The sequence below is a fragment of the Streptomyces sp. NPDC045998 genome (assembly GCF_056430285.1).
The window spans coordinates 282,013-337,563 of sequence record NZ_JBWKLJ010000008.1 but is presented as its reverse complement, the minus strand read 5'-3'; the positions used below and the strand labels follow the sequence as shown (position 1 = coordinate 337,563).

General features: G+C 72.7%; 52 protein-coding genes and 2 pseudogenes (2 of these 54 cut by a window edge). 30 read left to right on the top strand and 24 right to left on the bottom strand.

Going from position 1 to position 55,551, the window contains the following annotated elements; translation table 11 throughout:
• Positions 1–346 carry the 5' portion of a cell division protein SepF gene (locus tag AC07FJ_RS24805; protein WP_479051482.1) on the bottom strand. Its footprint begins 89 nt before the window's first position, so 346 of the gene's 435 nt are visible here — the first part of the coding sequence; the start codon lies at positions 344–346; its stop codon lies off the left edge, out of view.
• A gap of 296 nt (positions 347–642) precedes the next feature.
• On the opposite strand from AC07FJ_RS24805, the gene AC07FJ_RS24800 reads away from it, so the two are divergent.
• From AC07FJ_RS24800 to AC07FJ_RS24785, 4 genes and pseudogenes are all read left to right on the top strand, one after another.
• Positions 643–1,947 (top strand): DUF5685 family protein, encoded by a 1,305-nt coding sequence (locus AC07FJ_RS24800; RefSeq protein ID WP_479051481.1) that lies wholly within the window; start codon positions 643–645, stop codon positions 1,945–1,947.
• Positions 1,948–2,083: 136 nt separating this feature from the next.
• Positions 2,084–2,466, top strand: a pseudogene (locus AC07FJ_RS24795) (DUF1684 domain-containing protein); the annotation flags it as partial.
• Positions 2,467–2,639: 173 nt separating this feature from the next.
• Positions 2,640–3,542 carry a S1 family peptidase gene (locus AC07FJ_RS24790; RefSeq protein ID WP_479051480.1) on the top strand — a complete coding sequence of 301 codons (903 nt, stop codon included), beginning with the start codon at positions 2,640–2,642 and terminating at the stop codon, positions 3,540–3,542.
• A 138-nt stretch (positions 3,543–3,680) separates the two neighbouring features.
• Positions 3,681–4,160, top strand: coding sequence for a hypothetical protein (locus AC07FJ_RS24785; RefSeq protein WP_468289264.1), 480 nt, complete (start codon positions 3,681–3,683; stop codon positions 4,158–4,160).
• 9 nt (positions 4,161–4,169) lie between these two features.
• On the opposite strand, the gene AC07FJ_RS24780 is transcribed toward AC07FJ_RS24785, so the two are convergent.
• Positions 4,170–5,069: a DUF4231 domain-containing protein gene (locus AC07FJ_RS24780; RefSeq protein WP_479051479.1), complete on the bottom strand. Its 900-nt coding sequence runs from the start codon at positions 5,067–5,069 to the stop codon at positions 4,170–4,172.
• Between the two features lie 249 nt (positions 5,070–5,318).
• Between AC07FJ_RS24780 and fxsA the strand changes: the two genes are divergently transcribed.
• The 4 genes from fxsA to fxsT all read left to right on the top strand — a co-directional run bounded on the left by fxsA (position 5,319) and on the right by fxsT (position 13,095).
• Positions 5,319–5,465, top strand: a complete 147-nt coding sequence (gene fxsA / locus AC07FJ_RS24775) for an FxSxx-COOH cyclophane-containing RiPP peptide (protein WP_479051478.1) — start codon at positions 5,319–5,321, stop codon at positions 5,463–5,465.
• Positions 5,466–5,506: 41 nt separating this feature from the next.
• On the top strand, positions 5,507–7,714 hold the full coding sequence (gene fxsBH / locus AC07FJ_RS24770; protein ID WP_479051477.1) for a radical SAM/SPASM protein FxsBH, inactivated beta-hydroxylase extension form: 2,208 nt from the start codon (positions 5,507–5,509) through the stop codon (positions 7,712–7,714).
• A gap of 121 nt (positions 7,715–7,835) precedes the next feature.
• Positions 7,836–9,167 (top strand): FxsC protein, encoded by a 1,332-nt coding sequence (fsxC, locus tag AC07FJ_RS24765; RefSeq protein ID WP_479051476.1) that lies wholly within the window; start codon positions 7,836–7,838, stop codon positions 9,165–9,167.
• On the top strand, positions 9,151–13,095 hold the full coding sequence (gene fxsT, locus AC07FJ_RS24760) for an FxSxx-COOH system tetratricopeptide repeat protein (RefSeq protein ID WP_479051475.1): 3,945 nt from the start codon (positions 9,151–9,153) through the stop codon (positions 13,093–13,095). Before fsxC ends, fxsT begins: the two co-directional genes overlap by 17 nt.
• Before the next feature lie 115 nt (positions 13,096–13,210).
• Here fxsT and AC07FJ_RS24755 read toward each other — a convergent pair whose 3' ends face one another.
• From AC07FJ_RS24755 to AC07FJ_RS24745, 3 genes are read right to left on the bottom strand one after another with little or no spacing between them, the layout of a single operon-like run.
• Positions 13,211–14,005: a WbqC family protein gene (locus tag AC07FJ_RS24755; RefSeq protein ID WP_479051474.1), complete on the bottom strand. Its 795-nt coding sequence runs from the start codon at positions 14,003–14,005 to the stop codon at positions 13,211–13,213.
• Positions 13,947–14,615 carry a YdcF family protein gene (locus tag AC07FJ_RS24750; RefSeq protein WP_479051473.1) on the bottom strand — a complete coding sequence of 223 codons (669 nt, stop codon included), beginning with the start codon at positions 14,613–14,615 and terminating at the stop codon, positions 13,947–13,949. The genes AC07FJ_RS24755 and AC07FJ_RS24750 overlap by 59 nt, the downstream gene beginning before the upstream one ends.
• Complete coding sequence (locus AC07FJ_RS24745; protein WP_479051472.1) at positions 14,612–15,733, bottom strand: helix-turn-helix domain-containing protein; 1,122 nt, start codon at positions 15,731–15,733, stop codon at positions 14,612–14,614. Before AC07FJ_RS24745 ends, AC07FJ_RS24750 begins: the two co-directional genes overlap by 4 nt.
• Positions 15,734–15,887: 154 nt before the next feature.
• Here AC07FJ_RS24745 and AC07FJ_RS24740 point away from each other — a divergent pair, with 154 nt between their 5' ends.
• The 6 genes from AC07FJ_RS24740 (at position 15,888) to AC07FJ_RS24715 (ending at position 19,674) form a co-directional block, all read left to right on the top strand.
• Positions 15,888–16,313 carry a hypothetical protein gene (locus tag AC07FJ_RS24740; protein WP_479051471.1) on the top strand — a complete coding sequence of 142 codons (426 nt, stop codon included), beginning with the start codon at positions 15,888–15,890 and terminating at the stop codon, positions 16,311–16,313.
• 8 nt (positions 16,314–16,321) lie between these two features.
• On the top strand, positions 16,322–16,723 hold the full coding sequence (locus tag AC07FJ_RS24735) for an ATP-binding protein (protein WP_479051470.1): 402 nt from the start codon (positions 16,322–16,324) through the stop codon (positions 16,721–16,723).
• A 51-nt stretch (positions 16,724–16,774) separates the two neighbouring features.
• Positions 16,775–17,896, top strand: coding sequence for an adenosylhomocysteinase (locus AC07FJ_RS24730; protein ID WP_479051469.1), 1,122 nt, complete (start codon positions 16,775–16,777; stop codon positions 17,894–17,896).
• Positions 17,897–17,901: 5 nt separating this feature from the next.
• Positions 17,902–18,444 (top strand): NUDIX hydrolase, encoded by a 543-nt coding sequence (locus AC07FJ_RS24725; RefSeq protein WP_479051468.1) that lies wholly within the window; start codon positions 17,902–17,904, stop codon positions 18,442–18,444.
• 136 nt (positions 18,445–18,580) lie between these two features.
• Positions 18,581–18,844 carry a hypothetical protein gene (locus tag AC07FJ_RS24720; RefSeq protein ID WP_479051467.1) on the top strand — a complete coding sequence of 88 codons (264 nt, stop codon included), beginning with the start codon at positions 18,581–18,583 and terminating at the stop codon, positions 18,842–18,844.
• Positions 18,845–19,074: 230 nt separating this feature from the next.
• Entirely contained in the window at positions 19,075–19,674 is a 600-nt protein-coding gene (locus tag AC07FJ_RS24715) for a hypothetical protein (RefSeq protein ID WP_479051466.1), read from the top strand.
• A gap of 90 nt (positions 19,675–19,764) precedes the next feature.
• Here AC07FJ_RS24715 and AC07FJ_RS24710 read toward each other — a convergent pair whose 3' ends face one another.
• Together AC07FJ_RS24710 and AC07FJ_RS24705 are read right to left on the bottom strand one after the other, a co-directional pair.
• A complete protein-coding gene (locus AC07FJ_RS24710; RefSeq protein ID WP_479051465.1) occupies positions 19,765–20,061 on the bottom strand; it encodes a hypothetical protein in 297 nt (98 codons plus the stop codon).
• Positions 20,062–20,146: 85 nt separating this feature from the next.
• Positions 20,147–20,995: an alpha/beta fold hydrolase gene (locus AC07FJ_RS24705; RefSeq protein WP_479051529.1), complete on the bottom strand. Its 849-nt coding sequence runs from the start codon at positions 20,993–20,995 to the stop codon at positions 20,147–20,149.
• 273 nt (positions 20,996–21,268) lie between these two features.
• Between AC07FJ_RS24705 and AC07FJ_RS24700 the strand changes: the two genes are divergently transcribed.
• Positions 21,269–22,342 carry a S1 family peptidase gene (locus AC07FJ_RS24700; RefSeq protein ID WP_479051464.1) on the top strand — a complete coding sequence of 358 codons (1,074 nt, stop codon included), beginning with the start codon at positions 21,269–21,271 and terminating at the stop codon, positions 22,340–22,342.
• A 93-nt stretch (positions 22,343–22,435) separates the two neighbouring features.
• On the opposite strand, the gene AC07FJ_RS24695 is transcribed toward AC07FJ_RS24700, so the two are convergent.
• Entirely contained in the window at positions 22,436–23,443 is a 1,008-nt protein-coding gene (locus AC07FJ_RS24695; protein WP_479051463.1) for a YhgE/Pip domain-containing protein, read from the bottom strand.
• A gap of 186 nt (positions 23,444–23,629) precedes the next feature.
• Here AC07FJ_RS24695 and AC07FJ_RS24690 point away from each other — a divergent pair, with 186 nt between their 5' ends.
• The 4 genes from AC07FJ_RS24690 (at position 23,630) to AC07FJ_RS24675 (ending at position 30,210) form a co-directional block, all read left to right on the top strand.
• Positions 23,630–27,088 (top strand): DNA polymerase III subunit alpha, encoded by a 3,459-nt coding sequence (locus AC07FJ_RS24690; protein ID WP_479051462.1) that lies wholly within the window; start codon positions 23,630–23,632, stop codon positions 27,086–27,088.
• A complete protein-coding gene (locus AC07FJ_RS24685; RefSeq protein WP_479051461.1) occupies positions 27,085–28,044 on the top strand; it encodes a DNA polymerase Y family protein in 960 nt (319 codons plus the stop codon). The genes AC07FJ_RS24690 and AC07FJ_RS24685 overlap by 4 nt, the downstream gene beginning before the upstream one ends.
• Positions 28,045–28,277: 233 nt before the next feature.
• Positions 28,278–29,150: an esterase/lipase family protein gene (locus AC07FJ_RS24680; protein ID WP_479051460.1), complete on the top strand. Its 873-nt coding sequence runs from the start codon at positions 28,278–28,280 to the stop codon at positions 29,148–29,150.
• Positions 29,151–29,160: 10 nt separating this feature from the next.
• A complete protein-coding gene (locus AC07FJ_RS24675) occupies positions 29,161–30,210 on the top strand; it encodes an LLM class flavin-dependent oxidoreductase (protein WP_361421876.1) in 1,050 nt (349 codons plus the stop codon).
• A gap of 67 nt (positions 30,211–30,277) precedes the next feature.
• On the opposite strand, the gene AC07FJ_RS24670 is transcribed toward AC07FJ_RS24675, so the two are convergent.
• Positions 30,278–31,324: a lytic polysaccharide monooxygenase gene (locus AC07FJ_RS24670; protein ID WP_479051459.1), complete on the bottom strand. Its 1,047-nt coding sequence runs from the start codon at positions 31,322–31,324 to the stop codon at positions 30,278–30,280.
• Between the two features lie 359 nt (positions 31,325–31,683).
• Between AC07FJ_RS24670 and AC07FJ_RS24665 the strand changes: the two genes are divergently transcribed.
• Positions 31,684–32,469, top strand: a complete 786-nt coding sequence (locus AC07FJ_RS24665; protein ID WP_361421882.1) for a hypothetical protein — start codon at positions 31,684–31,686, stop codon at positions 32,467–32,469.
• Positions 32,470–32,564: 95 nt separating this feature from the next.
• On the opposite strand, the gene AC07FJ_RS24660 is transcribed toward AC07FJ_RS24665, so the two are convergent.
• Positions 32,565–33,233 carry a response regulator gene (locus AC07FJ_RS24660; protein ID WP_479051458.1) on the bottom strand — a complete coding sequence of 223 codons (669 nt, stop codon included), beginning with the start codon at positions 33,231–33,233 and terminating at the stop codon, positions 32,565–32,567.
• A 125-nt stretch (positions 33,234–33,358) separates the two neighbouring features.
• Between AC07FJ_RS24660 and AC07FJ_RS24655 the strand changes: the two genes are divergently transcribed.
• The 4 genes from AC07FJ_RS24655 to AC07FJ_RS24640 are packed head-to-tail and all read left to right on the top strand — an operon-like array spanning position 33,359 to position 36,793.
• On the top strand, positions 33,359–34,342 hold the full coding sequence (locus AC07FJ_RS24655; protein ID WP_361421888.1) for a Bug family tripartite tricarboxylate transporter substrate binding protein: 984 nt from the start codon (positions 33,359–33,361) through the stop codon (positions 34,340–34,342).
• Entirely contained in the window at positions 34,339–34,851 is a 513-nt protein-coding gene (locus tag AC07FJ_RS24650; protein WP_361421891.1) for a tripartite tricarboxylate transporter TctB family protein, read from the top strand. The genes AC07FJ_RS24655 and AC07FJ_RS24650 overlap by 4 nt, the downstream gene beginning before the upstream one ends.
• On the top strand, positions 34,851–36,347 hold the full coding sequence (locus AC07FJ_RS24645; protein ID WP_479051457.1) for a tripartite tricarboxylate transporter permease: 1,497 nt from the start codon (positions 34,851–34,853) through the stop codon (positions 36,345–36,347). The genes AC07FJ_RS24650 and AC07FJ_RS24645 overlap by 1 nt, the downstream gene beginning before the upstream one ends.
• The gene (locus tag AC07FJ_RS24640; protein WP_479051456.1) at positions 36,344–36,793 is read left to right on the top strand and encodes a GNAT family N-acetyltransferase; all 450 of its coding nucleotides are present in this window, start codon (positions 36,344–36,346) and stop codon (positions 36,791–36,793) included. The genes AC07FJ_RS24645 and AC07FJ_RS24640 overlap by 4 nt, the downstream gene beginning before the upstream one ends.
• A 1-nt stretch (position 36,794) precedes the next feature.
• Here the strand turns inward: AC07FJ_RS24640 and AC07FJ_RS24635 are convergent, their stop codons facing one another.
• Both AC07FJ_RS24635 and AC07FJ_RS24630 read right to left on the bottom strand, forming a co-directional pair.
• The gene (locus AC07FJ_RS24635; protein ID WP_479051455.1) at positions 36,795–37,307 is read right to left on the bottom strand and encodes a ribonuclease FAU-1 family protein; all 513 of its coding nucleotides are present in this window, start codon (positions 37,305–37,307) and stop codon (positions 36,795–36,797) included.
• Entirely contained in the window at positions 37,288–38,211 is a 924-nt protein-coding gene (locus AC07FJ_RS24630) for an N-acetyltransferase family protein (protein WP_479051454.1), read from the bottom strand. The genes AC07FJ_RS24635 and AC07FJ_RS24630 overlap by 20 nt, the downstream gene beginning before the upstream one ends.
• Before the next feature lie 82 nt (positions 38,212–38,293).
• Between AC07FJ_RS24630 and AC07FJ_RS24625 the strand changes: the two genes are divergently transcribed.
• Positions 38,294–38,668 (top strand): GntR family transcriptional regulator, encoded by a 375-nt coding sequence (locus AC07FJ_RS24625; RefSeq protein ID WP_479051453.1) that lies wholly within the window; start codon positions 38,294–38,296, stop codon positions 38,666–38,668.
• A 40-nt stretch (positions 38,669–38,708) separates the two neighbouring features.
• Here AC07FJ_RS24625 and AC07FJ_RS24620 read toward each other — a convergent pair whose 3' ends face one another.
• The 5 genes and pseudogenes from AC07FJ_RS24620 to AC07FJ_RS24600 all read right to left on the bottom strand — a co-directional run bounded on the left by AC07FJ_RS24620 (position 38,709) and on the right by AC07FJ_RS24600 (position 43,018).
• A complete protein-coding gene (locus AC07FJ_RS24620; RefSeq protein WP_479051452.1) occupies positions 38,709–39,182 on the bottom strand; it encodes a hypothetical protein in 474 nt (157 codons plus the stop codon).
• A gap of 21 nt (positions 39,183–39,203) precedes the next feature.
• The gene (locus AC07FJ_RS24615; RefSeq protein ID WP_361421909.1) at positions 39,204–40,298 is read right to left on the bottom strand and encodes a DUF5925 domain-containing protein; all 1,095 of its coding nucleotides are present in this window, start codon (positions 40,296–40,298) and stop codon (positions 39,204–39,206) included.
• 41 nt (positions 40,299–40,339) lie between these two features.
• Entirely contained in the window at positions 40,340–41,140 is an 801-nt protein-coding gene (locus tag AC07FJ_RS24610; RefSeq protein ID WP_479051528.1) for a polysaccharide deacetylase family protein, read from the bottom strand.
• A 20-nt stretch (positions 41,141–41,160) separates the two neighbouring features.
• Positions 41,161–42,194 (bottom strand): annotated as a pseudogene (locus tag AC07FJ_RS24605) (glycosyltransferase family 2 protein).
• Positions 42,191–43,018 (bottom strand): glycosyltransferase family 2 protein, encoded by an 828-nt coding sequence (locus AC07FJ_RS24600; protein ID WP_479051451.1) that lies wholly within the window; start codon positions 43,016–43,018, stop codon positions 42,191–42,193. Before AC07FJ_RS24600 ends, AC07FJ_RS24605 begins: the two are co-directional and overlap by 4 nt.
• A gap of 615 nt (positions 43,019–43,633) precedes the next feature.
• Here AC07FJ_RS24600 and AC07FJ_RS24595 point away from each other — a divergent pair.
• A complete protein-coding gene (locus AC07FJ_RS24595) occupies positions 43,634–44,440 on the top strand; it encodes an SGNH/GDSL hydrolase family protein (RefSeq protein ID WP_361421918.1) in 807 nt (268 codons plus the stop codon).
• Here AC07FJ_RS24595 and AC07FJ_RS24590 read toward each other — a convergent pair.
• A complete protein-coding gene (locus AC07FJ_RS24590) occupies positions 44,424–46,067 on the bottom strand; it encodes a serine/threonine-protein kinase (protein WP_479051450.1) in 1,644 nt (547 codons plus the stop codon). The genes AC07FJ_RS24595 and AC07FJ_RS24590 overlap by 17 nt on opposite strands.
• Before the next feature lie 223 nt (positions 46,068–46,290).
• Between AC07FJ_RS24590 and AC07FJ_RS24585 the strand changes: the two genes are divergently transcribed.
• Positions 46,291–46,554, top strand: coding sequence for a hypothetical protein (locus tag AC07FJ_RS24585; RefSeq protein ID WP_361421924.1), 264 nt, complete (start codon positions 46,291–46,293; stop codon positions 46,552–46,554).
• 182 nt (positions 46,555–46,736) lie between these two features.
• Here the strand turns inward: AC07FJ_RS24585 and AC07FJ_RS24580 are convergent, their stop codons facing one another.
• The 3 genes from AC07FJ_RS24580 to AC07FJ_RS24570 are packed head-to-tail and all read right to left on the bottom strand — an operon-like array spanning position 46,737 to position 49,691.
• A complete protein-coding gene (locus AC07FJ_RS24580) occupies positions 46,737–47,939 on the bottom strand; it encodes a CaiB/BaiF CoA transferase family protein (RefSeq protein WP_479051449.1) in 1,203 nt (400 codons plus the stop codon).
• A 34-nt stretch (positions 47,940–47,973) separates the two neighbouring features.
• Positions 47,974–48,756, bottom strand: coding sequence for an ABC transporter permease (locus tag AC07FJ_RS24575; protein WP_468289474.1), 783 nt, complete (start codon positions 48,754–48,756; stop codon positions 47,974–47,976).
• On the bottom strand, positions 48,753–49,691 hold the full coding sequence (locus AC07FJ_RS24570) for an ATP-binding cassette domain-containing protein (protein ID WP_479051448.1): 939 nt from the start codon (positions 49,689–49,691) through the stop codon (positions 48,753–48,755). The genes AC07FJ_RS24575 and AC07FJ_RS24570 overlap by 4 nt, the downstream gene beginning before the upstream one ends.
• A gap of 62 nt (positions 49,692–49,753) precedes the next feature.
• Between AC07FJ_RS24570 and AC07FJ_RS24565 the strand changes: the two genes are divergently transcribed.
• The gene (locus tag AC07FJ_RS24565) at positions 49,754–50,461 is read left to right on the top strand and encodes a TetR/AcrR family transcriptional regulator (protein ID WP_479051447.1); all 708 of its coding nucleotides are present in this window, start codon (positions 49,754–49,756) and stop codon (positions 50,459–50,461) included.
• A gap of 10 nt (positions 50,462–50,471) precedes the next feature.
• Here AC07FJ_RS24565 and AC07FJ_RS24560 read toward each other — a convergent pair whose 3' ends face one another.
• Genes AC07FJ_RS24560 through hmgA form a run of 3 tightly spaced genes read right to left on the bottom strand, consistent with a single transcriptional unit; the run spans position 50,472 to position 53,812 of the window.
• Positions 50,472–51,704, bottom strand: coding sequence for a type ISP restriction/modification enzyme (locus AC07FJ_RS24560; RefSeq protein WP_479051446.1), 1,233 nt, complete (start codon positions 51,702–51,704; stop codon positions 50,472–50,474).
• A 14-nt stretch (positions 51,705–51,718) separates the two neighbouring features.
• A complete protein-coding gene (locus AC07FJ_RS24555; RefSeq protein ID WP_479051445.1) occupies positions 51,719–52,468 on the bottom strand; it encodes a GntR family transcriptional regulator in 750 nt (249 codons plus the stop codon).
• A 12-nt stretch (positions 52,469–52,480) separates the two neighbouring features.
• On the bottom strand, positions 52,481–53,812 hold the full coding sequence (gene hmgA / locus AC07FJ_RS24550) for a homogentisate 1,2-dioxygenase (RefSeq protein WP_479051444.1): 1,332 nt from the start codon (positions 53,810–53,812) through the stop codon (positions 52,481–52,483).
• A 253-nt stretch (positions 53,813–54,065) separates the two neighbouring features.
• On the opposite strand from hmgA, the gene AC07FJ_RS24545 reads away from it, so the two are divergent.
• Positions 54,066–54,899: a TetR/AcrR family transcriptional regulator gene (locus AC07FJ_RS24545; protein WP_479051443.1), complete on the top strand. Its 834-nt coding sequence runs from the start codon at positions 54,066–54,068 to the stop codon at positions 54,897–54,899.
• A gap of 99 nt (positions 54,900–54,998) precedes the next feature.
• A protein-coding gene (locus AC07FJ_RS24540) for a molybdopterin oxidoreductase family protein (RefSeq protein WP_479051442.1) crosses the window boundary here: on the top strand, positions 54,999–55,551 show its 5' portion. 1,646 nt of this gene lie beyond the right edge of the window; the window shows 553 of its 2,199 coding nt (coding positions 1–553); its start codon is at positions 54,999–55,001; its stop codon lies beyond the right edge, outside the window.

The window sequence follows — 55,551 nt, the reverse complement described above, 5'->3', positions numbered from 1 at the left end:
GGGTCGCCACGCGCTCGATCGAGCCGCGCAGCCCGAAGGTCAGGCCGGCCGCGAAGTCGACCACGCGCTTGGCGTCGGCGGGCTCCATGGCGGTGAGGTTCATGATGACCGGCACGCCGTCCCGGAAGAGCTCGCCGATCGCCCGGGCGTCCCGGAAGCCGTCCGGGGAGACCGTGGCGATGCGGCGGCCCTCCTCCTGCGCGGTCTCGGAGGCGACCCGCACCCGCGGGTCGGTCACCCAGGCGTCGCCGCCGCGGTCGCTCCCGGCGTACTCGTCGTCGTAGTAACGCTCGTCGTTGTCCTCGACGAGACCGAGCCATGCACTCGCCTTGCGCACCGATCCCATGGACGCCTCCTTTCGTCGCGGTCACTTGTGGTTCCGCTATCCCTATCGTCGACCATCATGCGGATCGCGCGCCAAGTGGATAGTCGCCGCGCAGGCGATTCGTGACGGTACTGGTGCAGAGGATGTGGCGATTCGTCAAGATTCTGCGGGCATACGGCCCCTGAAGGAGGGCTTCCGCAACTCATATATGACATTCGGGCCGGATGGGTGAGCGAGCGGACGTACGGGTGAACGGATCAGGCCGATACGATGCCCGCCGCACAGTCGCACAACACACGGGGGAGCGGGAAAAGCACGTGTTCGGAATCGTCAGGCCCTGCACGCACAGACTCACCGACGGGCTCAAGACGGAGTGGATGGCCCATCTCTGCGGCCTCTGCCTGGCCCTGAGGGCGGATCACGGGCAGGTCGCCCGGGTCGCCACCAACTACGACGGCCTCATCATCTCCGTCCTGACGGAGGCTCAGGCCGAGCGCGACCCTGCCGCACGCCGCACCGCAGGGCCCTGCCCGCTGCGCGCGATGCGCACCGCCCCGGTCGCGCGGGGCGAGGGCGCGCGGCTGGCCGCCGCCGTCTCGCTGGTGCTCGCCTCGGCGAAGGTACGGGACCATGTCGCCGACCGGGACGGGCTGCTGGCCCGCCGCCCGATGGCCGCCGCCGCGCGGCGCGTCGCCCGGGGCTGGGACCGGGCCGGCGCGAGGGCCGGCCGCGCGCTCGGCTTCGACACGGCGGTCCTGGTCGACGCGGTGGACCGGCAGACCGGCATCGAGGCGCTGGCCGGCCCCGGTACGCCGCTGCTCGCGATCACCGAGCCCACGGAGACCGCCACCGCCGCGGCCTTCGCGCACACCGCCGTCCTCGCGGGCAGGCCGTCGAACGCCGAGCCGCTGGCCGAGGCGGGCCGGCTCTTCGGACGCCTCGCGCACCTCCTCGACGCCGTCGAGGACCGCGAGGCCGACGCCGCCTCCGGCGCCTGGAACCCCCTCACCGCCACCGGCACGCCGCTCGCCGAGGCACGGCGCCTCGCGGACGACGCGCTGCACGGGATCCGGCTGGCCCTGCGGGACGCGGAGTTCGCGGACGACAAGCTGCTGCACGTGCTGCTCGCCCACGAGCTGCGCCGGTCGGTGGACCGGGCGTTCGGGACGGCGACCTGCTCGCACCAGGGGCACGGCGCGCCCAACCCGTACGGCCAGCCCAACCCGTACGGCGCGCCCAACCCGTACGGCGGGCAGCCCGGCGGCCCCTACCAGCCCGGTCCGCACCAGCCTGGTCCGCACCAGGGCGGGCCCTACCAGGGCGGGCCGCACCAGGGTGGCGGCCAGGGACCGTACGGCGGCGGGTACCCCGGTGGCCCCGGCAGCGGCATGCCGCCCGGCTTCGGCGGCGGGCCCGGCGGCGCGGAGCCCTCCCGGCCCAAGCCGCCCCGCGGCTTCCTGGCCGGGTGCGCGGCCTTCACCTGGCTCTTCTGCACCTGCCAGATCTGCTGCGCCAAGGAGTACGAGGGTCCCTGGTCGCGCAAGAAGCGCGAGGGGTGCTGCCGCGACTGCGACTGCAACGTCGGAAGCTGCGACTGCTGCTGCCCCTGCGACGGCTGCTGACGACCCCTCTGGAGCGCGCCGACCACCCGGAAGGTCGAATTCCGGCCGTCCCGGGTGCGGGGCGGGACGCAGGCGACCACGTCCCGCTGACCGCCACCGCCGTCGGCGGCCTCACCGTCGACGGGCCCCGCCCCCGTTCCAGGGCGTCGAGGCCACGCCGTACGACCCGTGCTGGGTCGTACGGCGACCCTTCCGTCCGTACGGAGAGGAGCGCGGCGTCCGCCTCCGCCGGCCCTGGCCGGGGGGCTCGCTTTCGTGCTCGGCGGCGCCACGCACACGCTGCGGGCGGCGGCTCGCTGGGGGCGGTCTTCGCCGACGCCACCCGTGGCCGGGACTCGTACCGCTTCCGCTTCCCGCAGCCGCCCACCCCCGGGCCGGACGGCAGCGTTCCGGTCGACTTCAACCGTGCGCCGCCACCGCCGTGCGCCTTCGCCGAGCACTTCATCCGCCCTTCCGCCGCCCGGCAACACCCTTTCCGTCCCGGTCCGCGCGGGCGAGCGGAACGTCCTGCCGCACTGATCGGGACGGCCGAAAGACACCCTTGCGCGCGGTAGTTGATCCCGCGAATACTCCCGGAGCAGCGCTTGTCAGGGGCACGACGTGTTCGCAATCCGAACGCGTAGGAAACCCTGGCTGCGCCTCACGGGCCCGACACCCCACGGCGGGCCCCCGATTCCCTCGGAGGAACGTAAGTGAGGATCAAGCGCACCACCCCCCGCGACGGCATAGCCAGACGCACCCGTCTGCTCGCCGTCTCCGTCGGTCTGGTCTCCGCCGCCGCCCTCGCGGTCCCCGCCGCGAACGCGGACTCTCCCCGGACCTACAGCGCGTCCGACCTGTCCGCCGCAGGCTCCGCCGTGCTGGAAGCCGACGTACCGGGCACCGCCTGGCACGTCGACAGCAAGACCAACACCCTGGTCGTGACCGCCGACTCGACCGTCTCCCAGGACGAGATCGCGAAGATCAAGCGCGAAGCCGGCGCCAACGCCGGTGCCCTGCGCATCGAGCGCACCCCGGGCAAGTTCACCAAGCTCATCTCCGGCGGCGACGCCATCTACTCCAGCAACTCGCGCTGCTCCCTCGGGTTCAACGTCCGCGACAGCGCGGGCGCGTACTACTTCCTCACCGCCGGGCACTGCACCGACGGCGTGGGCACCTGGTACGCCAACTCCGGCCGCACCACGGTGCTCGGGTCCACGTCCGGGTCCAGCTTCCCGAACAACGACTACGGGATCGTCCGCTACACCAACAGCTCCATCACCAAGTCCGGCACCGTCGGCAGCGTGGACATCACCAGCGCCGCCAACGCCACCGTCGGCATGTCCGTCACGCGCCGCGGGTCCACCACCGGCACCCACAGCGGCTCCGTCACCGGCCTGAACGCCACGGTCAACTACGGCGGCGGCGACGTGGTCTACGGCATGATCCGGACGAACGTGTGCGCCGAGCCCGGCGACAGCGGCGGCCCGCTCTACTCCGGCAGCCGCGCCATCGGCCTCACCTCCGGCGGCAGCGGCAACTGCTCCTCCGGCGGGACGACCTTCTTCCAGCCGGTCACCGAGGCGCTGAGCGCGTACGGGGTCAGCGTCTACTGACCCGTAGACCGAACCACCCTTCCGTGTGAGCTCGGTGAGTCCCCCGGCCGGAATCCGGCCGGGGGACTCGACGCACTGCCCGCGGTCGTCCACATTCGAGGGGATGTGAGAACGGTCGGGCACAGGGAGCGGGGGCGGATGAAGCGCATCGGAGTGACCGGCCACAGGGACATCCCCGACGAGCTCCACGCCCATGTCCGTGCCGCGATGCGGGCCGCGTTCCTGGGGCACGACGGCGCCCTGGAGGCGCTCTCCAGCCTCGCCACCGGGGCGGACCAGCTCTTCGCCGACATCGCGCTGGCCTGCGGGGCCGAGCTGGTCGCCGTCATCCCCAGCGGGGACTACGAGGACGGCTTCGCGGACGACGCCGAACTGGCCCGCTACCGGGGCCTGAGGAAGCGCGCCACGCGGGAGGTCCGGATGGCGTTCCCGCACTCCACCGACGAGGCGTACTACGCGGCCGGCACGTACATCGCCGACCACTGCGACCGGCTGCTCGCGGTCTGGGACGGCCGCCCGGCGCGCGGCCTGGGCGGTACGGGGGACATCGTGCGCTACGCCCGCGAGCTGGGGAAACCGGTGACGGTCATCTGGCGCGCGGGCGTCGAGCGCCCCTGAGGGCCCGGCCTACCTGCGGTGCTGCACCAGCCAGTCCGTGTGCTGCGGCGAGACGATGCGCTCGGTCTCGTACACCGCCGCCGGCCACCTGTCCTCGCCGACCGTCGTCTCCATCGCGGTGTGGATGGCCGCGAGGTCCTCCTCCACCAGCGAGTGCGCGGCGATGAGCGGCTGGTGGCGGCGGATCTCGCTCCACGCGACACCGGCGGCCGCCGTGGCGGACAGCAGGCCCGCGAGCACGGCCGACCCGCCGGCCGAGAAGGTCTGGAAAAGCCCGAGGAGGAAGGCGACGAGGGTGAGCACGGCGGTGCTCGCCCGCCACAGGGCCGTGGCCCGCCGGGAGACCTCCGTCCGCCGGTGGTACCAGTTGCGCTGCTCGATCAGCCGGTCCCGTACGTACGTCTCCTTGCGCACCCGGAAGGGTTTGTCGCGCAGCATCCGCATGGCCGGGGTGATGAGTTCGGCTCCGGGGTCGTGCCCCTGCTCCCGGGGGTCCAGCCAGCCGACCTTGCGCAGCTCGGCGAGCCCCTCCTCCAGGCGCAGGAGGAACTCCCCCTCCGGGTCGCGGGAGTCGGCGTCGAAGGGCGCGCCGTGGACCGCGTACCTCCAGCACATCGACTTGATGAACTCGGCGGCGGACCGGTTCAGTTGCCAATGCGACTTCGCGCGGCGCCTGGAGGCGCGGTAGCCGGCCAGGAGTACGCCGGCGTACGCCAACGCGCTGAGCGCGCCCGCCAGTTGGAAGGTGTCTCCGATCCGCCAGCCGCCGGGCATCGCCGCCAGGCAGGCGCCGAGCACCAGCAGGAGCAGCTGCATCCGGGTGTCCCTCACCGCCTCGCGCTGCCGGGCGATGGCCGTCTCGTCCGCCCGGTGGAACAGCGCCGGCAGATCCTCGTTCCGGAAGACCATGCTCTGCAGTGGACCCTGATACCCGGTCATACGCACCCCCGTCTGCGGTTTTGTGTCACTCTTTCGGTGGAATGGATCGTTCCGGGGAGGTCGGGGAATACTGGCGCAACGCATTTCCTTCATGTGTTCGCGCTGATTTGCCGTGGGTGGCCACGAGAGTAAAGTCGTGCCGCCGACACTGCAACGGTGCGGTTCCCCTCAGATCGCCACATATGCCCAAGGACGGCCGCCGTGAGCTTTCAGACCTCTATGACATTCGCTGTCGCGAAGAAGAATCGTGTTCCGCTCGCCGAGATCGACGTCCGGGCGGCGGAAGCGGCCAAGAAGATCAACCGGGTGCTGCCCGCCATCGGTGACCGTACCGGACGCGGGGCGACGTTCAACTCCGCGCTCTGAAGCGGCCGAAAACAGCCCTGAAGTAGCTCTAAACTGGCGGAATGACCGGACCGCTGGTCCCTTTCCGTGAGATCGTTCTGAAAGTGCACAGCAGGTGCGATCTCGCATGCGACCACTGCTATGTGTACGAACACGCTGATCAGAGCTGGCGTACCCGCCCTAAGGCGATCTCTGACGAGGCGATTTCCTGGACAGCTCTGCGACTGGCCGAGCATGCGAAGGAACATGCCCTGCCCTCCGTGACAGTGATCCTGCACGGAGGGGAGCCGCTGCTGGCGGGGCCGGCCCGGCTGCGGCGCGTCTGCGAGGAACTGACCCGGACGCTCGGCCCGCACACCGCGCTCGACCTGCGCATCCACACCAACGGCCTCCAGCTCGGCCCCCGCTACCTCGACCTCTTCGCCGAGTACGGCGTCCGCGTGGGCATCTCCCTCGACGGCGACAAGGCCGCCAACGACCGCCACCGTCGCTTCGCCGACGGCCGCTCCAGCCACCCCCTCGTCCTCAAGGCCGTCGGCCTGCTGCGCCAGGAGCGCTACCGCCACCTCGACCTCGGGCTGCTCTGCACCATCGACGTGGCCAACGACCCCGTCGCCGTCTACGACGCGCTGGCCGCGCTCGAACCGCCGCGCATCGACTTCCTGCTGCCGCACGCCACCTGGCAGAACCCGCCGCCCCGCCCGGACGGCTCTCCCACCGCGTACGCCGACTGGATCCTCACCGCCTTCGACCGGTGGGACCGGCAGGGCAGGCCCGTGCCCGTGCGGCTCTTCGAGTCGGTGCTCTCCACCCTCGGCGGCGGCCCCAGCCTCACCGAATCGCTCGGCCTCGCCCCCACCGACCTCGTCGTGGTGGAGACCGACGGCACCCTCGAACAGGTCGACTCCCTCAAGAGCGCCTACGACGGCGCCGCCGCCACCGGCTTCGACGTCTACCGGCACTCCTTCGACGAGGTCGCCGCCCACCCCGGCGTGCGTGTCCGCCAGCTCGGGCTCGCCGGGGTGAGCGCCACCTGCCGCGACTGCCCCGTGGTCCGCTCCTGCGGCGGCGGGCTCTACACCCACCGCTACCGCGCGGACGGCACCGGCTTCGCCAACCCCTCCGTCTACTGCGCCGACCTCGAGGCCCTGGTGCGCGGCATCGAGGACCGCACGGCGGCGCGTACGGCGTCCCCCGCCGTGACCGACCCGGCCGCCCTCGCCGCCGAACAGCACGACCTGACCCGCGTCCTCCTCGCCGAGCTGCACAGCCGCCTCGACGGGCGCGGCGGCGAGCCGTGGGCCGAGGCCTGGGAGCTCGCCACCACCGTCGAGCGGCGCTCCGACGGCCTCGACGAGGTGCTGGCCCACCCCTACACCCGCACCTGGCTCCTCGACTGCCTCGACGCCCTCCACGAGGACCGCCCCACCGCGCCCGCCCTCGCCCGGCAGCTGCCGCGGTACGTCGCCGCCGCGGCCGTACGCGGCCGGGTCGACGCCCCGGTCCGCGTCCCGCACCCGGGCGGCCCGCTGCACCTGCCCACGCTCGGCGTGCTCACCGTGCCCGCCGCCGGCACCGCGGAGGTGCGGGCGACCGGGGACGGCTTCGTTGTGCGGGCCGGCGGGGCCGAGCAGCGCGTCGAACGGCTCGGCGAGGAGGGCCCCCGCTGGCTCCCCGTGCGGCGCCACCAGGCCGACGGCCGCGCGCTCGACGACCTCGACCCGTACCGCGACCGCTTCGCCGCCCCCGCCACCGGGCGGCTCACCGCCGCCGACGCCGCCGACTGGAGCGCGCGTCTGGAGGCAGCCTGGGGGCTGCTGCGGGACGCCGTACCCGGCCAGGCCGCCGAGGCCGCCGCCCGGCTGACCACCCTGACCCCGCTCACCGGGACCGCGCCCCGCGTGGGCCGGCACGGCTACGGCGCGCTCGGCCTGCCGCTGCGGGGCGGCCCCGGCGAGCTGGCCCGGGCGCTGCTGCGCGGCTTCCGGCGCGCCACGCTGCGGGCGCTGCTCGACGTGACGGACCTCTACGCCCTGGACGGCGCCTGGAGCCACCCCGCGCCCTGGCAGGAGGCGCCGGTCCCGGTCTCCGCGCTGCTCGCCGGGGCGTACGAACGCACCGGTCTCGCGGCGTACGAACCCGGCCACCCGGTCCACGCCGCGCACGCCGAGCGGGCCCTGGACCGGCTCGAAGGCGCCGCCGAGCTCACCGTCAGCGGCAAAGCGCTGGTGGCCGCCCTACGGGAAGAGCTGCGCCGTGGCCGCGGATGACTGAAAAGCGGCGTTGATTGACTGAACGTCGTGGGGGCGGAGCGAACCTGCTCCGGAATGATTGATTCGCTCGTATCCTTCCCATCCTTGATGCGAGTGGTTCACACAGGACGGGGGTCGCGTGACGTCACCGCAACGGCGAGGGGCGGATCATCGGCCGTACTTTTTTCTGAGTTACGCCCACACGCCGAGGTACGGAGCCGGAGGCCCCGATCCCGACATGTGGGTGGAACGGCTGTTCCGCGATTTGTGCGGCCATGTAATGGCCATGACCGATCTGCCGGCCGGAGCCGAAGCCGGATTCATGGACCGGGAGATACGCTCCGGCGAAGGCTGGTCGGAACGGCTGGGCGAGGTCCTGGCCAACTGCCGGGTCTTCGTCCCGCTCTTCTCGCCGCGCTATTTCGCCAGCGAGATGTGCGGCAAGGAATGGTTCGCCTTCGCCCAGCGCGCCATCTACCACCAGGCGAAACACAACAGACCCGCCGACGCCATCGTCCCCGCCCTCTGGGTCCCCGTCCCCCCGGAACAACTCCCCGGCCCCGCCGAACGGCTCCAGTTCAACCACCGCGCCTTCGGCGACCGCTATGTCACCGACGGACTGTACGGCCTGATCAAACTCCGTATATTCGCCGAGGAGTACGAGCGGGCCGTCTACGAACTGGCCAAGCGCATCGTCTCCGTCGCCGACTCCACCGCCATCGGCCCCGGCCGGCCCGTCGACTACCGCCTCGCCCCCAGCGCCTTCGGCCAGCCCGGCGGCGGCCCTCGCCCCATCCAGGTCACCGTCGCCGCCCCCACCCGCCACGACCTCCCCGAGGGCCGCGCTCCCGAGTACTACGGCGACCTGCCGCAGGACTGGAACCCGTACCACCCCGAATCCTCCCGGCCCCTCGCCTACGTCGCCCAGGACCTGGTCCGCGCGCTCAACTACCAGGCCACGGTCGCCTCCTTCGACCACGACACCGGGCCGCTGGACGCCAAGCAGCCCCCCACCCGGCCCGAGATCCTCCTCGTCGACCGCTGGGCCCTCCAGGACGAGGAACGCCGCGAGCGGCTCGCCGCCTTCGACGCCGAGCACCGGCCCTGGGTCAGCGTCGTCGTCCCCCGCAACCACCTGGACTACCAGAGCCGCGCCGCCGACACCGAGCTCACCGGGAAGCTCGAAGCGACCATGCCCGTCAAGATGGGCCAGGGCCGCGCCGCCAGCCGCGCCGCCGCCCGCGGCGTACCGAGCATGGAGGCCTTCGGCCAGATCCTGCCCCAGGTCGTCGAGGCGGCCGCCCAGCAGTACCTGCGGCACGCCGCCGTCTACCCGCCCGCCGGCGGCCGCCACACCGAGCGCCCGCGGCTGCGCGGCCCCATGGCCGCCGAGTACGCCACCACGCACTTCACCCCCGAGACGCACGAGATCGCGCCCGATGCGGAGGACTTGGATGACCGCCAGTCGTGACGGACGCCGTGACGGACGCATCGTCACCTTCTACTCGTACAAGGGTGGTACGGGACGGACGATGGCCCTGGCCAACACGGCCTGGATCCTCGCCGCGAACGGCAAGCGGGTCCTGGCCGTCGACTGGGACCTGGAGGCACCCGGGCTGCACCGCTTCTTCCACCCCTTCCTCGATCCGTCCACGCTCGGCGCCACCACCGGTGTCATCGACCTGATCACCGAGTACGCCTGGGCCGCCACCAGCCCCGTCCAGCGGCCCGACGACTGGCACCGCGACTACGCGCGCATCCAGCCGCACGCCGTCTCCCTCACCCCCGAGGCGCTCGGCTGGCAGTTCCCCGACGGCGGCACCCTCGACTTCGTCTCCGCCGGCCGGCAGAACCGCGAGTACTCCGCCACCGTCTCCACCTTCGACTGGGACAACTTCTACGACCGCCTCGGCGGCGGGCACTTCTTCGACGCCCTGCGCGACGACATGAAGGCCACCTACGACTACGTCCTCATCGACAGCCGCACCGGCCTCTCCGACATCGCCGACATCTGCACCGTCCACCTCCCGGACGCCCTGGTCGACTGCTTCACCCTCAGCGACCAGTCCATGGACGGCGCCGCCGCCGTCGCCCGGCAGATAGACGAGCGGTACGGCGGCCGCGGCATCCGGATATTCCCCGTGCCCATGCGCATCGACGAGGGCGAGAAGGAGAAGGCCGACGCCGGCCGCGCCCTGGCCCGGCTGAAGTTCGACGGCTTCCCGAGCGGACTCACCGGCGAGGAGCTCGCCTCCTACTGGGGCGCCGTCGAGATCCCGTACCGGCCGTACTACGCGTACGAGGAGACCCTCGCCACCTTCGGCGACGACGCCGGCATCGCCAACTCGCTGCTCTCCGCCTTCGAGCGGCTCACCGCCGTCATCACCGACGGCGAGGTCACCGCCATGCCGTCCGTCAACGACGAGGTGCGGCTGCGGATCCGCGACGCCTTCACCCGCCGCCGTCCCGCCCAGCCCGCCGACCTGTTCCTGTCGTACGTCGCCGAGAACCGGATGTGGGCCGACTGGATCGAGTCCGTCCTCACCCGGGCCGGCTTCCGCGTCGTACCCCGCGACGTCTCCGCCGACCCCGCCGTCTCCGGCAGCGACCCCCTGGAGGCCGCCGAGAGCGCCGCCCGCACGGTGGTCCTGCTCTCCAGCGCCTACCTGAAGTCCTCCCGCGCCGTGCAGGTCTGGGAGCGGGCCGCCGCCGAGGACCCGGGCGGCGGGCGGCGGCAGCTGCTGCCGCTGCGCGTCGGCGACGTCCGGCTCAGCGCCCCGTACATCGACCGCAACCCCGTGGACCTGTACCGGCTCGACGAGGTGGGCGCCACCGCCGCGCTGCTGCGCGCCCTGGACCGGCCCGTCAAACTCAACGAGGGCGTGCCGCCCGGGCCGCGGTTCCCCGGCACCGTGCCGAAGATCTGGAACGCGCCGCCCCGCAACCCCGGCTTCACCGGCCGGTCGATGGTGCTGGAGCGGATGCGCGACCAGCTCGGCGGCGGCCTCGCCGTCGTCCTGCCGCAGCCGCAGACCCTGTACGGGCTCGGCGGCGTCGGCAAGACGCAGGTGGCACTGGAGTACGTGCACCGCTTCATGGCCGACTACGACCTGGTGTGGTGGGTCTCCGCCGAGCAGACGGACGACGTCATCGCCTCGCTGGCCGAGCTCGCCGTACGGCTCGGCGCGCAGGTCGGCGAGGACATGGCCTCCGCGTCCCAAGAGGCCATCGACCTGCTGCGGCGCGGGGTGCCCACCAACCGCTGGCTGCTGGTCTTCGACAACGCCGACGACCCCGACGCGCTGAAGCGCTTCTTCCCCACCGGCGGCCACATCCTGGTGACCTCCCGGAACCAGACCTGGTCGCAGTACGGGGACGCGCTGCCCGTCGACGTGTTCCTGCGCGAGGAGTCCATCGAGCACCTCCAGCGCCGTGCCAAGGGGCTGACCGCCGAGGACGCCGACAAGGTGGCGACCGCCGTCGGCGACCTGCCGCTGGCCGTCGAGCAGGCCGCCGCCTGGATCGCCGAGACCGCCACGCCCGTCTCCGCCTACCTGGAGCAGCTGGAACAGGCCGCCGCCAGCACGCTCGCCCTCAACCAGCCGGCCGGCTACCCCGAGCCGGTCGCGGCCACCTGGAACGTCTCCATCGCACGGCTCCAGGAGCGCTCACCGGCCGCCGTGCGGCTGCTGCAGCTGTGCGCCTTCTTCGCGCCCGAGCCGATCCACGCCAACCTGCTGTACAGCAAGCAGATGATCGAGGCGCTCAAGCCGTACGACGCGTCGCTCCAGGAGAAGCTGGTGCTGGGGCGGGTGATCCGGGAGATCGGACGCTTCGCCCTCGCCAAGGTCGACCAGGTCTCCAACTCCATCCAGGTGCACCGGCTGGTGCAGGCCGTCATCCGCTCCCAGCTGACGGAGGAGGAGCAGAAGGAGGCCCGGCACGCCGTCCACCGCATCCTCGCCGGGGCGCGGCCCGACGACGACGAACCGATCGACAACCCCGAGACCTGGCCCCGGTTCGCCACCATCTGGCCCCACCTCGGCCCGTCGGAGGCGCGCCTGTGCCGGGACCCCGAGACGCGGCGGCTCCTCATCGACCGCGTGCGCTACCTGTGGAAGCGCGGCGACTGGCAGACCGCGTGGTCGCTCGGCACCGAGCTGCGCGACGCCTGGCGCGAGATGCTGGGCAACGACGACCTCCAGTACCTGTACCTGCGCTTCCACCTGTCGAACATCCTGCGCTCGCAGGGGCGTTACGTGGAGGCCCGGGAGCTCGACGAGGTCACGCTGGAGCGGCAGCGGGAGGTCCTCGGGCCCTCGCACCCGCACACGTACATGACGACCAGCGGCCTCGCCATGGACCTCGGCACGCTGGGCGAGTACGGCAGGGCCATGGAGCTGGCGACCGAGGCGCACGAGGGCTTCAGCCAGATCTTCCACGAGGCCCACCCGAGGACGCTGGCCGCCGCCAACAACCTGGCGCTCAACCTGCGCATGGTCGGGCAGTACGCCCGGGCCCGGGAGATCGACCAGGAGGTCTTCGACCGCCGCACCGAGGTCCTCGGTCCCGAGCACCCGTACACCCTGTCGTCCGCCACCTCACTCGCCCGTGACCTGCGGGAGGTCGGGCGGTACGAGGACTCGGTGACGCTGCTGAGCCGGACGTACGAGATCTACAAGGACACCCTCGGACGGGCCTTCCCCGGCACGCTCGCCGCCGCCAAGTCGCTCGCCGTCTCCCTGCGGCGGGCCGGCCGCCTGGAGGACGCGCGGCGGCTCACCACCGCCACGCGCAACCGGTACCGCGCCAAGTACACCTCGGCCAACCCCGACTCCCTCGCCTGCGACCTCAACCTGGCGGCGGACCTGTACGCGGCCGGGGAGCCGGTGGCGGCGCGGGACCTCGCACAGGAGGTCGTGGACCAGTACATGAAGGTGCCGGGGGAGCGGCACCCGTACACCCTCGCCGCTCTCAACAACCTCGGCATCTACCAGTGGGGCTGCGGGATGCCCGACACCGCCGAGCAGACCCTCCGGGCCACGTTGCGGGTGCTGGTCGAGGTGCTCGGCGACCGCCACCCGCACGTGCTGTTCTGCACGGTGAACCTCGCCAACGCCAAGGCCGACCTCGGCGAGCTGGAGGAGGCGCTGCGCATCGAGCGGCGCACGGTGGGCCTGCTCCGCGAGGTGCTCGGCGGCCACCACCCGGAGGTGCTGGCCGTCGCCTCCAACATGTCCGTCACGCTCGGCGCGCTGGGCCGCAAGGACGAGGCGGCCCACCTGCGCGCCGAGACCGCGGAGGAACTGTCGCGCCAGCTCGGCGAGGACCACGCCCTCACGCGCCTGGCCCGCGACGAGCGCCGCGTCCACCGGGACCTGGAGCCGCTGGCGGTGTGAGGCGGGTCCTCCGCTCCGAGGAAGGGTGACCAGTCGGCGCGAGTCCGGAAGCCGTCGAAGGAGGTGCCGCAGCGCCGACCGGTCCCGGTCTCGCCACAGGGCCGGCAGAGCTTGCTCAGGCTGCCGCCTGCAGACGGCGGTGGTCGGTGGCGAGAGCCCCGAGGCAGGCGGCCACGGCCTCCGGACCGAGTGCTGCCAGGGCCCACAGGGCACTGACGTGGTGGCCGGAGGACCAGATGCCGGTGGTCGGTGGCCGGAACGGGGCAACGGCGATGTTCTGGGCGGTGAACGGCTCGGGGTCGAGATAGGTCATGCCGCCGGTCCCGCACAGATACGTCCGGGCGCCGGTTGCGGCGGCCAGATCGGCGAGCCGGAGTGACCGCCCCGGCCGCGCGGTCAGGCGGCTGCTCGTGAGGATCTGGCCCTGCCAGCCCATCAGGTCCAGCAGGACGCGGGTCGACGTCTGGGCGACGGCCGCGATCCGGCCGGTGGTGAAGGCATCCAGCACGGGGTCCAGGGCCTTCGCCAGGGCGGCCCAGTGGGGGCTGCTGCCGTAGTGCTGGCGCAGCGTCCCGGCGGTCCTGCGGCGGGCCAGAACCGGGTTGTCGATCAACGCGTCCCGGATGAGGGTGGACCGTCCACCGGGGAGGTGGGTGGGGATGGTGAGCCACTGCCGGCGGGTTGGGTCGTCGAGGTCGGCGAGGCGCGTTCGGTGCTGGTGGTCGCGGCGGGTGAACTGTACGTCGTCCAGGACGATCCAGTAGTCCGCCGCGAACAGCTTGGCCAGCGTCGTCAGTCGCGGAAACACATTGGGCTGGTGGATGGAGCAAAGCCCGCCTGGTTCGGGCAGCTCACGAGGTGATGAGACGGCTGGTGAAGCCGTCGCGGATGAGGGATTCGTACGCTGCATGCACGTCCTCCGGAACCGTCTGCTCGATGGCGAACCCGAGCTTCGGATACTCGATGACCCGCTGGAGGTCGCCGACGAGCATGTCCAGGACGAGTTTCTCGTCGCCGATGGACTTCAGGTAGTCGTCGAACTTCAGCGGCTCCGACGCACAGAGGATCTCGACGTCGGGCCACAGCTTGCGGGCGGTCGCGAACGACCGCCTTTCCATATAGGGCTTGGAGACCAGCAGCACCGTGGTCGGGTGGATGCCGGCGGCGGCGAGGACCTCGCGGGCCAGGGTGATGTTCTGCCCGGTGTTGGATGCGATCGGCTCCAACAGGATCGCCTCGGCGGGTACGCCGAGGTCGATGGCGTGCTCGCGGAAGTGGACGGCCTCCCCACGCGGGAAGCGGGCCTTGGTGGTGGGGCTGTTGCCGCCGGTGAACACCAGGGTGGGGAAGAGCCCGGCACGATACAGCTCGGCGGAGTAGGCGGCGACGCCGAGATCGTGGCTGCCCAACCCAATCGCCACGTCGACGGGCCGCAGCTCGTGCCGCATCTGGTGGTAGTCCCAGATCAGGTTGGCCTGGCACCACTGGTCCTCCGTGATGCCCTGCTGGTCGTTGCTCACGCGTCTCTCCCTGGTCGCCGTCGCCGGGGCCCGGTCGGCCCTTCGCTCATGGCCTTGATGCCCTCGATACTGCGCAGTTGGTGGACAAGTCCGTACTGCGAGGCCACCTTGGCGGCCTGGTCGAGGATGAGGTGTCCATCATCCCGGGTCGCGGTGTCGGAGAGCAGGATGTGGCCATGAGCGGTGTCCAGTCGCACGCGTTGCATCGGTGAGTCCGTGGTCCCGCTGCTGCGGGCGATGTCGATGAAGTGCAGGGCCTGAGTAAGGTCGCCGGCGCCACGTCGGGCGAGGGCGAGTTTCTGGTGGGCCACCGACCAGTCGTCCGGTTCGGTGAGGTCTTCGAAGTCGCGGGTCGCCGCCTGCATGACGCGGGTCGCGTAGTCGTGCCGGCCGTCCTTGCTCAGCGCGGTCCCGACCCACAGCCTCGCGCGGGCCCGGTCGCGGCGGGAGAGCCGGTCGTCGACGGCGAGGGTCTCGTAGTTGCGGGCGGCGATCTCCAGTTTGCCGGACATCTCGGTGACCACGGCCAGGGAGAGGTCGAGCTGGGCGACGCGGCGGGGGATGTCGAGCCGGGCGAAGACCGCGCGGGCACCTGCATAGGAGTGCTGGGCGGACAGCGGGCCGAGGACGACGCCTTGGTCGCGCTTGAGGTCGCCGAGCAGGGCGGTTGAGCGGGCGAGGAGATACAGGCCTTTTTCGTCCAGCTCGGGAGCCCTGAACCGGCCGAGCCACCGGGTGAGGAGGCTGTCGGCGAAGGCGAAGTTCTGTCGGGACAGGGCGACCACGACGCGGTCGAGGTCGTCGGCCCAGGACTCGTACTCCCAGGCTCTGGGCCCGGATGCGGTGACGCGGCGTCGGCCGGCGTTCTGTACCGGGCTGGTCATCTCGGACAGGAGCGTTTCGAACCGCAGGTGGACGGAGGCATCCGCGCGGCTGAGAGCGATGTCGAGGATGGCCTGGGTGTCGGGTCTCGGCTCGGTGCCGGCGAGCTTGGCCTCCCACTTGGACACGGTCGCAACCGCCACACCGAGCTGCTGAGCGAAGGCCCGCACGCTCAGTCGCAGGGCGAGACGCAGGGCCTTGGCCTCCAGGCCGGTCCAATGGTGCACGGTCGCCACGCGTCACTCCCTTCCACCGATCATCGAAGCAGATCCGTGTAGTCGGCAGGACGGAAGTGGAACGCAAGTAGAACGGCTGGCCATTGGCCGCGAGTTGGCCGGGCGCCACGCTTAAGGCGTCACCACTTGTCGAACCTTCTGGACGGTTCTGAGCATGGAACCCCTCACTGAGCATCACCGGGTCAGCGGCCCGGTCGTCTACGGCTTTCTGCGGCTGGTGCGGGCCTCCCAAGCGCGGCAGGACGCGCTGGTCGCCTCGCTCGCCGAGTTCTGCCGCAGCCACGAACTGCAGCTGTCCGGCGTCTTCACCGACCGCGACGCGTCCGCTGGCCCGGCTTCGGCGGCCTTCACCGGGTTGCTGGACGTGCTCGTGCTGCCGGATGTCTATGGCGTGATCACCCCGGCCGTGTCGCACCTGGGACCGAAGGCCATAGCCGCTGAACGCGGGCGGCGGGTCGCGGCGGCCGGGGCGCGGCTTCTGTTGGTCCGCAAGCCCACAGCCCACCACTCCGTCTCCCGTAGCGGCCCCGTCCGGCGCCGCTACCCCGGCAGCGCTCGCCCCCTGGACGCCGAGTCATGAGGACCGTGATGACCAAGACGATTCAGTGGTTCTTCGAGGCCAGCCCCGAGTCAGTCGGCCAGGCGCGGTCCTTCGTCTCCGGGGTTCTGGCCGACTGGGGCCTGCCGGACCGCGCCGACGACATCCGGCTCTGCGTCTCCGAGCTCGTCACCAACGCGCTCATCCACGGCACCGCACCCGGACACGGCTTCCTTGTCAAGCTCGACGCGGACGAGGAAGTCGTACGCATGGAAGTGCACGACAGCCACCGCCAGCACCCCGGAGCCCGCCGGGCCGCCAGCACGGACACCTCCGGACGCGGACTGGCCCTGGTGAACGCGCTCGCCGATGACTGGGGAGTTCAGGACCGCGTCCCCTTCGGGAAGGTCGTCTGGTCCTGCTTCAAGGCCGTGGGAGGGACGACAGCATGAGCGTCCCCTCCCCGCATAGCCCCCGGACGGAACGTACGAGAGGGAACTGCAGTGGAAACCATTGAACGCGCCAGACTGGACGCGTACTTCGCCAGGATCGCCACCCAGTTCGCTCCCGATGAGCGGACTGCGTCGTTCCTGATCACGCACCTGCTGACCGAACGTCCCGCGTTCGTCCGCGCAGTCGGCGCGATGACCCGGCTGACCGCGGTGCTGCCCAAGCCCAAGTCCGTTCACCCCGCCGCCAAACGCGAGGTCGAGCTGACCGTTCCGGTCGACGCCCTCACCCGCGAGATGTTCACCGACGACGACACCGCCCTGGACTACCTCGAGTCCCGGGCCGCAGGCGAGACGACCTGCCTGCTGGACGTCGGCGGCTACTTCGCCCCGACTCTCACCGAGGTCCACAGCCGCTTCACCGGCCGGCTCGTCGGGGTGATCGAGGACACCGAGAACGGCCACCGCCGCTACGAGGACCTCGACAAACTGCCCTGTCCCGTCATCTCCGTCGCCAGGTCTCCACTGAAGGAGCCCGAAGACTTCCTCGTCGGCCAGTCCGTTGTCTTCTCCACCGAGGCCGTCATGCGTGACCGCGGCGACATCCCCCACGGACGGCCCGCCCTGGTGATCGGTTTCGGCAAGCTCGGCTCCTCGATCGCCCGGCTCCTGCACGCCAAGGGCGTCCAGGTCACCGTCTTCGACATCGACCCCGTCCGCCGCACCCAGGCTCTCTCCCAAGGGTTCGCCGTCGCCCGCGACCGCGAGGCCGCCCTGTCCGGCGCCGGCCTCGTCCTCTGCGCGACCGGAGCGGTCTCCCTGCGGGGCGAGGACTTCCCCCACCTCCGCAACGGCACCTACATCGCCACTGTCACCAGCAGCGAGGACGAACTCGACCTTGCTGGACTCCCCGACGTCTACACCCGCACGCAGGTCGGCGACCATGTCACTCGGTATCAGACCACCGGCCACTACTTCTATCTGGCGAACGGCGGCAACGCCGTCAACTTCATCCACGGCGCCGGCGTTGGGCCGTTCATCTTCCTGGTTCAAGCCGAGATTCTGGCCGCGATCAGGATGCTCACCCGTGAAGACCTCGCTCCCGGCATCCACGAGGTCCCCGCGGCCGACCGCGCCACCATCGCGGCGACCTGGCTCAACTACTTCAACAGGTGATCACCATGGCCATCACGGCAGACCACATCCGCACCACCCTCGCCGACTACCTTGACCAGCACCCCGAGGGCGAGACCGAGCTCGGTGTCGTCCTCGGGATCCTGGACGACGGCGACGACCTCACGAGCCGCAGGACCCTCCCCGGCCACGTCACCGCCGGAGCGATCCTCGTCGGACCCGACAGCCGCATCCTGCACATTCTCCACAACGCCACCGGCAAGTGGCTGCTGCCCGGCGGCCACCTCGAAGCCTCCGACGGCACGCTTCTCCAGGCCGCCGGTCGCGAGCTTACCGAGGAGACCGGCATCCCGCCCCACGTCATTACCCCGCACAGTCAGACTCCCCTCCACATCGATGTCCACGCCATCGACGCCAATCCCGCCAAGGGCGAGCCCGCCCACCAGCACTTCGACTTCCGCTTCCTCTTCCGCACCACCGCCGACATCGGCGAACTCCAGACCGAAGAGGTCTCCGGCGCCACCTGGCGCCACCTCGAAGAGCTGTCCGATCCCCGGCTGCGGCAGCGAATCACAGAGGCCATCCGTTGAGCACCGCGACATAGTCGGCCTGGACGGCGGCTGCACAAGCATTCCTGGTACGAAGCCCCGGCGACCACCGACCTCGGCCGCCGGGGCTGAGCCGCTGAGACGTGGCATGATTCCCCCACCGTTGAGAATCGTGAGGGTGACCGTGCGCTTGACGAGGGAAGTACGCCAGCAACTGCTGGATCAGAATGAAGGTTTTGAGAAGCGGACTAGCTTCTCGGGAAAGAACTTCACCGAGTACCGGCAGTACCGGATCGCGAGTGGGCAGTTGCTCATCCGCGCCAGTGGCAAGACGTCCTGGGCAGACAGCCGCTTCGACACCGGATACGTCGGCGCCACCGACGAGCAGACACACCGGTTCCTGCGGGACTACCTGGTTGAGCTGAACACCGACGGGCTGTAGGGGGCCCCAAGCCGGACGGGCGCAGCGCCTCGTACCAAAGTCTGGTGCCGAGATCGCTGTCCGCTCCCCGGACCGGGGGACGAGTCGCGATGGCGCCTACTGGGCGGACCACCTCCTCCACCATCCGGTCGCCGGCGCACCGCATCGCTCAGAGGCGCGCGTGCCCGCATCTGAGCGAGGAGTTGCCCGACCACCGGATATTCGGTGGACATCGTCACTACGGTGGATCCATGACTTGGTCGTTGGGCTACTTGCCTCTCCGCGAGCCGAGCCTACTTGACGCGCTGTTTCTTTCGGCCGGACGTTCACTTCACATCGCTAACGCGTTCGAGGGAAAGTGTCGTTGGATGGTCCGATGCATCAACCTGGTTGAAGTGAACCAAAACGCTGACCCGGTCGCGACGTTCGAGGAGACCATCGCTGCACTTCCAGCCGACAAGATGCTCGGACCGACGTTGGATCAGCTGACCGGTCGCATGTCGTGCTCCACCGAGACAATGGACGTGCTGCGGCGGGCCAGGAAGGCGCGAAACTTCATCGCGCACGAGGGCGCCGACGTTGGTGACATCAGTGCCGCTCGGGAGGAGCGCATCCTTGCGCACGTGGGCCGCCTGCGCTCCGCGGTTTCAGACCTGGCAGCTGGCGACAACATCGTCTCGCAGTGGGGATTCCACTTCGAGGAGCCGAATTGTCCTCTACCGCGAGACCTGATTGCTGCTTACCCGAGGATGATCGACGAGTGGGTCTTCGGGCATTTTGGTGATCTCCTCGACGAGGCCGCGGCCTCGTCGGCCACTGAAGCCGCCGGGCCAGTACAACAGCCGTCTTAGCCGACCTGCTCGAGCTAAGCGTCCTCGCCTAGTGCCTCCCGGATGGCAATCGAGAATATGCCTGACGCCTCGCCTGGGGAAACGTGGGCGTCACACTTCAGCATCGGCCGGTGGGCTCATCGCTCCGGGTTGATCCTCACCCGGCTCGGAGACCTGAACGGAGCAACCGAGCGCCTGCACCAGGCTCTGGAAATTCACGGACTCGACCGTCGGCGCAGCCGCGCAATCGTCCGCGCCGACCTCGGACAGGTCCAGCTTCGGCAAGGTGACCTCGGCGCGGCCCTGTCCACGTGGACCGCCTTCCTTGACTGCGCGGACGGCGTTCGGTCCGTGCAGATCGCGGGGGCTGTGAGTGATATGCACGTCCGACCGGACCGGTACGGACACGTGCCCGAGGCCGAAGAACTGCGGCAGCGGGTGGAACCGCTCCCGCTCACTCCAGGCGCCTGACTGCCCGGAGCCCCCCGGGCCGTCACGTGAGGGGCGGCGGCGGGGGGTCCTCCAGGAGCCAGGTCAGTACGCGGGGGAGGGCGTGCAGTGCGTCGAAGTGGGCCGCTGACGGTTCCAGGACGGCCGTCGCGCCGGGGATGCGGGCGGCCAGCCAGCGGGAGTGGCCCACCGGGGAGAAGACGTCCTGCTCGCCGTGCCAGAGGAGCACCTCGCCCGGGATGTCCGCCGGGTCGAAGCCCCAGGGGCTGCAGAAGGCCAGGGCGTCGTCGATCCAGCCGTACGCGGAGGTCCGCAGCGCCTCCTGGTAGTTGCGCAGCAGCATCGAACGGACGCCCGCGTCGGAGACGACCATCCGGTCGGAGGCGGTCAGTTCCCGGCGCAGGTCGTCCAGGAGCCGGACCGGGTCCTGGCGGATCGCGTCGGCGCGGGGGGTGAGGCGGGCGGCGACGCCGTCGGGGTCGGTGGTGGCGGCCGTGTACTCGATGACGTTCGACGCGGCCATGCCCTCGAACCAGTCGAGCCCGTCCGCGTCACGCGGCGCCAGCGTCACCAGCGCCGCGGTGCGCGTCACCCGCTCGGGGATGAGCGCCGCGCAGGCCAGCGCGTGCGGGGCGCCGCCGGAACGGCCCACCACCGCGAACCGTTCCAGGTCCAGCGCGTCGGCGATGGCCGTCACGTCCTGGACCACGTCCGCCACACTCCGGCCGGGCAGGCGGTCCGAGCCGCCGTAGCCGGGGCGGTCGTACGCGATGAGCTGCATGCCGCGCTGGTAGAGCACCATGCCGCGGGGTGCCGGACCGAGTCTGCTGCCCGGCGTGCCGTGGAGCAGGAAGACAGGACGGCCCCGCGGATCCCCGAGGCGTTCCACCATGAGATGCCGGCCGTCCGCCGTGCGTATGCGACGTCGCAAGCCCCCGCCTCCTCCGCTGGGTCACAGGTCTGATGATGACCCATCAGAGGGGGCGCGCGGGGGACGCATTGTCGCCTTACCGGCGTGGGAGCGCCGGGGGCGCATAGTGAAAATCGCGTGCGCGTCCCGAAGTCGACCTTGTGTGCTACCTGTTTGCATCGGGATAGTGGACTCCCATCCTCCGTGTCAGGTCACCCCACTTGTCCTGGTACGGCCCCCCACAGGAGGTCGAAGTTGAAGCATCGACGCATACCCAAAAGGCGTGCGGCGCTGGCCGGCGGAGCCGCGGTGGCCCTGCTGGGCGCGGGCATCACCTTCCAGACGGCGAACGCCGGTGAAGCGGAGGTGAGGCCGCTGTCCGTGACGGCGGCCGGAAACCTCGCCTCGACGCTCACCGAGCGGCTCGGCGGCGACGCGGCCGGCGCGTACTACGACGCGAAGGCCAAGGCGCTCGTGGTCAACGTGGTCGACGAGGACGCGGCCGATACCGTCCGCGAGGCGGGCGGCAAGGCGAGAGTCGTCGACCACAGTCTGGCCGAGCTCGCCGACGCCCGGCGGACCCTGACGGACCGGGCGACCATGCCGGGGACCTCCTGGGCCCTGGACCCGGTGACGAACAAGGTGGTCGTCACGGCGGACGGGACCGTGAAGGGCGCGTCGTGGGAGAAGCTGAGCGGCGTGGTGCGGAGCCTGGGGTCGAAGGCGGAACTGCGGCGCACCCCGGGTGTGTTCACGCCGTTCCTCCGGGGCGGTGACGCCATCCACAGCGGAGGCGGCCGCTGCTCGCTGGGCTTCAACGTGGTGAAGGACGGCCAGCCGCACTTCCTCACCGCGGGCCACTGCGGCAGGGCGGGCAGCCGCTGGTCGGCGACCGCGGGCGGTCCCGCGATCGGCACGATGGTCGACTCGCGCTTCCCGGGCGACGACTTCTCGCTGGTCAGGTACCACAGCATGACCCCGGAGCCGAGCGAGGTGAACCTCTACAACGGCAGCGCGCAGAAGATCACCAAGGCGGGCGAGGCGACCGTCGGGATGAAGGTGACCCGCAGCGGCTCGACCACCCAGGTCCACGAGGGCGAGGTCACCGGCCTCAACGCCACGGTCAACTACGGCAACGGCCAGATCGTGCACGGTCTCATCCAGACCACCGTCTGCGCCGAGCCGGGCGACAGCGGCGGCTCGCTCTTCGCGGGCGACACCGCGATCGGTCTGACCTCCGGCGGCAGCGGCAACTGCTCCTCCGGCGGGACGACCTTCTTCCAGCCGGTGACGGAGGCGCTGACGGCGTACGGCGCGCGGATCGGCTGACGCGGGACGGCCGGTGCGGATCGGCCGACACGGGCACAAGGCCCCGGGCCCTCTTGGTGGAGGCCCGGGGCCTTGTCATGCCGCTCATGCCGCTCACGCAGGTTGGCCGGGCTCCTTGCGTACCGCCGACGCCACCAGCGTGATCACGGTGCCGATCAGCGCCCAGATCGCGAGCACCTGCGCCGGGCCGGAGACCGCGTTGCCGCGGAAGTACGCGATCGAGCGCGCCGCCCACGTACCGGCGCCCGGCGGCAGGCCCGGGCCGATCGCGCGCCAGAAGTCCGGCAGCATCGGGGCCGGGAAGGCGCCGCCCGCGCTCGGGTTTCCGGCGATCACGATGAGCAGGACCGCCAGGCCGATGCCCACGACACCGGTGACCGCCTGGAGCGCGAGGGTCGCCGCGCCGACGGCGAAGACCACGAGGGCGCCCAGACCCCACAGGCCCAGGATGCTGCCGGGCAGCGCGTCGAGGACGGGCCCGACGATGAGCGCGCCGCCGAGGCCGCCGGCGACTCCGGAGAGCGCGACGACGCCGAGGCGGATGACCGCGCGCTGGGGGTTCGAGGGGCGGGAGCCGGCGCTGATCGCGACGATCGAGGCGCACAGGTAGCCGCCCACGCACCAGCCGACGACGAGGTAGAAGGCCGAGAGGCCGTTGAAGTCCCCGGGGGACGCGGGGGCGACGTCCACGGTGCGGAGGGTGCGCCGCTGGTTCTGTTCGACGTCGGTGGCGATCCGGGTCAGCGCGTTGGCGAGGGCGGCGCCCCCGCCGGAGGCGACCAGCAGGGTGTCGGTGGTGCCCCGCGGGTCGACGATCAGCGCGCCGTCGATCTTCCGGTCCGTGATCTGCCGACGCGCCTCCGCCGCGTCGCGGACCACCCGGGGGTCGAGCGGGTCCCCCGGCAGCCGGCCCAGGCGGTCGGCGGTCTGGGCGGCGGCGGGTCCGGGGGCCACCACGCCGAAGGGCACGTCCCGGGGTTTCGGATGGTGCAGGGCGCCCACGTAGGAGGCGATGAAGAGCAACTGCAGGGCGAGGACGCCGATGACCAGCAGCGCGGCCCGCGGGGTGACGGCGTTCTTGACCTCGTCGGCGAACTTCATGCCCCCACGCTCCGGGGTGGCCCGCGTCTTCGCAGGTGGGGTGGGCTGAATGGCGGACCCGGCGGGGCGGGGACGCCCGGCGGAGGTGTTCGGTGAGGCGTTCGGAAAGCGTGTCGTACAGACGTTCGAAATTGGTTTATGGTGGTGAGTGGGGGAGGTGAGAGCGGATCGATCCAGGAGGTGCGGGTGCCAGGCTTCACGCATCTGCACACCGTTTCGGGCTTCTCCCTGCGGTACGGGGCCTCCCACCCGGAGCGGCTCGCGGCGCGCGCCGCCGAGCGCGGCATGGACGCCGTCGCCCTGACCGACCGCGACACCGTCGCGGGCGCGGTCCGCTTCGCCCTGGCCTGCGCCAAGGAGGGCGTCCGCCCCCTGTTCGGCGTCGACCTCGCGACCGGCGCGCCGGCGCCGGAGGACGGGCCGCGGGGCGGGTCGCCGACCGAGCGGCGCCGCACCCCCGTGCGCGGCGGCGCCTTCGTCGACGAGTCCGCGCCCCGTGCGCTCTTCCTCGCCCGCTCCCGGGCGGGCTGGGCCACCGTGTGCCGGCTGATCACCGCCGCGCACGCCGCCGGAGGCCCCACGCCGCTGCTGCCCTGGCGGGACAACCACGGCGACGACGTGACCGTCCTGCTCGGACCCGACTCCGAGGTCGGCCGCGCCCTCGCCGCCGGACGGCCCGACCGCGCCGCCCGGCTCCTCGCCCCCTGGCGCGAGGCGTACGGCGACGCCCTGCGCCTGGAGGTCGTCCACCACGGCCGCACCGGAACCGGCCCCGGCTCGCTGCGGCACGCCGCCCGCACCCTCGGCCTCGCCGCCGAGCAAGGCGTCCGCGCCGTGCTCAGCAACGCCGTGCGGTACGCCGACCCCGGCCTCGGCCCGGTCGCCGACGTCCTCGACGCGGCCCGCCGCCTGGTGCCGATCGACCCGCGCAAGGGCCTCGACAGCGGGGAGCGCTGGCTCAAGGACCCGGCCGCGATGGCCGCCACCGCCGAGCGCGTCGCCGAGGCCGCCGGCTTCCGCCGCGACACCGCGCACCGGCTGCTCGCCCTCACCGAGGAGACCGCCGCCGCGTGCCTCGTCGACCCCGAGGACGACCTCGGCATCGGCAGCGTGCACTTCCCCGAGGCGCACCTCGTCGGCGCGGACCGGCGCACCGCCGAGCGGGTGCTGCGCTCGCGCTGCGCCGCCGGGATGGTGCTGCGCGGCCACGACCGGAAGCGCGCGTACTGGACCCGCCTGGACGACGAGCTGCGCACGATCGAGCGGCTCGGCTTCGCCACGTACTTCCTCACCGTCGCCCAGGTCGTCGAGGACACCCGGAAGATGGGCATCCGGGTCGCCGCGCGCGGCTCCGGCGCCGGGTCGCTCGTCAACCACGTCCTCGGCATCGCCCACGCCGACCCCGTGGAGCAGGACCTGCTGATGGAGCGGTTCCTCTCCGTGCGGCGGCCCGCGCTGCCCGACATCGACATCGACGTGGAGTCCGCGCGCCGCCTGGAGGTCTACCGCGCGATCCTCGACCGCTTCGGCCCGGAGCGGGTCGCCGCGGTTGCCATGCCCGAGACGTACCGGGTGCGCCACGCCGTACGCGACGTGGGCGCCGCGCTCTCGATGGACCCGGCCGACATCGACCGGATCGCCAAGGCCTTCCCCCACATCCGCGCCCGCGACGCCCGCGCCGCGCTGGACGAGCTGCCCGAGCTGCGCGCGCTGGCGGGGGAGAAGGAGAGGTACGGCAGGCTGTGGGAGCTGGTCGAGGCGCTGGACGCGCTGCCACGTGGTGTCGCCATGCACCCGTGCGGGGTGCTGCTCTCGGACGCCTCGCTGCTGCGGCGCACGCCGGTGGTGCCGACCAGCGGCGAGGGCTTCCCCATGTCCCAGTTCGACAAGGACGACGTGGAGGAGCTCGGCCTGCTCAAGCTGGACGTGCTCGGCGTGCGGATGCAGTCGGCGATGGCACACGCGGTCGCCGAGGTCGAGCGGGCGAGCGGCGAGGTCGTCGACATCGACGACCCGGAGCGGGTGCGGCCCGGCGACCCGGCCACGTACCGGCTCATCCAGTCGGCGGAGACGCTCGGCTGCTTCCAGATCGAGTCGCCGGGCCAGCGCGACCTGGTCGGGCGGCTCCAGCCGTCCACCTTCCACGACCTGGTCGTGGACATCTCGCTCTTCCGGCCCGGGCCGGTCGCGGCCGACATGGTGCGGCCGTTCATCGAGGCCCGGCACGGCCGGGCGCCCGTGCGCTATCCGCACCCGGACCTGGAGGACGCGCTGAAGGAGACGTACGGGGTCGTCGTCTTCCACGAGCAGATCATCAAGATCCTCGACATCATGACCGGCTGCGGCCGCGAGGAGGCCGACGCGGTGCGGCGCGGGCTGTCCGACCCCGAGTCGCAGGGCCGCATCAAGGTCTGGTTCGAGCGGCACGCCAAGGAGAGGGGGTACGCGGACGACGTGGTCGCCCGGACCTGGGAGATCGTCGAAGCCTTCGGGTCGTACGGCTTCTGCAAGGCGCACGCGGTGGCCTTCGCCGTACCGACGTACCAGTCGGCGTGGCTGAAGGCGCATTACCCGGCCGCCTTCTACGCCGGGTTGCTCACGCATGATCCCGGTATGTACCCCAAGCGGCTGCTGCTGGCGGACGCGCGGCGGCGCGGGGTGCCGGTGCTGCCGGTGGATGTGAACCGGTCGGCGGTCGCCCACCGTATCGAACTGGTGTCTGGTTCTTTGGGGAAGTGGGGCCTGCGGCTCGCCCTCGCGGACGTCCACGGGATGAGCGAGGCGGAGGCGGCGCGCATCGAGGCCGGGCAGCCGTACGCCTCCCTGCTCGACTTCTGGGAACGGGCCCGGCCCAGCCGGCCCGTCGCCGAACGGCTCGCCCAGGTCGGCGCGTTGGACGCGTTCGGCGGCAACCGCCGCGACCTGCTGCTGCACCTCTCCGAACTCCACCGCATGCAGCGGGGCTCCGGCTCCTACGGCGACCAGCTGCCGCTCGCCGGCGGCCGGAAGTCCGCGCCGATCGGGCTGCCGGACCTCACCGAGGAGGAGCGGCTCAGCGCCGAGCTGGGCGTGCTCTCCATGGACGCCTCGCGGAACCTGATGAGCGATCACCATGCCTTCCTCGCCGAGCTGGGCGTCGTCTCCGCGCAGCGGCTGCGCGCGGCCCCGCACGGGCAGACCGTGTTGGTCGCGGGCGCCAAGGCGGCCACCCAGACCCCGCCCATCAGGTCCGGCAAGCGCGTCATCTTCACCACGCTCGACGACGGGACCGGCCTGGTCGACCTCGCCTTCTTCGACGACAGTCACGAGCGGTGCGCGCACACCGTCTTCCACTCCTGGCTGCTGCTGGTACGCGGTGTGGTGCAGCGCCGCGGCCCGCGCAGCTACAGCGTGGTGGCCTCCGCCGCCTGGAACCTCGCCGAACTGGTGGAGCTGCGGCGCGAGGGCGGCCTGGACGCGGTCGCGGCGCGGCTGGCCGAGCCGGCGCCGGGCGGCGCCCCACCGTCGTCCTCCGACAGCGGGCGGCGCATCACGATGCCGACGGGCTACGAGATGAACCCCTGGGCCGACCTGCGCCCGGCGGGCGAGGGGGCGGCGAAGGTCCCGAAGAAACTGTGGCACCAGAGTCAGGGGAGCGCGGGATGATCCTCTACGTACGATTCCGGCTGGAACCGATGTATGAAGCGCTGCTTCCACAACTCGTGGGCATGCTCGGCCAGTTCACGCCCGTCGTCGAGGCGGCCCCGCCCGACGCCGCGCTCGCCGACGTCCGCGGGGCCGTACGGTACTTCGGGCGCGGCCCCGCCGAACTCGCCGCCGTGATCCGGGTCCGGGCGCTCGCCCTGTACGGCGTCGAGTGCGCCATCGGCGCCGGACCCAACCCGATGCTCGCCCGCATGGCGGCGCGGGACGCGGCACCCGGCACGACACTGGTGGTGGAGGACGCCGAGGCGTTCCTGCGGGACAAGCCGGTCGCCGCGCTGTACGGCGTCGGCCCCGCCACCGCGCGCACGCTCTGCGCGTACGGGCTCGACTCCATCGGGCGCGTCGCCGCCGCGCCGCTCGCCGTGCTCCAGCGGATCGTCGGCGCACGGGCCGGACGCGAACTGTGGGAGCGGGCCCGGGGCGTCGACCGCACGGCCGTCGTCCCGAACGCCGCCTCCCGCTCCGTCGGGGCCGAGCGGGCCTTCGACCGCGACGAGCTGGACCGGGAGCGGCACCGGCGCGCCCTGCTGTCGCTCGCCGGGGAGCTGGGCGCGCGGATGCGGGGCGAGGGGCAGGTGTGCCGCTCGCTGACGCTGACCGTGCGGTACGCCGACCGGACCGCGACCACGCGGACGCGTACCCTGCGCGAACCGAGCGCCCACTCGGCGGACCTGGCGGCCACCGCGTACGCGATGCACGAGGCGCTCGGGCTGCAGCGGGCCCGGGTGCGGGCCGTCGGGCTGCGCGCGGAGGGGCTGATGCCCGCCGAACACGCCGCGCACCAGCTCTCCTTCGACGCGGCGGACGAGAAGGCGCGGCGGCTGGAGGCGGTGGCGGACAAGGCGCGCGCCCGGTTCGGGCCGGGCGTCATCGGCCCGGGCTCGCTGGCGGCGTAACGCGGCCGAGGCGTGCGTAACGGGGCCAAGTGACGCGGCCGAGGCGCACATAGCGCGGCGCGGCGTAACGCGGCCGCTTTTTTACCGACGCGTAACTTCCCCTGCCCCGCTACCTCTGCGTAACTTGGCATGAACGCGGCAATCCCCATGCCGCGTCCCCCATCAGTGGTCCGGGCCACGGGGCGTCCCGCCGACGCCCCACCCATTTCCTCGAGCCGCAGGGAGACCACTCGATGCTGCCCTCACCCCTCCGCCGCGCGTTCAGAGCGGCGCTGGCCGCCCTCGCCCTCACCGCCGCCGCGACCCTCACCCCGGCCGCGGGAACCGCCCACGCCGCCACCGCGCCCAGCAGCGGCTGGAACGACTACTCCTGCAAGCCGTCCGCGGCCCACCCCCGCCCGGTCGTGCTCGTCCACGGCACGTTCGCCAACTCCGTCGACAACTGGCTCGGCCTCGCGCCGTACCTGGTCCGGCGCGGCTACTGCGTCTTCTCGCTCGACTACGGGCAGCTGCCCAGCGTGCCGTTCGTCCACGGCCTCGGCCCCATCGAGAAGTCGGCCGAACAGCTCGACGCGTACGTCGACGAGGTCCTCGCCGCGACCGGTGCCGCCGAGGCCGACCTCGTCGGCCACTCGCAGGGCGGCATGATGCCCCGCCACTACCTCAAGTTCCTCGGCGGCGCCGACAAGGTGAACGCCCTCGTCGGCATCGCCCCCGACAACCACGGCACCACGCTGCTCGGCCTGACCGCGCTGCTGCCGTACTTCCCCGGCGTGGCCCACCTGCTGAGCGAGAAGACCCCGGCCCTCGCCGACCAGGTGGCCGGCTCGCCGTTCATGACGAAGCTCAATGAGGGCGGCGACACCGTCCCCGGCGTCGACTACACCGTTATCGCCACCAAGTACGACCAGGTCGTCACGCCGTACCGCTCCCAGTTCCTCGACGGCCCGCGTGTCCGAAACGTGCTCCTCCAGGACCTGTGCCCCCTGGACTTCTCCGAGCACGTGGCGATAGGGCTGACCGACCGGATCGTGTTCCACGAGGTCGTGAACGCGCTGGATCCGGCGCACGCGACACCGACCACGTGCGCGTCAGTCGTCAACTGAAGGGACTGAAGTGAAGTTCAGCTACGTGCTCCTTCCCGACTACCCGCTGACCGACTCCCTGGCCTCCATCAGGCTCGCCGACGAACTCGGCTTCCACGCCTGCTACGCCGCCGACGAGACCTGGCACAAGGACATGTGGCTGCTCTTCGCGGCGGCGGCCGGACAGACCAGCCGCATCCGCTTCGGACCCAGCCTCTCCTCCGTCGTCCTGCGCGAACCCACCCTCATCGCGCAGTCCCTCGCCACCCTCGACGAACTGTCCGGCGGACGCGCCGAAGGCGTCATCTCCAGCGGGAACTTCGGCCTCCTCGCCCAGTACGGCATCGACTGGGCCGGGCAGCGCCCGCTGTCCCGCACCAAGGAGGCGCTGCACGTCATCCGCACCCTGCTGGACGAGGGCACCCTCACGTACGACGGCGAGTTCTTCCGGTACGACGGGCTGTTCACCTTCGCCCGCCCCGTACAGGACCACCTGCCGGTCAAACTGGGCGCGATGCGCGGGCCCAGGTCCTTCGAGGCGGCGGGCGAGCTGTCGGACGGCTGCCACCACGCGCTCAGCTACACGCGCGAGGCGTACGACTACGCCGTCGGCCGCATCCGCGCCGGCGCCGAGCGCGCGGGCAAGGACTGGCGGTCCCTCGACATCGGGGCGTGGGTGGTCTTCGCCACCGGGCCCGACGGGGCGAAGGCCAAGGAGGCCGCCCGCTCCATGGTCGGCATCTACGCCTCAGCCATGCCGGAGGAGCAGTTGCGCCGCAACGGTGTCGACCCGGCGGAGCTCAAGCCGGTGATCGACGCCATCGGCGCCGGTGACCTCGCCCGGGGCATCGAGCTGACCTCGCCGGAGGTCGCGGAGAAGCTGTCGGTGTCGGGCACGCCCGAGGAGTGCCTGGAGAAGATCCGCCGCGAGATCGAGCCGAGCGGGGTCAACCACATGATCTGCGCCGTCACGGACCGGGCGCTGGTGCGGGCCTTCACCGGTCGGGACCTGGAAGGCGTCGCGGACGTGGACACGCAGCTGCGCCTGATCCACGACCACCTCATGCCGGTGTGGGAGTGAGCGTGGCATGACGGTGCCGGGGCCCGCCTCCGCGCGGACCCCGGCACCGTCGGTCTGTACGCCGCCGTCAGCGGCCGTGCCGCCCCGCCGGGGCGGACTTGCGGCGCGCGGCACCGAACAGCACCGCGGCCCCGAGGGACAGGACGGCCGCGCCGCCGATCGCCACGTACGTGGTCGTGCCATCGGCGCCGGTCTCGGCGAGGTTGTCCCCGCCGGCCGCGGTCGCGGGCGCGGCGGCGGGCGACGGGGTGCTCGCGTCGTTCGCCTGGGGAGCGTTGGCCCCGGGCGCCTTCGTGTCCTTCGTGTCCTTCGTGTCCTTCGGGTCCTTCGCGTCGGTCGGCTCCGTCGACGGCTGCGGGGTGTGGTGCTCGTCGCCCCCGTGGCCGCCGTGGTCGACCGTCGACTGGTCGGCGCCGTCCTCGATCTGCTGGTCGGAGGGGGCCGAGGCGGTCGGCGCCGGGGCGGAGCCGCCGCTGTCCTTGCCGAAGACCACGTCGGAGCAGGTGTAGAACGCCTCGGGGGAGTCGGAGCGCTGCCAGATCGAGTAGACCAGGTGGCGCCCGGACTTCGCCGGCACGACGCCGTCGAAGACGTACGCGCCGTTCTCCAGCTTCGGGTTGGTCACCTTCGCGAACGGCTTGGCCTCCAGGTCCGACCACTTCAGCGGCTTGGACGGGTCGTAGCCGTCCTTGGTGATGTACAGCTCGAAGGAGCCCTTGTGCGGCGCGGTCGCCTTGTAGTGGAAGGTGTGCTTGCCGGCGGCGAGCGGCGAGGACGGCCAGTCCGCGCGGGGCAGGTCGAGCCCCTTGTACTTGTCGCGGTTGGCGCTGCACAGCTTGCCGTCCGGGATCAGCCGCTGGTGGTTCCCGGCGGCGTTGGCGATGTTGACCTCGTTCCAGTCGTAGAACGCCTGCGCTCCGCTCGCCGCGACCGCGGCCTTGCACGCCGCCGAGTCGGGGCTCTCGGGCCCCTCGGCGTAACAGGCGGACACCCGGCTGACGGGGTCCGTCAACGTCCCGTGCGCGGCGGCCGGGGCGGCGGCCAGTCCTGTCAGCGCGAGCGGCGCGGCTCCGAGGACGGCGGCTGCGGCGGCCGTACGGCGGCGAGAGCTCATGGTGACGTACTCCTTCGAGGGACGGCGTTGTGGGGGGTGGCTACGGAAACCGGATCCGGACGGGCGGCGCAGCCCCCCGATGAGCTCGGCGCCGACGGCCCGGATCAGCCCGGTGATCAGCAAGCTAGCCCCTCGAAACCCCGAAAAGGCCTGCGGGGAGCGGCGGATGGGGATTCTTATGCTCCGCTTAAGGGAGCGCTAAGAAGACGATCAGGAAGCGGCCTTCCGGCTCCGGCTCAGCCGTGCGCCCGGCCTCGGCAGGCCGAGTGGCGTACATCACGTTTGAGGCGTACATCCCTCGCGTGGCCTCGCGGGTCTGGCATGACGCGCTGAAGCGCACGCGAATGAGGAGAACAATCATGGCGATCAACAAGACGCTGGTGAGCGCGGCCGTCTGCGCCGCCGTAGCCCTGACCCTGACGGGTTGCTCGAAGAGCGACGGCGGCACGTCCGACAAGGCCGGCAAGGCGACCCCGAGCGCGTCGCCGTCGCCGGCCAAGCCGGTCGACCCCTTCGCGGGGATGACGGCCGACCAGATCGCCGACAAGTCGCTGGACGTCACCAAGGCCGTTGACTCCCTCAAGGCCAAGGTCACCGACACGGTGGAGAAGGTGCCCGAGACCTTCGAGGTCGTGGTGAGCAAGACCGGCGAGTGCGACGGCACGCTGACCAGCGAAGGGGCGAGCCTCCAGTTCCGTCACGCCGCGAAGGCCTACTACCTGAAGGGTGACGAGAAGTACTGGCGGCAGGGCGAGGAGGGCACGCCCAAGGAGGAGGTCGACGCCATGGTCGAGATCCTCAAGGGCCGCTGGGTGCAGATGCCGCAGGCGGACGCCGAGGCGGAGGGCATGACGGAGATGTGCGACTCCGACGGCCTCCTCGACGTCGGTGACGACGTCACCGGCCTCACCCGGGGCGCCGACACCACCGTCGACGGGCAGCCGGCCGCCGTCCTCACCAAGAAGAACGGCGCCGAGACCACCACGCTCTACGTCGCCGCCAAGGGCGAGCCGTACCTGCTCAAGTACACCGTGGTGGGCGGCGAGGCCCCCGCTTCCGGCGACTTCGCCGACTTCGGCAAGCCCGTCACCGTGACGCCGCCCCCCGCCGACCAGATCGTCGACCTGGACAAGCTCGGCGGCTGAGGCCCCGCCCGGCCGGCCGCCCCGCCCGGCCCCCCGCCGGGCCCCGTGACGAGGCCCGTCCCGCCCACCGTGGGCGAGACGGGCCTCGTCGTGTCTCAGCCCACCCTCCGGTACCGCCGTTCCGGCCGGCCCGTGCCGCCGTACCGCAGGGTCACCTCCGCGCGGCCCGTCTCCGCGAAGTACTCCAGGTACCGGCGGGCGCTCACCCGCGACAGCGAGCCCGCCTCCGCGCACTCCGCGGCCGACAGGCCCGCCGGATGGGCCCGCAGGATGCGGTCCACCAGCTCCGCCGTGTGCGGCGCCAGGCCCTTCGGGAGGTCGCGCGAGCCCGGCGGGCGCGTGCCGAAGATCTGGTCCACGTCCTCCTGGCGCGCCTCGTCCAACGCGTCCAGACGGCTGCGCACCGCCGCCACGTGCAGCAGCTGATCGCGCAGCGCCGCCTGGCTGAAGGGTTTGATCAGATAGTGCAGGGCCCCGGCGCGCAGCGCCGAGCGGACCGTGCCCGCGTCCCGCGCCGCCGTGATGAACAGCGCGTCCACGCCGTGCCCCGCCGCCCGCAGCGCACGCAGCACGGCGATCCCGTCCATGTCGGGCAGGTAGACGTCCAGCAGCACCACGTCCGGGCGCAGGGCGTCGGCCGCCCGCAGCGCCTCCGCGCCGGTGTGCGCGGCCCCGACGACCGTGAAGCCCTCCACGGCGGAGACATAGCGGCAGTGCAGCCTGGCGACCATGAAGTCGTCGTCGACCACCAGCACCTTCGTCACGGCGACACGCTAGGTCGTGACCACAACGACCACAACGTCCGTTGGTTGCGGAAGGGAGACAGCTTCTTCACGCGCGGGCAACATGTGGGCCACCTCACACCCTTCCGACACGAAAGGCGGCTCCGTTGCGATCGCGCACCCCGCTCGCCCTGCTCGGCGCGGCGCTGCTGGTCCTCCTGGGACCGCCGCTGCTCACCCCGGGCAGCGGCTCCGACACCGGCACCCGGATCCCCGGCCTGCGCCTCATGGTGCCCAACACCCCGGGCGGCGGGTACGACATCACCGCGCGCACCGCGGCCAAGAACGCCGAGGACGCGGGCCTCACCCAGGACATCGAGGTCTTCAACCTGCCCGGCGCCGGCGGCACCGTCGGCCTGACCCGGCTCGTCGGCGAGCACGGCAACGGCAAGCTCGCCATGTCCATGGGCCTCGGCGTCGTCGGAGCCGTCCACACCAACAAGACCCCGGCGACCCTCGCCGACACCACGCCCATCGCCCGGCTCACCGAGGAGCAGGACATCGTGGTCGTCTCCAAGGACTCCCCGTACAAGACCATCCAGGACCTGCTGGCGGCCTGGCGAGCGAACCCCGGCAAGCTGCCCGTCGGCGGCGGGTCGTCGCCCGGCGGCCCCGACCACCTCGCGCCCATGCTGATGGCGCAGGCCGCCGGGATCGCCCCGAAATCGGTGAACTACGTCCCGTTCGACGGCGGTGGCGAGTTGCTCGCCTCCATCCTCGGCGACAAGGTCGCCTTCGGTGTCTCCGGCGTCGGCGAGTACCTCGACCAGATCAAGGCGGGCGAGCTGCGGCTGCTGGCCGTCACCGGCCCCCAGCGCGTCCCCGGCCTCGACGCGCCGACCCTCCGCGAGGCGGGGCTCGACACCGAGTTCACCAACTGGCGCGGCATCGTCGCACCGCCCGGCCTCTCCGCCGCCGAGCGCGACAAGCTCATCGGTCTCGTCACCGAACTGCACGACTCCCCGCAGTGGCGGGACTCCCTCCAGAAGAACGGCTGGACGGACGCCTTCCTCGCCGGGGACCGGTTCGGTGCCTTCCTCGACGAGCAGGACCGCCGGGTCGACTCCGTACTGAAGGAGCTGGGACTGTGACCACGCCCACCGACCGCCGCTCCTGGCTGCGCGAGCACTCCGAGCTCGGCGTCGGCCTGCTGCTCGCCGTCATCGGCGTACTCGTCCTGACCGACGCGCTGACGATGGACGTCGACCTCGCGCAGCGCGGGCCCGTCGGCCCCACCACCGTCCCCCTCGTCGTCGGCGCGGGCCTCCTCGTCGTCGCCGTCCTCCTCGCCGTCGACGTCCTGCGCGGCGGGCGCGGCGAAGCCGAGGGCGGCGAGGACGTCGACCTGTCCGAGCCGGGCGACTGGCGCACGGTCCTCCTCCTCGCCGGGGTGTTCCTCGCGGCCGCCGTCCTCATTGACCCGCTCGGCTTCCCCCTCGCGGGCGCGCTGCTCTTCTGGGGCTCCGCGTACGCGCTCGGCAGCCGCCGCCTCGACCGGGACCCGCTCGTCGCGGCGGTCCTCTCCGTCCTCACCCACCTCGTCTTCACCCGGCTGCTCGGCGTCCCGCTCCCCGGCGGACCGCTGATGGGAGTGCTCTGATGGATGCCCTGAACTCCCTCCTCGGCGGCTTCTCCACCGCCCTCACCCCCATGAACCTGCTCTGGGCGGCGATCGGGGTCCTGCTCGGCACCGCCATCGGCGTCCTGCCCGGCATCGGCCCGGCCATGGCCGTCGCGCTGCTGCTGCCCGTGACGTACGGGCTCGAGCCCACCGGCGCGTTCATCATGTTCGCCGGCATCTACTACGGCGCGATGTTCGGCGGCTCGACCACCTCCATCCTGCTCAACACCCCGGGCGAGAGCGCCGCCGTCGTCGCCGCCATCGAGGGCAACCCGATGGCCAAGGCCGGGCGCGGCGCGCAGGCGCTCGCGGCCGCCGCGGGCGGCCACTTCGCCGGCGGCGTGATCGGCACGATCCTGCTCGTCGCCCTCGCCCCGACCGTCGCCGGCCTGGCCGTGGACATCGGCGCGCCCGACTACTTCGCCCTCATGGTGCTGGCGTTCATCGCCGTCACCTCGGTGCTCGGCTCCTCCCGCATCCGGGGCCTGGCCTCCCTCCTCATCGGCCTCACCCTCGGCCTGGTCGGCCTGGACCAGATGACCGGCCAGCAGCGGCTCACCTTCGGCTCGCTCCAACTGGCCGACGGCATCGACGTCGTCATCGTCGCGGTCGGCCTCTTCGCGATCGGCGAGGCGCTGTGGGTCGCCGCCCACCTGCGGCGTACCGGCGGCGACGCGATCCCCGTCGGCCGGCCCTGGCTCGGCCGCGCGGACCTCCGGCGCACCTGGAAGCCGTGGCTGCGCGGACCGCTGATCGGCTTCCCCTTCGGCGCGATCCCGGCCGGCGGCGCCGAGATCCCGACCTTCCTGTCGTACGTCACCGAGAAGCGGCTGTCGAAGCACAAGGACGAGTTCGGGCGCGGCGCCATCGAGGGCGTCGCCGGACCCGAGTCGGCGGCGTCCGCCTCGGCGGCCGGCACCCTGGTCTCGATGCTCACCCTCGGGCTGCCGACCACGGCCGTCGCCGCCGTGATGCTCGCCGCCTTCCAGCAGTACGGCATCCAGCCCGGACCGCTGCTCTTCGAGCGCGAACCGGAGCTGGTGTGGGGCCTGATCGCCTCGCTCTTCGTCGGCATGGTGCTGCTGCTCGCGCTGAACCTGCCCCTCGCACCCCTGTGGGCCAAGCTGCTGCGCATCCCGCGGCCCTACCTGTACGCCGGGATCCTCTTCTTCGCGGCGGTCGGCGCGTACGCGGTCGGCGGCGAGGCCCTCGACCTGGTCGTCCTGCTGGTCATCGGGCTCATCGGATTCGGCATGCGCCGCTACGGCCTGCCGGTGCTGCCCGCCGTCATCGGCGTCATCCTCGGCCCGGCCGCCGAACAGCAGCTGCGCCGCGCGCTCCAGATCAGCGACGGCAGCGTCACCGGTCTGGTCGACACGCCGTTCTCGGTGACTGTGTACGCCGTGATCGTGCTCCTGCTGGCCTGGCCCCTGCTGAGGAAGGTGATCTCCCGCCGCCGTAACGTACCGGCATGAACGATCTTGATATCCGGCTCGCGACCCCCGCCGACATCGCCCGCGTGAAGGCCGTCACCGACGCGGCCTACCACCACTACATCGCGCGGATCGGTCTCGTACCGGCCCCGATGGAGGCGGACCACGCGGCCGACGTCGCGGCGGGCAGGGTGTTCGTCGCGGGTGACCCCGTGGCCGGCCTCGTGGTGGTGCGGACCGAGGCCGACCACCTGTACCTGGACAACATCGCCGTCCACCCCGACGCGCAGGGCACCGGCCTCGGCCGGCGCCTGCTCGCCTTCGTGGAGGAGCGCGCCCGCGAGCTCGGCCTGCCCGAGGTGCGGCTCCTCACGAACGCGATGATGTGGGAGAACCAGAAGATGTACGAGCGGTACGGCTACGAGGTCGTCGAACGGCGCCTGGACGGGCCGTACGACCGCATCCACTACCGCAAGCCCGTCTCCTGACCTACCTCCCCGGCGCCGGCCCCCGCCCGGATCCCCGGCCCCCGCCCGGCAGGCGGCCTTCGCGGGCCAGGACCTCCAGCGCGTCCAGCGCCTCACGGGCGGCGGCCGCCGCCTCCGGGTCCCGCTCCGCCAGGCCGCTCGCCGCGAACTCGTCCTCGTCCAGGCGCAGGACCTCGGCTCCGTCCCCCGACACCCACAGGTCGAGGTCCAGGTCCTCCACCACCACCTCGCCGCCGTCGACGACGGCGGGCCGGGTGATGTCGCAGTACCAGCCCTTGAGGGCGCCCGTCCCGTCCCGGACCTCCTTCACCGCGTACCACCGGTCCCGCCAGTAGTGCTCCGTGAAGACGTCGCCCGGCTCGAACCGTACGAAGCCGAAGTCCCGCACGCCGTCCACGGCCCAGGGCGCGCGGACGGTGAGCCGGGTGCCGTCGTCGGTGACGAGCTCCGCCGGGTAACGGATCTTCGTACGGCCCGCCTTGACGAGGCGGATGTCAACCGAGCGTGCGGACATGCCGGACCTCCGTCGCGCAGATCTCGTACCCGAACCACTTGTTGACGGCCAGCATCGGCCCGTTCTCGCCGTCGTTGCTGGTGTACGCGTCGGTGAAGCCGGCCGCGCGGGCGCGGCGCAGCGAGTCCGTCTTGGCCAGCTTGGCCAGGCCCCGGCCGCGGAACGCGCGCAGGGTGCCGGTCATACCGGAGACGTACCGCGTCTCGCCGTCCGTGTAGGCGGCGGTGTACGACGCCACCCGGCCGTCCACGGTCACGACGGTCGACAGACCGCGGTGCAGCAGCGGGTTGTTCCAGATCGTCGCCAGCCAGTCCTCGTAGTCGTCGAGGTCGGTGTCGATGTCGCTCGGCTCGTCCGACGTCGCCTCCGCGTCCGCCTCGAACATCGGGCGTGGGTCGGCCTCGTAGTCCGCGGCCGTACGCAGCTCGACACCCGGCGGGAGGGTGCCCGGCAGCTCGGGAAGGGCCGCGCGGGCCAGGTCCAGGTGCTGGAAGTGGGCGGTCCGGGTGGGGCGGTAGCCGCGCTTCTCGGCGAACGCCCGGCTCCCGGGCTCGTCCAGCACCCAGCTGTAGACCGCCGTGGCACCCTCGGCGGCCAGGTGCTCCTCGGCCGCCCGCAGCAGCATCGTGCCCGCGCCCTGGCCCCGGTGACCGGGATGGACCTGCGGAGTGGCATGGGACTGGCCGGGGTCGCTGCTGTCGTACGCGATGCCGGCGTAGGCCGTGCCGATGATCTCGCCGCCCTTCTCGGCGACCAGCAGCCGCATCTTCTCGGCCGGGTTCGCCCTCTCGACGTCGAAGAGCACGGAGCGGGGCGTCACCGCCATGAACGGCACGGTCACGCGCCGCGACCGGCTCACGGCCTCGGCGTCCTCGGGTCGGAAATCGCGCACGATCACAGTCATGGGGCCGACGCTACGCGCGGTCCGGCGACGGCCGCCTCCCAATTTCCCGCCCCCGGGGGAGAGGTGGGGGACAATCGGCCCCGTGACCTTGACGATCTCCATCGACGCGGGTTCCTCCACCGCCCCGTACGAACAGCTCCGCGCCCAGATCTCCGAGCAGGCCCGTTCCGGCCGCCTCCCGGTCGGTTACAAGCTGCCGACCGTCCGCGGCCTGGCGGAGGAGCTGGGCCTCGCCGCGAACACGGTCGCCAAGGCGTACCGGGTGCTGGAGGCCGACGGCGTGATCGAAACCCGCGGCCGCGGCGGCACGTTCATCGCCCCGGCGGCCGACGCCGCCGCCCGCCAGGCCGCCACGGCCGCCACCGCGTACGCGACGGAGGCCCACCGCCTGGGCCTCGCCCACGCCGAGGCCCTCGCGGCGGTCACGGACGCGCTGCGGGCGGCGTACGGCGACTAGGGCCTGTCTTCCGGATCTTGCCGGGGCGACCGTCGGCGCGTCACTGCTCGCCGACGGGCGGCTGCCGGGCGAGGAACTCCTCGAACGCCGCCCTCTGCTTGGGGTCCATGAAGCCCTGGCGGACGTCGCGGGCCTGCTCTTCGAGCCAGTGCGCCTCGGCGGGGGGCAGCAGCTCGGCGACCACCGCGCCTCCTCGGGCGACCGCCGTGCGCCCTCCCACACGACGGCGGAAGAGCGTGAACGGACCGAACTTCGCCGGGTGGGCAGGCTCCGGCTTTTCCGCATCGGCACGGTCCTGGTCCCCGGCGTCACCGACCGGGTAGGCCGAGGGCGCCCAGTGTTCCCAGAGCGCCAGCGTGGCCGCGGGCACGAGCACCGCGTGCTCCGGCTCTCCGGACCCCTCCCACACGAACGTGACGGTGACGGGCTCGCCGACCGCCTCGGCCAGCCCGAGCACCCTCTCCACCTCGTCGTCGACCGGGTAAGCCGCCTCTACTTGGATCTGTATCCCCATGGCAGCGGAGGCTACCGCCCGCTACAGGTACAGCCCCGCGTCGCGGCCCTTCGGCTGGTCCGGGACCGAGGCCGGGCCCGTGCCGCGGCGCAGGGCGTAGAGCTCCGCGAGGGTCGCGCCGTCGCGTCCGACGCCCTCTTCGGTACCGAGCCAGGCCACCGACTCCTCGCGCGTGAGCGGCCCCACCTCGATGCGGGCGAGGCAGCGGCCCGGGCGGACCACCGCCGGGTGGAGGCGCTCCAGGTCCTCGTTGGTGGTCACGCCCACCAGGACGTTGCGGCCCTGGCCCAGCAGACCGTCCGTCAGGTTCAGCAACCGGGACAGGGCCTGGCCCGCCGTGTGCCGGGCCTCGCCCCGGATCAGCTCGTCGCAGTCCTCCAGGAGCAGCAGCCGCCAGCGGCCGTTGGCGGTGCCCTCGTCTTCGCCGATCGCGATGTCCATCAGGTAGCCGACGTCGTTGAACAGCCGCTCCGGATCCAGCACGCAGTCCACCTGGCACCAGTCCCGCCACGACCGGGCCAGCGTGCGCAGCGCGGACGTCTTGCCCGTGCCCGGCGGGCCGTGCAGGAGCAGCAGCCGGCCCGCGATGTCGTCCGGCGTGACTTTCATCAGCCGGTCCATCGCCTCGGCCACCGGCGCCGTGTAGTTGGGCCGCACCTCCTCCCACGTGCCCGCCGCGATCCGGCGCGTCGTACGGTGCGGGCCGCGCCGCGGCGACACGTACCAGAAGCCCATGGTGACGTTGTCGGGCTGCGGTTCCGGCTCGTCCTGCGCGCCGTCGGTCGCCTGCCGGAGGATCCGCTCGGCCAGCTCCGCGTCGGTCGCCGTGACGGTGACGTCGGCGCCGCGGTTCCAGCGGGAGACCAGCAGCGTCCAGCCGTCGCCCTCGGCGAGGGTCGCGCTGCGGTCGTCGTCGCGCGCCGCGCGCAGCACCGCGCCACCCGGCGGGAACAACTCCGCGCCGGGCTTGACCCGGTCGATGGTGGTGCTCCGCGCGTACGGCTGCTCGCCCGTCGCGAAGCGCCCCAGGAACAGCGCGTCGACGACGTCGGCGGGGGAGTCGCTGTCGTCGACGTTGAGCCGGATCGGCAGGGCCTCGTGCGGGTTGGCAGACATGCACCCCATGATCCGGCACACGCGGCCGCGCCGCACGGCCTTTATGCACGGATGCCACGGATGGCACGGATGCCGTGGCCGCCCGCCAAGGCCGCGCCGGTGCGCCGTACCGCGCGCACCACCGCGTATCCCTTCGTGAGCGCCCGGTCCTTCGCGAACGTCCGCCCGACCGCCCGCCCCTCCACGAGCCGCTCGAACGTCTCGATGCCGGTGCCGCGCCGTACGGTCACCCTGCGCAGCGCGTACGGCCCCTGCGACCGCCGGGCCAGCGCGTTGCCCACGGCGAGCGACTGCGCGAAGCCGGCCTCGCGCACCGCACTCCGCACGCGCCGGGTGGAGTAGCCGTACGGGTGGGCGAAGGACACCGGCGCGGTCCCCAGCTCCCCGGCGATGATCTCCCGGCACCGTACGGTCTCCGACCGCAGCCGCACGTCGTCGAGCCGGTCCAGCTGCGGATGCGTGTGGGTGTGGCCGCCGATCTCCGTGCCCGCGGCGGCCAGTTCGCGCACCTGGCCCCAGTCGAGCATGGTGTCCGGGGCGCCGCCCTCCTCGTACGCGCCCCGCAGCCAGCCCGTCGTGACGAACAGCGTGGCGGCGAACCCGCGCGAGGCGAGGACGGGCAGGGCGTACCGGTGCACGCCCTCGTAGCCGTCGTCGAACGTGATCAGGACCGGCCGCGGCGGCAGCGGCGCGCCGCCCCGCCAGGCCGCACCCAGCTCCGCGGCCGTGACCGGGGTGAACCCGCGCTCGGAGAGCAGCGCCATCTGCGCCGCGAACGCCTCGGGTGCGACGGACAGCCCGTACGCCGCCTTCGCGGGCCGGTGGCCGACGGCGTGGTACATCAGGATCGGCACGGGCTCGGTCACGACGCGCCTCCGGTCGGTCCGTCACCGGTCGGCCGGTCTCCGAGGGGACTCGCGCCGATCGGCCCGTACGCGAACGCCGCACCGCCGCCGCGCCGCGTCCGCCACGTCCCCCGGGCGTACCCGAGCGCGGCGGCCGACACGCCGGTCACGATGGCGCCGGCGCGCCCCGCGCCGCCGGGCCGGCCGCGTACGAGGTCGCGCAGGCCGCGTGCCACTCCGGCGGGCAGCACGCGGGTCGTGTAGCGGCGCTCCGTTTCGAGCCCCTTGCCCGCGCCCACGCTCCGGGCCACCAGCGCTTTGGACAGCCCCTCGGCGTACGTACGGGAGCGGAAGTAGCCGAACCGCTCGCGAGCGGGCGGCACCTTGTGGTGGATCACCGCCCGGTCGTCCATGAGCAGGACCGCCTCCGGCAGGGCCCGGCCGAGCCGGATGCACAGCTCGGTCTCCTCCCCGCCGAGCGGCCGCTTGTCGCCGCCCCGCCCGATGCCGGTGGCGAAGCCCCCCGCGGCGTCGAAGGCGGCACGTCGGAAGGAGGCGTTGCCGCCGTGGACGTTGCGCACCCGCACCCGTCCGGAGGGCAGCCCCCGGTAGGTGCAGCCGACGACCCAGTCGAACTCCTCCGGGAACCACACCGGCCGCCGCCCCGACGCCCACGCCGGCACCGTCCGCCCGCCGACGGCCATCACCCGGGGTCGTCGAACCCCTCGTCGAACCACCGCAGCCAGTCGGGCTCGGCCACGGCGTCGTCGTCGAGGAAGGCGACGATGTCGCCCCGGGCGGCGGCGACGCCGGTGTTGCGGCCGGCCGAGAGGCCGCGGGGGCCCGCGTTCGCGAGCACCCGCACCTTCTCCCCGGCGTCCTCGTACTCCCGGCCGAGCCGCTCCAGCAGCGCCGCGTTGTGGTCGACCACGAGCAGCGTCTCCAGGGCCGGCCGGGACTGCCGCAGCACCGAGGCGACCGCCGCGAGGACGTCCTCCCAGCGGTCCTCGGTGTACGCGCAGATCACCACGGAGAACCGGCGCCCGCTCAAGAGGCCCCACCTCGCGGGGCGCTCACCGAGAAGCTCGCGGTGCGACGGCGGGCGCCACGCCGGGCCCCCTTCTCCCGGAGGATCACCCTCAGGACGCGCAGGCCGTCGCGCAGGGCGTTGAGGTTGCTGACGCCGTGGATGCGCAGGTACTCGTGGCTGGGCACCTCCTGGACCCGCAGGCCCGCCTTGACGACCCGGATGTTGATCAGCGTCTCGATCTCGAAGCCGGTGCAGTCCAGGTCGATCTCGTCGAGGCAGTGAGGCCAGAAGGCGTTGTAGCCGTAGCAGAGGTCGGTGTAGCGGGCGCCGAACTTGGCGTTGACGACGGCGCACAGGGCGCGGTTGCCGAGCCGGCGGACCAGGGTCATGTCGTCGGTGCCGCCGCCGTTGGCGAAGCGGGAGCCCTTGGCGAAGTCGGCACCGCCGACGAGGGCGGAGACGTAGCTGACGATCTCCTGGCCGTCGGCCGAGCCGTCCGCGTCGACCATCACGATGATGTCGCCGGTGCAGGCGGCGAAGCCGCTGATCAGGGCGTCGCCCTTGCCCTTGCCGGCCTGCCGGACGACCTTGACGTCCGGTCGCAGGGCGCGTGCGACGGCGACCGTGCCGTCTGTCGAGTTGCCGTCGACGAGGACGACTTCGTGGATCCACTCGGGCAGGCTCGCGAAGACGTACGGAAGGTTCTCCGCCTCGTTCATGGCGGGGATGACGACGCTCACCGGTGGCGCGATGGCCAGGTGGGAGGTGATCGCCCGGTAGTGGACGGGTATTCGGCCCGCCGCACGCCGGTCGTGATCGGCGGACGCGACCAAGGAGTCGCTCATGAGTCTTTTCCCTCTCGTCCGGTGGACCGCCCGCCCCCGGGCGGCCCGGCTGAATGTCCGGTGCGAAAGGGGGGTTCTCACCCCGGCCAGGACGGAATGGATCTCCGTACGGAATGGATGAGTTGGTCTTTCCGGCCGCGCGCGGCAATGCGCCTCGGCACAAGGGCATGCATCACCGAGCACGGCACTCCCCCCCAGAGGGGCTTTTGCGAAAGCCCCCCCACGCCCGCTACGGGATCCATCGCGGCCACGAGCCCTCCCCAGAGCCGATATACGTGATGGTCCGTTGCGGGTGGATGTACGACGGTATTGATGATGTGGACTGTATGGCAAGGCCTGGGGTGAGGCTCACCTTTTCGCTTCTTTGGCGAAAGAAACGTGCCTTGACCGTAACAGCCGTAACACCCGTAAAAACGGGGGGAGATCCTTCCGTGGGGGAAATGGGATTCCGTGCGATTCATGCCGCCCGGTGACGGCTGACGGAGGCCCGCTCGCCAACTCCCGTGCTTCCGTGCGCCGTCCGCCGGCCACCCGGGAGCCTCCCGTGCGTCTTGGCATGGACACTCCAGGCTGCTACCACCAGAGCAGGCAGAAACACTGCTCAAGGGAGGTTCCATGAAGCTGTCCCGAGCCGCGGCATTCTCGTCCTCACTCCTCCTGAGCGCCGTCCTCGCCCTGACCGGAGCGGGGGCGGCATCGGCCGCCTCGTCCTCAGCCGTCGACTACGTGGCGCTCGGCGACTCGTACTCCTCCGGAGTCGGCGCCGGCAACTACGACGGCGCCAGCGGCGACTGCAAGCGCACCCCCCGCGCCTACCCCGCGCTGTGGGCGACTGCCAACTCCCCCTCGTCGTTCGCGTTCACCGCCTGTTCCGGCGCCCGCACGACCGACGTGTCCGCGAGCCAGCTCGGCCCGCTCTCCGCCGCCACCGACCTCGTCTCCCTCACCGTGGGCGGCAACGACGCCGGCTTCGCCGACGTCATGACCACCTGCGTCCTCCAGTCCGAAGCCACCTGCATCGCCCGCGTCGACGAAGCCAAGAGATATGTCGACAGCACGCTCCCGGGCCGCCTCGACACCCTGTACCGGGCGATCCGCGCCAAGGCACCGTCGGCGCGCGTCGTCGTCCTCGGCTACCCCCGCTTCTACCAACTGAGCGGCAGCTGCATCGCCGGCCTCACCGAGAACGAGCGCCGCGCCATCAATGGCGGCTCGGACCACCTCAACGCGGCCATCGCCAAGCGCGCCGCCGACCACGGCTACACCTTCGCGAGCGTCACCGGGGCCTTCACCGGCCATGAGATCTGCTCGGGCGCGTCCTGGCTGCACAGCGTCAACTGGTTCAACATCGGCGAGTCGTACCACCCCACCGCCACCGGCCAGTCCAGCGGCTACCTGCCCGTCTTCAGGGCGACGGCGTGACGCTCTGACCGGACGGCGGCGATCCGCCCGGTGACCCGCCCGGCGATCCGCTCGGCGAGCCGCCGGGACCGCTCGGAGACCCGCCGCCCGTGGGGCTCGCGTCGTGGCACGTGACCGAGAACCCCACCCAGTTCGACCGTGCCACGACCGGGCTCCGGACCTCCATCCGGACCCGGTCGCGGTACGTCCCACCCTCCCGGTACGCCTCCATCGTGTGGCGGACCTGCTGCTCCTCGCGGCCGCCCGCGGCGAACTCCAGCGACGTCCAGCCGGAGCCCTCACCGTCCTCGGTGGCCCAGCGGTACTCGACCCGCGCGGGCGTACGCCCCACCGTCACCGTCCCCGAGACGGCCGGCGCCTCGGCGGCCGGCGGCGGGCAGGGCCCGCTGTAGGCACCGCGTACGGCACGCGCGTACACCAGCACCGACTGCTGGGGCGTGGGTGTGGGGGCCGGCTTCTCCGTGGACGGCGTCGGACTCGGTGCCGTACGCGTGGGAACGCCCGCTGACGCGCTGGTCGTGCCGGTGGCGGCGCCCGGGTCGCCTTTGCCGTCCCCGTTCCCGCCCCTGCCGCTGTCGCGCAGCAGCGCGTACGTGAGCCCCGCCACCGCCAGCAGCAGTACGGCGACGCCGACCGCGAGGAAGCCGACCGCGGACCGCGCGTGCCGCTCCCCGGGCTCCCGGCGCCCCTCCGGTTCCGCCGCCGGGACCGGCTGTCCCGCGGGCCCCTCGCCCGCGCCGCCGACAGCCGTCGGCGCGTACGGCTCCGACGGCGCGAACGGAACCGTCCGCGGCGCGCTGCCGCCCGCGGCCACGACCCGCAACAGGTGCTCGGCCTCCTCGGCCGGAAGCCGCTCGGCGGGGTCCTTGCGCAGCAGCCCCTCGATCACCGGCTCCAGCGCCCCCGCGCGGCGCGGCGGCGGCAGCTCCTCGTCGACCACCGCGCGCAAGGTGCTGAGCGGCGTGTTCTGCCGGAACGGCGAATTGCCCTCGACCGCCGCGTACAGCAGCACCCCCAGCGACCACAGGTCCGACGCCGGCCCCGGCGTCTGCCCCAGGGCGCGCTCCGGCGCGAGGAACTCCGGCGAGCCGATCAGCTCACCCGTCATGGTGAGGTTCGACGCGCCCTCCACCACCGCGATGCCGAAGTCCGTCAGCACCACGCGGCCGTCGTTGGCCAGGAGTACGTTGGCCGGCTTGACGTCCCGGTGCAGCACCCCCGCCGCGTGCGCGGCGCGCAGGGCCGCCAGCACCTCCGCCCCGACGCGCGCGGCCCGCCGGGGCGGCATCGGGCCATCGGCGTCCAGGGCCTCGGCGAGCGTCACCCCGCGGACCAGCTCCATCACGATCCAGGGCCGGTCGTCCTCGGTGGCCACGTCGTAGACCGTCACCACGTTGTGGTGCGTCACGCGGGCCGCCGCCCACGCCTCCCGCTCCAGCCGCGCGTACAGCCGCCGCACGTCCACCGCGCCGAGCCCGGCGGGCGCGCGCACCTCCTTGACGGCGACCTCGCGTCCCAGCACCTCGTCACGGGCCCGCCACACGACGCCCATGCCGCCTTCGCCGAGCGGACCCGCGAGCCGGTAACGGCCCGCCACCAGTCTTTCCCCGCCCGTCCGTTCGGTCACCGGCGCCCCCTTCAGACGATGCGGCGGAAACCACTCCAAGCTAGCCGAAGTCGGCCCCTCTGGGAATGTGTCCAACTCGCCCTGGAATCACACGTATTCGGAGAGTAATCGTCAACACCCGTACATGGGTGGTGAATCACGCCACCGGGATACACGCGTGAGTTGCGGGAACGATAGGGTTAACCTGCCCGGGCCGGGTGCCTTCGTACGGGTGGGGAGTGTCATGGAACGGATAACAGTGCGCAGCAGGCCGCGTGTGCCTGCCATCACCTGCGGGAGCAGCGCGACAAGTTCGCGCCTCGACCGCCATCTCTCGGTGCTCGGCGGCCCGGCGGTGCCGCGGCGGGAGACGGCCGAGGCGACGTTGCTCATGCGGGAGCTGACGACGCGTGACGTCGTGCACACCCGTGCGAGCAAGAGCGCGCGTGTGCGCCTCTTCGCGCCGCTGCGCCGGCTGCGGCGCTCGCTCTTCGGCAACCACGGCTGAGCCCCGGCCCGCAGGCCCCGTAGCCCCGCTCCCGGCGTCCCAGGTCCCACGTCGGGGCTCCGCCCCGAACTCCCGTCCGCCCGCGGCCCGGTGGCCCGGTCGTGCCCAAACGTTCCGCCCCGCGGAACGTCTGCCCGCACCCCATGGCCACCGGCCCGTTCCCGCCCGGCCCGCGGCCGGTCTCAGGCCACCACGCCCTCCCGCCGCAGCAGGGCCCGGGTCTCCTCCGTGAGGCCCAGCTCCGCGAGCACCGCGTCGGTGTGTTCGCCCAGGTCCGGGACCGCGCCCATGCGGGGCTCCGGGCCGTCCGCGAGGGTGATCGGCGGCAGCATGGCCCGCAGAGGGCCCGCCGGGGTGGGGACCTCGCGCCAGCGGTCGCGGGCCGCGAGCTGGGGGTGGGCCGCCACGTCGGCGACCGTGTTCAGACGGGCGCAGGCGATGCCCGCCGCCTCCAGCCGGGCGACCGCCTCCGCCGTCCCCAGCCCCGCCAGGGCCTCCGCCACCACCGCGTCCGTCTTCTCGCGGTGCGCGACCCGCGCCGTGTTCGTCGCGAACGCCGGGTCGTCGCCCAGCTCCGGCCGCCCCAGCACCCGCTCGGCCAGCCGCCGCCACTCGCGGTCGTTCTGCACCGACAGCAGCACCTGGCCGCCGTCGGCCGTCGGGTACGCGTCGTACGGTGCGATGACGGCGTGCGCGACCCCGGCGCGCGCGGGGGCCTCGCCCCCGTGCATCCCGTGGTGCAGCGGATGCCCCATCCACTCGGCGAGCGACTCCAGCATGGAGATCTCCACCGGCCCGCCGCGCCCCGTCGTCGCCCGCCGCAGCAGCGCCGCCAGCACCCCCGAGAAGGCGTACATCGCCGCCGAGATGTCGGCCGCCGGGATGCCCGCCTTCACCGGCTGCTCCGGCGTGCCGGTGACCGACACCAGGCCCGCCTCGCACTGCACGAGCATGTCGTACGCCCGCTTGTGCGCGTACGGCCCGCCCGCCCCGTACCCGGAGATGTCCACCGCGATCAGCCGGGGGTCCGCCGCGCAGAGCGTCGCCGCGTCGAGGCCGAGCCTCGCCGCCGCACCGTGCGCGAGGTTCTGCACGAACACGTCGGCACCGGCCACGAGCCTGCGCGCCACCTCCAGGCCGCGCGGGTCCTTCAGGTCGAGGGCCACCGACTCCTTGCCCCGGTTGCACCAGACGAAGTGGGAGGCGAGGCCCGCCGCCGCCGTGTCGTAGCCGCGCGCGAAGTCACCGCCGTCGGGGCGCTCGATCTTGATGACGCGGGCCCCGAGGTCGGCGAGCTGGCGGGTGGCGAAGGGGGCGGAGACGGCCTGCTCGACGGCGACGACGGTGACGCCTTCGAGGGGCAGGGGCAGCGGCTGAGTGCTCATGACAGCCGTACCTATCGTGTACGTACCACCTTTGTCACCCCTTGGGGGAGGCGTAGCTCCGCACGGCCGCCGGCGCGCACACCGCCACCAGCAGCAGTGACCAGCACACCGCGCCCGCGACCGGGTGGGCCACCGGCCAGGCGGCGCCCTCCGGGACGGGGGCGTTGCCGAACAGGTGCCGCACCGCCGTCGTCACCGCCGAGATCGGGTTCCACTCGGCGGCCGTCCGCAGCCAGCCGGGCATCCCGTCGGTCGGGATGTACGCGTTGGACAGCAGCGGCAGCATGAACGTGGCGCTGCCCAGCTGGCCCGCCGCCTCCTCGCTGCGCGAGGCGAGCCCCAGCAGGATCCCGACCCAGGTCGTCGCGAACCGGAACAGCAGCAGCAGTCCGAACGCGCCCGCCGCCCGCAGCGCGCCGCTCTCGACGCGCCACCCCATCGCGAACCCCACCAGCAGCAGCGGCACCAGCCCGACGGCCGTCGTCAGCAGGTCGGCCGCGGCCTGGCCCAGGGGCACGGCGGCCCGGCTCATCGGCAGCGTGCGGAACCGGTCCATCACGCCCCGGTGCGCGTCCTGGGCGGCGGTGAACATCCCGGTCATGATGCCGTTCGCGGCCGTGGCCACCAGCAGCCCCGGCACGAGGTAGGCGCGGTACTCGGTGCCCGGCATGGCGAGCGCGCTGCCGAAGACGTACCCGAAGAAGAGCAGGAAGACGATCGGCATCGTCTGGGTCATCACCAGCATCGCGGGCGCGTGCCTGATCCGCTGGAGGTGGCGGCCGAGGACGGCGGCCCCGTCGTGGACGAGCGCGGTCATGCGGCGGGCTCCTTGCGGTCGGTCAGGCGGAGGAAGACCTCGTCGAGGGTGGGCGGGCGCAGGGCCGCGTCGATGATCAGGACGCCCGCGGCGTCCAGCTCGCGGACGATCCGGGGCAGCGTGAGCGTGGGGTCCTTCGTGACGGCCCCTGCGGTGCGGGCCTCCGTGTCGAGGGTCGGCTCGTGGCCGGTGAGCCGGTCCAGGACGGCCGCGGCGGCGTGCAGCCCGGACGGGTCGGCGACGACGACCTCGGCGTAACCGCCGATCATCGCCTTGAGCTCGGCCGGTGTGCCGCGGTGGGCGGCCCGGCCGCCCTCGACGAGGACGATGTCGTCGGCGAGCCGGTCGGCCTCCTCCAGGTACTGCGTGGTGAGCAGCACGGTCGTGCCCTGGGACGCCAACCCCCGTACGGCGTCCCAGATGGCGTTGCGGCTGTGCGGGTCGAGGCCGGTGGTCGGCTCGTCGAGGAAGAGGACCGCCGGCCGGACGAGCAGGCTCGCGGCCAGGTCGAGGCGGCGGCGCATGCCGCCGGAGTAGGTGCGCGCCGGCCGCCCGGCCGCCGCCGCCAGCCCGAACCGCTCCAGCAGCTCGTCGGCGCGGCCGCGCGGGGCGCGCAGCAGCCGGGCGAACAGCCGCAGGTTCTCGGCGCCCGTCAGGTCCCCGTCGACGGAGGCGTACTGGCCGGTCACGCCGATGCGGCGGCGTACGGCGGCGGGCTCGCGCACCACGTCGTGGCCGGCGACCCGGGCGCTGCCGGAGTCGGGTGCGGTCAGCGTGGTGAGGACCCGTACGGCGGTGGTCTTGCCCGCGCCGTTCCGTCCGAGGACCCCGCAGACCGTGCCCTCACGGACCGCCAGGTCGAGCCCGCGCAGTGCGCGCACCTCGCCGTAGCGCTTCTCCAGGCCCTCACTAAGTACAGCGTACGTAGTCGTCATGGCGCGACCATAGCGCACTACGTACGGTGTACGTAACTAGGATGGGGGCGAGGTGATGATCCATGGCGGGCCGAGCGGCCGAACCCGAAGTGATCTGGGCGCGCCCCGAGCGCACGGGCCGCGGCCCCAGACCGGCGTACAGCCGCGCGGACATCGCGGCGGCGGCGGTGCGGATCGCGGACGCCGACGGCATCGACGGGGTGTCCATGCGGCGCGTGGCGGCCGAGCTGGGCTGCGGGACCATGTCGCTGTACAACTACGTGCCGCGCAAGGAGGACCTGTACGAGCTGATGGTCGACGCGGTCAGCGGCGAGTACGAACTGCCCGGCACGCCGAGCGGGGACTGGAAGGCCGACATGCTGGCACTGGGCCGGCAGACCCGGGCCATCATGTACCGGCACCCCTGGCTGACCCGGGTGATGTCGTCGGTGTACGCGTTCGGCCCCAACGCCCTGCGCTACCTGGAGCACTGCCTGGGCGTCCTGGCCCCGCTCGACGCGCCGGGCGGTACCAAGATGGAACTCATCGCGATGGTCAACGGCACGGTGATGGCCACCGTCGCGAATGAGCTCGCCATGGCGGAGCGCAGCCGCGGACTGCCCTGGTCCCAGGAGCGGGAGCAGGCCGTCCGCACGGCGTACCTGGTGCGGGAGGCGTCGAGCGGCGCGTATCCGCTCCTCGCCGCGCTCCTCGCCGAGGCGGAGGCGCCGGGCGACGCGGACGCCGTCTTCGAGCGCACGCTGCGGCGGGTGCTGGACTCCTTCGGCTGAGGCCGAGCGGCTACAGCAGCGCCAGCTGGCCCTCGGGGCCCTCTTCCTCCCGGTCCAGTACGGACGCGGGACGGCGCGCCGGGGCCGGAACGGGGAGCACCCCGGCCGCGCGGAGGTCGGCGCGGGTGAGGAGGTCTGCGCCGGACAGGTCCGGCCGCTCGCACTCCAGCCCGGCCTGGAGCGCCAGCACCGTGATCAGCTCCAGCAGCTCGGACGTCCACTCCTGCGGCCACGCGGGAGGGCGGATCGCGTCCAGGGAGCCCGGCTCGGCGGCCGGGGCCGTGCGCTGCTCGAACCAGAGCTCCAGCATCCGGACCCCGCCCACCCGGTACTCCCACGCCTCGGCCGGTACGGGCGCGATGCGGCCGCCGTCGCCGACGAGCAGGGCCTCGCCCTCCGCGTCGTACGCCAGTGTTGTCGGGCGCGGCGGCAGCGTGGCGCGGACGTAGGGCCGGCGGCCGCCGGGCAGGCGGGGGCGTTCGCCGCCCCGGGTGCCGCGCAGCTGGACCTCCGCCATGCGGCGGCCCAGCGCCGTGCCGGACGCCCACACGGCCGGATCGGCGGGGAGCGGGACGGCGGACCCGGCGGGGGAGGGGCGGGCGGTGGCCAGCGCCCAGGCCAGGAGGTCCGCGGCGGTGACCTCGGAGCCGTACCGGGCGCTCAGCACCGCGAGGAGCCCCGGCGCGACGTTGGGCTCGCGGCCGCCGGGCCGCCGGTACAGCGGCCTGATGCGGCCGGGGCGGCCCGCCGGGGAGCGGCCGTCCGGCAGCGCGGCCGTCACCAGCAGCGCCGGACCCGGCGCGGGCGCCCCGGGGCCCTGCGGCACGTACCCCTGCTCGACCGCGAAGAGCTGCCGGTCGTCCGCCACCCGCCACAGCTCCGGGCGGGCCGCGTCCAGCAGACGGTGGTCCGGCAGCAGCCACTGCTCGTCGAAGGGACCGTGGGCCAGCCGCACCGGCTCCGGGCACGGACCCGTCTCCCGCGCGAACCGGGCCGTACCGGTCCGCTGCCCCGGCAGCGCGGGGACCGCCGTCGTGAGCGTCCGCGCCCGGCTGGGCCGGAACAGTGCCTCCCGGTCACCCCCCTCGGCCCGTACCAGCGCGTCCCAGCGGGCCCGCAGCGTGCGCACGTCCGGGGCGACGACCCAGGACCGGCCCAGACGCAGGGGCGCCACGGACCACGGCATGAGGTCGTCGAGCAGCGGGACATCGAGCGGCGGGACATCCTCGTTCACGCGCCGCATGCTAGTGACCGCGCTCAGTCCGCCTCCACCGTGACCGTGAAGGAGAACCGGTCACCGCGGTAGCGGATGCGCGCCACGTCCACCACCCGGCCCTCGTCGTCGTACGTCACACCCGTGTAGTGCAGGATCGGCGACAGCAGCGGGACCTGGAGCAGCTCCGCCGTCTCCGGGTCGGCGAGCCGCGCCTCGACGGTGTCGGTGATCCGGCTGATGCGCACGCCGACCGCGTCGCGCAGCACCTTCGTCATCGGCCAGCGCTCCAGGTCGGCGAGGTCGATGCCGGCCGCCACCTCGGGGCGGACGGCGTTCTCCGCCCAGTTCGTCGGCTCGCCGCTCTCGCCGTCGCGGCGCAGCCGCTTGTACGTGACGACCTCCGCCAGGTCGGGGAAGTGCTCGGCGAGTTCGACGGGGACCTTGGCCCCGCCGTGGTCGAGGATCGTGGTCAGCTCCCCCGACTGCTGCGCCACGATGGCGTCGATCGAGCCGAGCAGCCGGCGCGGACTGCTGCGCCGGGCGCCCGGCTCGATGAAGGTGCCGCGCCGCCGGTGCCTGCTGATCAGGCCCTCCGCCTCCAGCTCCTTGAGCGCCTGCCGCATGGTCAGCACGCTGACGCCGTAGTGCGCGGCGAGCTGCTCCTCCGTGGGCAGGCGCAGGGAGGCGTCCGGCGCGCGCCCGAGTATGGAGGCGCGCAGGGACTGCGAGACCTGGTACCAGAGCGGGAGCTTCCGGTTCAGGACGAGCGAGTCGGGGGCGAAGGCGGTCACGTGTACTCCGTACTACGGCCGAAAGTGGCGCTCAAGACCCTGCCACACGTCGTCGTAGCCCCGCTGAAGGTGGTCGGCGTTCGCCGCCTGGGCGGTGGCGGTGACCGGCCAGCGCGTCTCGAACATGAAGGCGAGACCGTCGTCGATCTTCTGCGGCTTCAGCTCGGCGGCGCTCGCCTTGTCGAAGGTCTCCCGGTCCGGGCCGTGCGCGGACATCATGTTGTGCAGCGAGCCGCCCCCGGGCACGAAGCCCTCGGCCTTGGCGTCGTACGCGCCCTCGATCAGGCCCATGTACTCGCTCATCACGTTGCGGTGGAAGTACGGCGGGCGGAAGGTGTCCTCGCCGACCAGCCAGCGCGGCGCGAAGACGACGAAGTCGACGCCCGCGAGGCCGGGGGTGTCGGAGGGCGAGGTGAGCACGGTGAAGATCGACGGGTCGGGGTGGTCGTACGAGATCGTCCCGATGACGTTGAAGGTGCGCAGGTCGTAGACGTACGGCACGTGGTTGCCGTGCCAGGCGACGACGTCCAGCGGGGAGTGGCCGTACGTCGCGGTCCAGAGGTTGCCGCAGTACTTGTTCACCACCTCGACGTCGCCCTCGACGTCCTCGTACGCCGCGACCGGCGCGCGGAAGTCCCGCGGGTTGGCGAGGCCGTTGGCGCCGATGGGGCCGAGGTCGGGGAGCTGGAAGGGCTGGCCGTAGTTCTCGCACACGTACCCGCGCGCGGTCTCGTCCAGCAGCTCCACGCGGAAGCGGACGCCGCGCGGGATCAGGGCCACGTCGCCGGGGCGGGCGGCGAGGATGCCGAACTCCGTGCGCAGCAGCAGGCCGCCGCGCTCGGGGACGATCAGCAGCTCGCCGTCGGCGTCGCTGAACACCCGGTCCATGGGGGCGTTCGCGTGGTACAGGTGCACGGCCATGCCGGTGCGCTGGGTGACGTCGCCGTTGCCGCCCAGGGTCCACAGACCGGCCAGCCAGTCGGTGCCGGGCGCCGGGTCCGGCAGCGGGTTCCAGCGCAGCCGGTTGGGGTCGGGGACGGTCTCGGTGAAGGGCGCCGTGCGCAGGGCGCCGTTGTCGGTGCGTACGAACGGCGGGTGCGCGGCCGAGGGGCGGATGCGGTAGAGCCACGAGCGGCGGTTGTGCGCGCGGGGCTCGGTGAACGCGGTGCCGCTCAGCTGCTCGGCGTACAGGCCGAGGGGCGCGCGCTGCGGGGAGTTCCGCCCGAGCGGCAGCGCGCCGGGCAGGGCCTCGGAGCTGTGCTCGTTGCCGAAGCCGGGGGAGTACTCGAGGGCGTCGGCGAGCTTGCGCGCCTGGACCGCCCGTTCGGTGTCGTTGATCGTCATCGCCCGCTCCTGCTCAGAAGGAATCCGGAATCCTATGTAAGACCGTAGGATTCCATGGCGCCCCCCGTCAACGGTCCACTGGCCGGAGGGGTGCGGCTTGGACGGCTCCGGTGCCACCACGGTTCCGGTGCGGGCGCGCGGTTTCCGGCGCGGTGGTGGGGTTTCCGGCGCGGTGGTGGGTTTCCGGCGCGGTGGTGGAGCCCGGTGCGCTTCCCGGCGGACATGGCCCGGGGGCGGCGGCATGATGGGGCGCGTGCCCCAGCCCAGCCGGACCGGCTCCCTCCGCCGCACGCCAGTCCAGCGGCGCAGCGCCGAGCGCCTGGCCCGCATCCTCGACGCCTGCGCGGAAGTCCTCGACGAGACCGGGTACGAAGCGCTGAGCACGCGCGCGGTCGCCGTCCGCGCCGGTGTGCCGATCGGCTCGGTCTACCGCTTCTTCGCCGACAAGCGCGCCATGGCCGCCGCCCTCGCCCGGCGCAACCTCGACGGCTACGCCGAGCGCGTCGCCGCCCGCCTCGCCGCGCTGCCGCCCGCACCGCCCGGGGGCGCGCCGCCGGAGGTGCCGTCGGTCCCGGCGGAAGGGGCGGTGCCGGGTGCGGTGCCGGGTGTCTGGGCGGGTGGGGCGCCGGACGCGGCGCCGCGTGCGTCGGCGGGCGCGCCGCCGGAGGTGCCGTCGGTCCCGGTAGAAGGGGCGGCGCCGGGTGCGGTGCCGGGTGTCTGGGCGGGCGCGCCGCCGGACGCGTACGCCGTCGTCGACGTCGTCCTGGACGAGTACCTCGCGATGAAGCGCACCGTGCCGGGCTTCGCGCTGGTCGACTTCGGGGTGCCGGCCCCGGCCGGCCCCGGCGGGGACGACGAGCCCAACCACCTCGTCGCCGACCGGCTCTGCGGGCTGCTCGCCACCCACCTCCGCCGCCCGCCCGACCGCCCGCTCGACGTCGTGATGCGCCGCAAGGTGCTCGTGGCCGTCGAGGCCGCCGACGCGCTCCTCCGGCTCGCCTTCCGTACCGACCCGGCGGGGGACCCCGCCCTCATCGCCGAGACCCGCGCGCTGCTCCACGCCTACCTGGGGCCCGTCCTGGCGTGAGCCGGCCGCCCCGGTGCGACGGCAAGGCCATCGCCACCGTGCCTACCGGTCGGTATGCTCGCGACACCGCGCGTCACCGCCGCTGTCCCGGAGGCCTCCATGCCCACCGCCCTGCGCATCTGCCCGCTCTGCGAAGCCACCTGCGGGCTCACCCTCACCCTCGACGGCCCCCGCGTCACCGGCGCCCGGGGCGACCGGGACGACGTGTTCAGCGAGGGCTTCATCTGCCCCAAGGGCGCGTCCTTCGGCGAGATCGACGCCGACCCCGACCGGCTCCGCACACCGCTGCTCCGCGAGGACGGCGTCCTGCGGGAAGCGAGCTGGGACGAGGCGTTCGACACCATCGCCCGCCGCCTGCCGCCGCTCGTCGAGCGGTACGGCTCCGACGCCCTCGGGGTCGTCCTCGGCAACCCCAACGTCCACACCATGGCCGGCGCGCTCTACCCGCCCGTGCTGCTCGGCGCGGTGCGCACCCGCAACCTCTTCACCGCCTCCACGCTCGACCAGATGCCCAAGCACGTCTCCAGCGGGCTGCTCTTCGGCGACGCCTTCGCCATCCCCGTCCCGGACCTGGACCGCACCGCGCACCTGCTGGTGATCGGCGCCAACCCCCTGGAGTCCAACGGCAGTCTGTGCACCGCCCCCGACTTCC

What these genes read in the sequence shown, in the direction of transcription:
- AC07FJ_RS24785 (WP_468289264.1), top strand. Translation starts at nt 3,681, where the DNA reads ATGAAGCGCATCGGAGTGACCGGCCACAGGGACATCCCCGACGAGCTC.
- AC07FJ_RS24780 (WP_479051479.1), bottom strand. Translation starts at nt 5,069, where the DNA reads ATGGTCTTCCGGAACGAGGATCTGCCGGCGCTGTTCCACCGGGCGGAC.
- fxsA (WP_479051478.1), top strand. Translation starts at nt 5,319, where the DNA reads ATGACATTCGCTGTCGCGAAGAAGAATCGTGTTCCGCTCGCCGAGATC.
- fxsBH (WP_479051477.1), top strand. Translation starts at nt 5,507, where the DNA reads ATGACCGGACCGCTGGTCCCTTTCCGTGAGATCGTTCTGAAAGTGCAC.
- fxsT (WP_479051475.1), top strand. Translation starts at nt 9,151, where the DNA reads ATGACCGCCAGTCGTGACGGACGCCGTGACGGACGCATCGTCACCTTC.
- AC07FJ_RS24755 (WP_479051474.1), bottom strand. Translation starts at nt 14,005, where the DNA reads ATGCAGCGTACGAATCCCTCATCCGCGACGGCTTCACCAGCCGTCTCA.
- AC07FJ_RS24740 (WP_479051471.1), top strand. Translation starts at nt 15,888, where the DNA reads ATGGAACCCCTCACTGAGCATCACCGGGTCAGCGGCCCGGTCGTCTAC.
- AC07FJ_RS24735 (WP_479051470.1), top strand. Translation starts at nt 16,322, where the DNA reads ATGACCAAGACGATTCAGTGGTTCTTCGAGGCCAGCCCCGAGTCAGTC.
- AC07FJ_RS24725 (WP_479051468.1), top strand. Translation starts at nt 17,902, where the DNA reads ATGGCCATCACGGCAGACCACATCCGCACCACCCTCGCCGACTACCTT.
- AC07FJ_RS24715 (WP_479051466.1), top strand. Translation starts at nt 19,075, where the DNA reads ATGACTTGGTCGTTGGGCTACTTGCCTCTCCGCGAGCCGAGCCTACTT.
- AC07FJ_RS24705 (WP_479051529.1), bottom strand. Translation starts at nt 20,995, where the DNA reads ATGGTGGAACGCCTCGGGGATCCGCGGGGCCGTCCTGTCTTCCTGCTC.
- AC07FJ_RS24695 (WP_479051463.1), bottom strand. Translation starts at nt 23,443, where the DNA reads ATGAAGTTCGCCGACGAGGTCAAGAACGCCGTCACCCCGCGGGCCGCG.
- AC07FJ_RS24685 (WP_479051461.1), top strand. Translation starts at nt 27,085, where the DNA reads ATGATCCTCTACGTACGATTCCGGCTGGAACCGATGTATGAAGCGCTG.
- AC07FJ_RS24680 (WP_479051460.1), top strand. Translation starts at nt 28,278, where the DNA reads ATGCTGCCCTCACCCCTCCGCCGCGCGTTCAGAGCGGCGCTGGCCGCC.
- AC07FJ_RS24670 (WP_479051459.1), bottom strand. Translation starts at nt 31,324, where the DNA reads ATGAGCTCTCGCCGCCGTACGGCCGCCGCAGCCGCCGTCCTCGGAGCC.
- AC07FJ_RS24665 (WP_361421882.1), top strand. Translation starts at nt 31,684, where the DNA reads ATGGCGATCAACAAGACGCTGGTGAGCGCGGCCGTCTGCGCCGCCGTA.
- AC07FJ_RS24645 (WP_479051457.1), top strand. Translation starts at nt 34,851, where the DNA reads ATGGATGCCCTGAACTCCCTCCTCGGCGGCTTCTCCACCGCCCTCACC.
- AC07FJ_RS24640 (WP_479051456.1), top strand. Translation starts at nt 36,344, where the DNA reads ATGAACGATCTTGATATCCGGCTCGCGACCCCCGCCGACATCGCCCGC.
- AC07FJ_RS24635 (WP_479051455.1), bottom strand. Translation starts at nt 37,307, where the DNA reads ATGTCCGCACGCTCGGTTGACATCCGCCTCGTCAAGGCGGGCCGTACG.
- AC07FJ_RS24630 (WP_479051454.1), bottom strand. Translation starts at nt 38,211, where the DNA reads ATGACTGTGATCGTGCGCGATTTCCGACCCGAGGACGCCGAGGCCGTG.
- AC07FJ_RS24620 (WP_479051452.1), bottom strand. Translation starts at nt 39,182, where the DNA reads ATGGGGATACAGATCCAAGTAGAGGCGGCTTACCCGGTCGACGACGAG.
- AC07FJ_RS24615 (WP_361421909.1), bottom strand. Translation starts at nt 40,298, where the DNA reads ATGTCTGCCAACCCGCACGAGGCCCTGCCGATCCGGCTCAACGTCGAC.
- AC07FJ_RS24610 (WP_479051528.1), bottom strand. Translation starts at nt 41,140, where the DNA reads ATGTACCACGCCGTCGGCCACCGGCCCGCGAAGGCGGCGTACGGGCTG.
- AC07FJ_RS24600 (WP_479051451.1), bottom strand. Translation starts at nt 43,018, where the DNA reads ATGAGCGACTCCTTGGTCGCGTCCGCCGATCACGACCGGCGTGCGGCG.
- AC07FJ_RS24595 (WP_361421918.1), top strand. Translation starts at nt 43,634, where the DNA reads ATGAAGCTGTCCCGAGCCGCGGCATTCTCGTCCTCACTCCTCCTGAGC.
- AC07FJ_RS24585 (WP_361421924.1), top strand. Translation starts at nt 46,291, where the DNA reads ATGGAACGGATAACAGTGCGCAGCAGGCCGCGTGTGCCTGCCATCACC.
- AC07FJ_RS24580 (WP_479051449.1), bottom strand. Translation starts at nt 47,939, where the DNA reads ATGAGCACTCAGCCGCTGCCCCTGCCCCTCGAAGGCGTCACCGTCGTC.
- AC07FJ_RS24575 (WP_468289474.1), bottom strand. Translation starts at nt 48,756, where the DNA reads ATGACCGCGCTCGTCCACGACGGGGCCGCCGTCCTCGGCCGCCACCTC.
- AC07FJ_RS24570 (WP_479051448.1), bottom strand. Translation starts at nt 49,691, where the DNA reads ATGACGACTACGTACGCTGTACTTAGTGAGGGCCTGGAGAAGCGCTAC.
- AC07FJ_RS24565 (WP_479051447.1), top strand. Translation starts at nt 49,754, where the DNA reads ATGGCGGGCCGAGCGGCCGAACCCGAAGTGATCTGGGCGCGCCCCGAG.
- AC07FJ_RS24560 (WP_479051446.1), bottom strand. Translation starts at nt 51,704, where the DNA reads ATGCGGCGCGTGAACGAGGATGTCCCGCCGCTCGATGTCCCGCTGCTC.
- hmgA (WP_479051444.1), bottom strand. Translation starts at nt 53,812, where the DNA reads ATGACGATCAACGACACCGAACGGGCGGTCCAGGCGCGCAAGCTCGCC.